Raw genomic sequence first — 57,671 nt, 5'->3', positions numbered from 1 at the left:
GCTCGCGGCGCTCTCGCCCTCGCTGATCGCGATCGCCGGCGGCACGACGGTGGTGTCCTCAGGCATCGCCCAGCACCTCGAGACGATCGCGCCGGTCACCCGCTTCGGCGGCGCGGATCGCTACGAGACCAGCCTGCTCATCAACCGCGCGGTATGGGACGCCGAACTCGGCAGCTCGTCGGTGTACGCATTCCTCACCAACGGCCGGAAGTTCCCCGACGCGCTCTCGGGCGCACCGCTGGCCGGACTGCTCGGCGCACCGATGTACGTCGTTCCGCCCGCGTGCACACCCGATGAGATGCAGCAGCACGTCGCAGACCTCGGAGTGTACGAGGCCTTCCTGCTGGGCTACTTCTCGCAGATCGAGCTCTGGGAGCCGCTCGCGCGCTGCTGAGCGCCGGCTGCCTTGCACGCAGCGCGTGACGCGCGGTCCGACGTACGGGATCGCGCGTCACGCATCGGACGCCGCCACCGCCGCCACGCGGCATCCGCTCGCTAGAACGCGAACGCGAGCCCCATGCCGATGCCGTAGGCGAGCGCCGTGAGGCTCGCGAGCTGCAGCCCGATGATGAGTTCGCGCGCAGTGCGCGCCCAGCCCACGATCACGCAGGCGGGCACGGCGGCGAGCAGCGCGAACAGCACGAGCCACGCCGGCGGGTAGAGCAGCGCCCAGAACACGGTGATCGCGAACGGCGCGAGCATGAAGACCGCGAAGAGGATGCGCCCGACGAGCGGGCCGACGAGCACCGCGAGCGTGCGCTTGCGCGCGAGGTGGTCCTGCTCGACGTCGCGGAGGTTGTTCGCCATGAGCACCGCGCAGGCGATGAGGCCGACGCCGACGCCGCCCGTCCACGACTCGAGGTTGACGTCGAGCGCCTGCACGTACGTCGAGCCCGCCGTCGCGACGAGGCCGAAGAAGACGAACACGAAGAGCTCGCCCAAGCCGGAGTAGCCGTACGGACGCTTGCCGCCCGTGTAGAACCAGGCCGCGACGATCGCGGCGGCGCCGACCGCGAGCAGCCACCACTGCTGCGTGATGATCACGAGCGCGAGGCCTGCGATCGCGGCGATGCCGAAGAACGCGAGCGCGACCCCGAGCACCTGCTTCGGCGTCGCGGCGCCCGAGCCCACGAGGCGCGCCGGGCCGACCCGGTGCTCGTCGGTGCCGCGAACGCCGTCGGAGTAGTCGTTGGCGAAGTTGACGCCGATCTGCAGCGCGAGCGCAACGACGAGCGCGAGCACTGCGCGCCACGGATGGAACGGCTCGTCGAGATAGCCCAGCAGGACGACGCCGGCGCCGGTGCCGAGCGCGACGGGCGCGATCGCGAGCGGCAGGGTGCGCAGGCGCGCGCCGACCACCCAGTCGCGGAAGGTCGCGGGGCCGCGCTTGGCGCGCGGCGCGCCGGCGGCCGCCTTGGCCGGGTTGCCGGAGCGGCCGTTCGTGCGGGACTTCGTCGTCTTCGCGGCCTGGGCCGACGGAGCGTCGGGGGCGGACTGGGTGCGCGGGGTCTTCGGGCGTGCCACCCCGACATGCTAGTGCGCATGGCTCTCGGTGGGCACCGCCGGGCGGGCGCGGGCTGCGACGGAGGCAGAGCGCATTCCGGCGCCCGCTGCGCGTGCGCGGCTCGAGTTCGCAGGACCAGACGAGTGACAGGCGCCACATGGGGCACATCGCGCGCGTCATCCTGCGAATCCGACACGGATGCCGCACCTCGTCCGCCGACGAAGATCGACCCCACCCCGCGCCCCACGAATTCGCAGGACCGGACGACTCACAGGCGCGACAGGGGCGCGCATCGCGCGCCTCATCCTGCGAACCGGGTCACGGCAGGGAGGGGTCGGCCCGCCGAGCTCGCAGAGGCGCTCGCGGCCGGCCGGCCGTCAGTCGCCGGCGCGACAGCCGCCGCCCGTCAGGCGGGCGTGGCGTCAGGCGCCCACATCGCGGGCGAGGGCGGATGACGCGACGCGGTCGGGTTTGCCCGACGCGAGCCGCGGCAGCTCGTCGACCACCACGAGGCGCACGGGCCGGCCGGCCGGTGGCAGCCCCGCGGCATCCGTCGCCGCGCGCAGCGCCTCCAGCGCGCCCGCGGCGCGGGCCGCCGCCGAGGCAGCGACCACCGCGGCGCGCTCGCCCCACTCGGCGTCGGGCACAGCGACCGCGACGGCGTCGCCGAAGCCCGCGACGCCGTGCACCGCGCGTTCGACCTCGCCGAGCACGACCTTGACCCCGCCCGAGATCATGACGTCGTCGGCGCGGCCGGTCACGCGCAGGCGCCCGTCGGAGCCGATCGAGCCGAGGTCGCCGGTGCGGTACCAGCGCGTGCCGTCGGGGTCGGCGACGAACGCGGCGGCCGTGCGCGCGGGGTCGCCGAGGTACCCGTCGGCGAGGGTGGGACCGCCGAGCTCGAGCTGCCCGTCGATCTCCCGGGCGAGCACGCCGGGGAGCGGTCGGCCGTCGTAGACGCATCCGCCTGCGGTCTCGCTCGAGCCGTACGTGCGCACGACCCGTGCGCCGAGCACGGCGGCGCGATCGGCGAGCGCGGGCGCCAGCCGCTGACCGCCGACGAGGATCGCGGCGTACGCGCGGAGGGCGCGTGCGACCTCGCCGTCGGGATCCGGCCCGGCCGCCTCGACGAGGCGCGCGAGCTGCACCGGCACGAGCGACGTGAACCGCGGCAGCGCGTCGCGCGTGCGCATCATCCCCATCGTGGCGGCCGCGAACGCGTCGGGCGTGAACGGTCCATCGGGCATCGCGACGATCGGCGTCCCCGCGACGATCGAGCGGACGAGCACCTGCACCCCCGCGATGTAGTGCCCGGGGAGGGCGAGCACCCAGCGCCCGTGTCCGCCGAGCGCCGCGGCGGTGGCCTGCGCGCTCGCGCGAAGCGCGGCGGCCGAGAGCACGACGCGCTTGGGTGCGGCGGTCGAACCGGATGTCTCCACGACGACGGCCACGTCATCGTGGACGGTCGCGGGCACGTCGCGCTCGTCGGCGCGGCCGCCCGTTCCGTCCGCCGACGGGTCCGCCTCAGCAGTCGCGTCCGCCCGCGCCGACGCGTCGGCAGCGCTGCCCGAACCCGCGATCCCGCCGCCGGCGTCCGATGCCGGCCAGACCACCGGCCAGACCGCCGGCCCGCCCGCCAGCGCGTCGGCCAGCCGTGCACGGAGCGCCGCGACATCCGTCACCGACACCCGCACGAGTGGTTTCACCGCGCGTCCCACCCGTTCAGCGGCATGCGCTCGCCCACCGGCGCACGCCCCGCCCGCGGAGCGACCGCGCGTTCCGCCCGCGTCAGTACTGCCACGGGTACGGACCCCAGTCGGGCTCGCGCTTCTCGAGGAACGAGTCGCGACCCTCGACGGCCTCGTCGGTGCCGTAGGCGAGCCGCGTCGCCTCGCCCGCGAACACCTGCTGGCCGACCAGCCCGTCGTCGACGGCATTGAACGCGAACTTCAGCATGCGGATCGCGGTGGGCGACTTCGTCAGGATCGTGCGTGCCATCGCGATCGCCTCGCGCTCGAGGTCGGCGTGCGGCACGACCCGGTTCACGGCACCGATCTCGTGGGCGCGGTCGGCGGAGTACTCCTCGGCGAGGAAGAACACCTCGCGCGCGAACTTCTGGCCGACCTGGCGGGCCATGTACGCGGAGCCGTATCCGGCGTCGAAGCTCCCGACGTCGGCATCCGTCTGCTTGAAGCGGCCGTGCTCGCGGCTCGCGATCGTGAGGTCGCAGACGACGTGCAGCGAGTGGCCGCCGCCCGCCGCCCAGCCGGGCACGACCGCGATCACGACCTTCGGCATGAAGCGGATGAGCCGCTGGACCTCGAGGATGTGCAGGCGCCCGACCGCCGCGTGCCCGCCGTGCGAGCCGGGCGCACCCTCGACGATCGCCGTCTCGGCGTCGGAGTACTTGTACCCGTCGCGCCCGCGGATGCGCTGGTCTCCGCCCGAGCAGAACGCCCAGCCGCCGTCCTTCGGGCTCGGGCCGTTGCCGGTGAGGAGCACGACGCCGATGCGCGGGTTCGTGCGCGCGTCCTCGAGCGCACGGTGGAGCTCGTCGACCGAGTGCGGACGGAACGCGTTGCGCACCTCGGGACGGTCGAACGCGATACGTGCGATGCGCCCGTCGGTCGAGTGGTGGTACGTGATATCGGTGAAACCGCCTGAACCGGTGACGGATGCCGCGACATCCGTCCACTCGCTCGGATCGAACAGCTCCGACACCTCGACTGCCATGCCGTCCAGCCTACTTCCGGCCGCACCGGCGCCGGGGTGACAGACTCGTCGCATGAGCGCCGACGCCCTGCCGCCCCTGCACGACCTGCTCGCGACCGCCCGCGTCGTCGCGCTCCCGCTCGTCACCCGGTTCCGGGGCATCGACGTTCGCGAGGCGCTGCTGTTCGAGGGGCCCGAGGGCTGGACCGAGTTCGCGCCGTTCGCCGAGTACGACGACGACGAGGCCGCCACCTGGCTCGCCGCCGCGATCGACTTCGGCTGGAACCCCGCGCCGCCGCCCCGCCGTGATCGCATCCCCGTCAACGCGACGGTGCCCGCGGTCGACGCCGACGAGGTCCCCGCGGTTCTCGAGCGGTTCCCCGGGTGCCGGACCGCGAAGGTCAAGGTCGCGGCATCCGACCAGACCCTCGACCGGGATGTCGCGCGCGTGCGCGCCGTTCGCGACGCGATGGGTCCCGAAGGCCGCATCCGCGTCGACGCGAACGGCGGCTGGAACATCGACGAGGCCGAGCATGCGATCCACGCGCTCGCGCCGTTCGACCTCGAGTACGTCGAGCAACCGTGCCCGACGATCGACGAGCTGGCCGAGATCCGCGCGCGCACGAAGTACATGGGCATCCCGATCGCCGCCGACGAGAGCGTCCGCCGCGTCGACGACCCGCTCGCGGTGGCCGCCGCACGTGCGGCCGACCTGCTGGTCGTGAAGGCGGCACCGCTCGGCGGCATCCGTCGCGCCCTCGACATCGTCGAACGCGCGGGCCTGCCGATCGTCGTCTCGAGCGCGCTCGACACGAGCGTGGGGCTCGCGATGGGCGCCCACCTGGCCGCGGCCGTCCCCACACTCGAGTACGACTGCGGGCTCGGCACGGCCTCGCTGCTGGCGGCGGATGTCACGACCTCGCCGTTGCTCCCGACGGATGGCGCGATCGACGTGCGCCGCGTCGACGCCGACCCCGCGCTGCTCGACCGAAACGGGGCCGACGGCGACCGGACGGCGTGGTGGCTTGCACGACTCGAGCGCTGCCACGCGGTCCTCTCCGACGGAACAGCCTGATCAACCGCAGTATCGAGGGCGGCGGCGAAGATCCTGAGGATTACCCCCGTTTCTGGGGGTATCCGGTGCGCGATCTCGGGGAGCACCCTGAGTCCATCAGCGTCGATCGGGTGCATCGTCGGATGCGGCGGTCGGTCGACGGCCGTTCCAACCCGAATCGAAGTGGAGCAGGGATGTTCTCGAAGACCATGACCAACATCGGCGCCGGCATCGGCCTGGCCGCCGCGATCACGCTCGGCAGCGGCGCTGCCGCCTACGCGCACGAGTGCTACAACGCCAACCGTTCCGAGAAGGGCAGCGCGGGCGCCAACAAGTCCGAAGTCTGGCTCACCGTGTACTTCGAAGAGCTGACCTTCGAGCTCGACGCGGAGGACGCGGCGTGCGTGACCGCCGCCTACGCGAGCATCGGTGCGCCGATGTCGTTCACCATCATGACGGGTGGCGCGGTCGGCCAGGGCGGCGTCATCGCCTCGAACAACCCGCACCACGAGAAGGCGGCCGACGGCAAGGGCATCGACGAGATCTTCGCCGCGCACGGCGCCGACCTCTTCTACGCCTTCGACAGCTGCGGGCTCGACCTGCCCATCTAGGTCGTGTTGATCAAGTGGCTATGCGTCGAGCGGTATGGCACGTCGAGGCTACGGCCACCTCGCGACCACTGCCATGACCGCTTGATGGGACCGTTGGGGAAGGGTCGGGCGAGGGGATAGAGCTTCAATCTGATCTGGTGACGCTCGCCACCGCGGCACGGTTGGTGTCGCATATCGTGGCGTTACCTAGTAGGTCGAATCGGTCGAGCCGGCGCCGGACGTTCGGCCGCACTCTGCTGATCGAGAAGGTGACGTCGTGTTCGCCGAGCCAGCCTTGCACTGCGCCCAGCGCTTCCGCTCCGGTGACGTCGGGGTCGGTGATCGCCTCGCATGCGAGGACGAGGTGGTGCATGGGCGTGGCGGCGTGCTCGACGGCGGTCCTCGCAGCATCCGAGAACGACGATGCGTTTGCGAAGAACAGGGGCGCGCGAGTCGTACGACGACGACATCGGGGCCGTGCATCTAAGACTGTCCGATCGCTGCACCCGGAACTCAATGGTGCCAGAACGCCTACCCCCGCGGAGTTGTCACGGGTCTGGCGGAGGTCTATGTTCAGCAGTTGATCGCCGGAGTCGATAGGCAGTCCAGCGAGTTCTACGAGTCGGGGTGCGGGGGATTGCCGTGGGGGAACATACGGGGCAGGACGTGCCAGTGGACCCAGTCCAGTCGCCTGACGCCTCTCGCCACAGGAGTCGAGCTTGGGTTGTATGGCTCATCGCTGTGGTCGCCATGGCGCTCATTGCGATTCCAACATTGGGTGTGATTGGCGGAGTACGGTTCCAGGCCAGCGAAGAGGCTGCCCTCGATGAAGTGATCGCAGATCTTCAGATCCCACCTGATTGGGACGAGATCTCGCAACGTCGGACGACCGCGTTGTTCGGTTTCTGCCTGCCGAGCCCCCAACGCTGCCCGACGGAGCAAGTGAGGTACCGTCTCCCGGACGGGCCGGTGACCGCTGAGGTGTTCGACGAAGTCCTTCCTGGCGCGAAGTGGACGATCGACGACCCGACGTGTTCGGTTCCAACGAACGTCACGGGAGGGTCGCTCTGTTATGGCATTGCGCGGATGAATGCGTTCGAGGTATACCTCAGTTTCGCCGCCGACCTTGACGCTAACCGAGATCCGGTCAACGTCACCGCGACGCTCCAGATCGAACGCGGACCCTGATCACGTCGGCGCCGGGGCGACCGCTGGCCCCCGCCTGCGGTTGGTGGGTGGTGGCGGCCGATTCCGCGTTGGGTCGTCGTATCGTGGATCCCACTGAACAAGGCTTCATACCCGAGATTGATGCGAGTATTACCCCCATCTGAGGGGTTCGGACAGGGGTTCCGAGGCGGATACTCTGCGGTCGTCGTGAATCGAATTCGAGAACCGGGGAGCATTGCATGACGGACCGAGGCAAGAACATGCGCGTGGGACTAGGGCTTGCCCTTGCCTTGGCGATTTCCGCCGGATTACTGAATATCGCGAGCGCTCCAGCTGAGGCAAATGGGCTCGGCGCGGAGTGCACGACAGTGGACGTCGTGTTTGCTCGCGGATCGGGGCAGGACGTCGGCGGTCCGGAAGCTGAACGATTTCGTACTCAGATCGAGAGTCGACTTTCGACCCCGGTGACGATGAACCCGTACGAACTCGGTAGCACCTCGATTGAGGGCCACCAGTTTCCAGCCGTGGCGGTTGCCGGAGACTGGGACGTCGTCAATGGTATCGGTGCGGGGCTCTCGGGTGGCGGCGGCTTTGCCTACGGAAGCAGCGTCGACGAAGGTGTCGACGAGCTGCACGGATACATAACCGGACGCCTCGCCGAGTGCCCGGACAGTCGATTCATTCTTGGTGGCTACTCGCAAGGGGCACAAGTCATCGGTGAAACGTACGTTGAGCGGCTGACCGATGCACAGCGAGCGCACGTTGTGTTCGCGGCTCATTTCGGAGACCCGAAGCTGTACTTGCCCGAAGGTGAGAGTGTCCTCTGGTGGGAGGCGCCGGCGTGCCGGGGAGAAGACTTCTCGGAATGGCGGCGCGTCGTGCCGAACTGCGATACCGACGATGGCTCGCTCGGCGCCAGAAATCCATACCTGCCGGCGTCGTGGACCTCGGACGTTGGGCTGTGGTGTGCCGACAAGGATTTCGTATGCGGATCCAGCAAAATGGTCGGCGAGATTTCAGGACACGAGACCTACGCATTGGAAGGTGGCGATATCGATCACGCTGCTCTGGAAGCGATCGTGCGGCTCCAGTACCTGATGCCCGAGCACGAAGGCTCACTCGACGTCACTGAATACACGCTAAGGACGGGATTGACTGGGCTCGACGTCGTGTTCTTCATTGACTCGACCGGATCGATGGGGTCCCGGATCGCTCAGGCCAAGAGCATCGCTGCCTCCATGACGGATCGAGTCGTTGCTCAGCGAGGCCGGGTCGCACTCGTCGAGTACCGGGATGCAGGCGACTCATTCACTGCTCGCGTGCTATCGGACCTCCAGGAGGACACGACAGACTTCCTGACGAAGCTGAACAGCATCTCGGTTGGCGGGGGAGGAGACGCACCCGAGGCACTGCTCCACGCGCTCAAGACCGGGATGGAAGGTGTGAACTGGCGACCCGGGGCCACGAAGGCCGCCGTGGTACTGACCGACGCGGGCTACCACGACCCTGACCTCGTGGACGGAGCGACACTAGACAGCATCGCGGAACTCAGCCTTTCAATCGATCCCGTCAACGTCTATCCCGTCGTGCCCTCCTACTTGGCGGCGGAGTACCAGCCGTTGGCGGAGGCAACGACCGGAGAGGTGGTACCCCAGACGTCCGACGCGGCAGTTGGACTGGAGGCGGCCATCACGAAGATCCAGAACCGTCCAGTCCCGCAGCTGGCCCTGAACGGCTATCACGGTCCGGTCGGCACGACGGTCACGTTCGACGGAAGCTCCTCGTACTCGGCCACGTCGACGATCGAGCGGTGGGACTGGGACTTCGATGGTGACGGCGTCTATGAGACCCTCGATGGTGGTCCGGTTGAGTCCCACTTGTATGACGGCGAGCTCGATGGATTCGTTCAGCTCCGCGTCACCGACGCCGACGGGCTCGTGGCCAACGTATCTGCTCCGGTTCAAATCGGCGCCCCACCCGCCCCTTCAACGATCCCTGCGGACTCTGCAGCAGTCTCGGTCCAAGGCACTACAGCGACCTTCACGTGGCAGGCGTCGGTCAACCCGACGAAGGCTTGGAGCATAAGTGTGGACGGCGTCCAGGTGGGCTTGATCGAGCCGGCAGCGCGTTCCGTCCAAATCACCGACGTGGTCTTGGATGAGCCGGTCGAATTCGGTGTGGCACCCCTCAGCTCGGCGAACGAACTCGGCCTGACGGTCACCGCGACAGCGGTCGCGGAAGGCGAGTCGTACAACTTGACGGTGGAGAACAGCAACGCGCACCCTGATCACGTCGGCCTCATCATGTCCGGACGAGCCGTCCCGATCGAGTTCTCACTGGGTGGAGACTATGGACTCGATGTCCTTGCGGTTGGCTCGCCAACGACTGCGACGGCGGGATGCTGGTGGCAAATCGTAGACGGGCAGATAGTCGCGCAAACGTTCTACACGGTCAAGCCTTGGACGAAGCCAGCAACGAGTCGACTGACATACGATGCGGCAACCGGAAACTATACATACGAATGGAAGACTCCTTCAACCACGGGTGAATCATGCCAACGGCTCACCCTGACATTCAAGGATGGCAGCCAGATTCAAGCCCTCTATCTCGTGCAGTAGGAGACGCCGTCTGACTTCGATCCGCTCGCCAAGAGCGCTGCGCCAGTCCCGCGCGATCACCCGTGATCCGGTCGGCCCAATAGACTGCGGCAGCGTCACGTCGAGTGACAAAGGAGTGGGCGCTCGATCTCACTCGGCCTGAGATCGAGCGCCCACTTCGGTTCCGGTGAAGCGCCCGGGGTTCGTGGAGGGCCTCATTCCCCGAGAGGATGAGGTCTGCTGGCGGTCTCCTCGTACCTCGCGCGGGAGCTCGACCCGCGACTGCCCTGGTAGTGGGCGTTCATCGACGACCACCGTGACCGGTTCGGGGGTCTCGCCGATCTGCCGTGTGCTCATCGAGGACGGCGTCCGAGTAATCGCGATGCGCTCAGACAAACTCCTCCGCAGCTACCGCCCGGCCATCGACCTCGACGCCACGCTGATCTTGATCAAATCAGACTTGATCAAGACCGTCTAGCAGCCGATCGGCTCACGGCCGACGACGATGCCCGGCGCCGGGGGCCGCCGGGATCGTGGTGCGCGCGCGTCCGCGCCTAGGACGAGCTCCTGGGCGCCGACGCGCACTGTCCGGGCGAGGCGGCGCACACCCGCCTCGCCCGGCGACCTCAGGCCCTGACCCGCGAGTGCCGCACGCCCGGCGCCACCACGATCAGGGCTGCGGCGGCCAGCGCCGCCCCGAGCAGTGCGGCGAGCACCGCCTGCGTGGTCGTGAGTCCGAGCGGACCGGCCACGGTCAGCCCGGCGACCGCCTCGGTCCCGGATGCCACGCCGATCAGCCGCACATGGTGCCCGTCGAGTTCGGTCCCCGCTGGGATCGTGACCTCGAAGGCGACCGTGCCGTCGGCGCCCGCGGACTGCGCCTCGAGGAGGCGCGGCGTCGACTCGAGCCAGACCTGCACGAGCTCACCCGCGTCGAAGCCCGAGCCCGCGACCGCGAGGGTCGAGCCGGCCTGAACGGACGCCGCGTCGAGGCGCACCAGCGGCGCCGCGCCATCCGTCGCCGTCGAGGCGCCCGGTGTCTGCGTGGCCGTGGCGGCCGCGCCCTTCGTGCCCGTGCCCGCACTCGGGCCCGTGGACTTCTGGTCGTCGACGAGGACCGCCGCGGTGCGCGCCGGGATCGTCAGCGTCCCGGTCTTCGCCTTCCACTTCGTCTCCTTGACGACCTCGTCGACACCGGTCTGCAGCGGCTTGGCGAGCTTGAACTCGCGACCCGCGAGCCCGTCGATCGCCTCGGTGACCGCCTCGCCCGACGCGTTGAACACCACGAGGGCGCCCTCGAGCTCGGGGTCGACGTCCTCACCGACGAGGTCGTCGATGAGCATCACGATGAGCCCGTCCGTGGCATCCGCCCCGCTGTTCGGGAACGACACCTTCTGCTCGATGAGCTCGGCCGAGCCCAGCGTCAGCAGGTCGACGCTCGAACGCACGCGCAGCAGGTCGAGAGCGGATGCCTCGGCCGCGGCGATGTCCTGCGCGGTCGGCTTCAGCGCCGGGTCGGCGAGCCGCTCGGCCATGACGGGCCAGTGGTCCTCGTTGTCCGACTTCATCGGCAGGCCCGACCCGAAGGTCGACTCCTGGCCGGTCCAGTCGATCCGGTTGAACCAGTCGCCCGAGTTGTAGCTGTTTCGGTCGAGCGACTTCGAGCGCAGCAGCTCGGTGCCGGCGTGCCAGAACGACGGGCTCTGCGAGAACGTCACGGTCGCGAGCGACAGCGTGTTCATGCGGACGCGGTCGGCCATCGACGTCTCGGCCGGCAGCTTCAGCACGCCCAGGTCGAAGAGCGTCTCGTTGTCGTGCGCGTCGACGTAGTTGATGACCTCCTCGGGGTGGTCGGCGTAGCCCGCCGGTGCCCCGTTGTAGTCGACCTCGGCGCCCGACTTCAGCACGCCGTCATGGCCGGTGAACTCGAAGTCGCGCAGGTTGCCCGCCAGGCCGACCTTCACGAGGTCGGTCTGCTCTCCGAGGTTCCGGATGTCGTCGCGCACGGGCAGGCCGTTCGGCTCGCCCGCGAGGCCGGTACCGAAGCCCTGCTCGTACTTCGAGTCGCCCGCGACCGGGCTGCCGCCGTGCACGCCGTCGCGGAGACGGTCGTTGAACGTGGCGATGCCGGTGCCGCCGAGCTGGCCCTGCGTGGCCTGCACGAATCGGGCGTTGTCCGCGACCTCGCCGAAGTTCCAGCCCTCGCCGTAGAGGAACACCTTCGATCCGTCGATCCCGTCCTCCTCGAGCGTGAGCTCGTCGAGCGCGGCGCGGATGGCGAGCATGTTCGCCTTCGAGTGGTGGCCCATCAGGTCGAACCGGAAGCCGTCGACCTTGTACTCCTCCGCCCAGAGCACGGTCGAGTCGACCATGAGCTTCTCGGCGACGGCGTGCTCGGTCGCGACATTCTGGCAGCACGTCGAGGTCTCGACGCCGCCGGTCGCGTTCAGGCGGTGGTAGTAGCCGGGCACGACCTTGTCGAGCACCGACTTCTCGCCCTGGCCCGACTGCGCGGTGTGGTTGTACACCTCGTCGAGCACGACCTGCAGGCCGGTGGCGTGCAGGGCGCCGACCATCTCGCGGAACTCCGCGACACGTGCGCCACCCTCCGGGTCGACCGCGTACGAGCCCTCGGGCGCCTGGAAGTGGTACGGGTCGTAGCCCCAGTTGAAGCCGTCGAGGTCGCGGATCGCCTCGATGCACGCCTGCTGCTCCTCCGACGCCGGACCGAACGACTCGAGGTCGCAGTCGGGGGTCGCCTGCTGGTCGCGGCGCTCCTCGATGGTGGCGATGTCGAACGTGGGCAGCAGATGCACCGTGTTGATGCCGGCCGCGGCGAGCTCGCGCAGCTGCTCGGTACCCGCGCTGTTGCGCGTGAACGCACGGTAGGTGCCGCGCTCGTCCTCGGGCACCGTCTCGTCGGTGATCGAGAAGTCGCGCACGTGCAGCTCGGTGATGGCCCGGTCGACCTGGCGCTCGACGACCGGCGCGGGCGTCTCCGCCCAGAGCTCCGGCTCGAGCGTCGGGTCGTCGAGGTCGACGACCACGGTGCGGGCCGAGTTCACGGTGAGCGCGGCCGAGTAGGGGTCGGTCACCGAGTTCTGCTCGACCTGCCCCGTCGAGGGCGCGAAGACCTCGACGAGCCAGCGGTACTCGTCGCCCGCTTCAACGCCGTCGGCGACCGACCAGGCACCGGATGCCGCGTCGAACGTCGCGGGCACGACCGCCGGGTCGCCGGTCGAGCCGGACGCCCAGACCTGGGCCGAGACCGACTTCGCGGTCGGCGCCCAGACCGAGAGCGTCGGCTCACCGTCGTCGAACGAGGCACCGAGCGCAGCGGATGCCACGCCCTCGGCGTACAGGTCGTCGAGCACGCCCGGCAGCTGCACGCCGGTCATCGCGGTCAGGGCGTCGCCGCCCCGCTGAGCGACCTGCAGCTCGCCGGTGACGAGCTCGGCGATCGCCGCACGCTCGAGGCCGACGGGGCGCAGCGCCACGTAGCTCGCCAGGTGCGGGAAGGCCGCGATGAGTTCCTCGCCGATGCCGGCCGGATCGAGCGCGAGCTCGACCGATTCGTCGGCACCGGTCACGGCGCCGTCGGCGTTGCCCAGGCCGCCGGCGGCGGCGACCTCGAGCGTGTACGCGAGGTCGGCAGCGTTCGCGCCGCCGAGCAGCGACGCCGGCCAGGCGAGCGTCTCGGCGTCGAGCCAGTAGGCGCGCTGCTGGCCGGTGCCGGCGAGCGGCGGGTCGGCCACGACGACCTCGAGCACGTGGGTCTCGAGGGTGTAGCGGAAGGTGACGAACTCGCCGTCCTCGGCCACGACGAACGAGATGTTCCCGCCGTTGCGGACGCCGTCGACGCCGTAGTTCTCATCCCACGACAGGCCATGGGCGACCTTCAGCTCGTACGAGCCGGCCGGAAGGCCGTCGGTCGAGAACTCGTAGACGCCGTCCGTGTCGCCGTCCTGCGCGAAGGTGACCATGCAGTCGGGCTGCCAGTCGCCGGGGCAGCCGAGCTCCGACTGCAGGCTGCCGGGCAGCGTGACGATGGGGCCCTCGGCCGTCGACGAGAACACCTTGGTGCGCGGGTCCCAGTAGAACGTCACCGGGCCGCCGGTCGTGGTGTACGCCACGTTGGCACCGCCCTCGGCACCGTTCGCGCCGTAGTTCAGCGTCCAGTTGCCGTTGAGCGCGACCTTGTACTCGTAGGTGCCGGCCGGGATCTCGAAGGTGCCGGCGTAGATGCCGTCGGCGCGCTTCGTGAGCTTCGCCGCCTCGCAGCCGGGCTGCCAGTCGCCCGGGCAGCCCATCTCGGAGTTGTGGCTGCCGGGCACGGTGACCAGCGCGATCTCCGGCTCGGGCTCCTCCTCGACGACGAGGTTCACGGCGTTGCCGACCGAGGCGTAGGTCGAGGCGGCGGCACGGTTGCCCGCGGCATCCGTCGACACGGCCCGGTACTCGATCAGCGTGCCGTTCGCCAGGCCCGCGGTGTCGTGGAAGACCCGCGGGGTGGTGTCCTCGGCGGTGCCGAGCGACGTCCACTCCCCGGAGCCGGCCACGCGCCAGGCGAAGCTCGTCTCCTGCCACGTCGAGTCGGCGACGTCGGCCGAGACCGGGGTGACGCCGGTGACGCCGGCGCCCTCGGCCGGCACGTCGACGACGATGGCGGATGCCGCCCCGGGGGCGGTCACCTGACGGTCGGCCTTGAGCACGACGGCGCCGAGCGCCGGCACGGAGACGGATGCCACGCCCTCGGCGTTCGCGGTGACGGCCTCGCCGCCGCCGTACAGCACCTCGAACGCGCCGTCCGCCGTGAGCGTCGGCACGTCGACGGTCTTCGCCTCGTTCGCGTTGTTCACGGCGACCAGGTACTCGACCTTCTCGTCGCGGTCGACGCGGCTGAACGCGTAGACGCCCGCCCCGTCGGCGACGAAGCGCTCGATCTGCGCGCCCTGCTCGAGCGCCGGGTGCGCCTCGCGGAGCTCGGCGAGCCCGGCGATGTGCGTGTAGAGCGGCGCACCGGTGTCGTAGCGGTCGACGCTGCCGGCGTTCTCGCCCGTGACGAGCGGCTGGTTGACGTACTCGTCGACCTGGCTCGCGAAGAGCGTCTGGCGGGCGTCCTTGTCGCCGCCGGTGCCCGCGAAGCCCTGCTCGTCGCCGTAGTAGACGACCGGCTGGCCGCGCGTGAGGTACATGAGCTCGTGGGCGAGCTCGTAGCGCTCCACCGCGGTGTCGCCCGCATTGGCGAGGAAGTAGCCGATGCGACCCATGTCGTGGTTGCCGAGGAAGGTCGGGAGCGCCGTCGCCGACGAGTCCGGCGTCGTGTAGTAGTCGTCGCCCGCGAACAGCGACTGGAGGTTCTTCGCGGAGTTGCCCGCGGCGAACGACACGGCCTGCGACTGGAAGGTGAAGTCGAGCACGGAGTTCATGTCGCTGTTCCGCACGTACGGCGAGAGCTTCACCGGGTCGGCGTCGTAGACCTCGCCGAACATGAAGAAGTCGGGCTTGCCGGCGGCGTGGGCGTAGTCGAGGACCTCGGTCGACCAGGTCTCCCAGAACTCGAAGTTCACGTGCTTGGCGGTGTCGATGCGGAAGCCGTCGATGCCGAGGTCGATCCAGTCCTGGTAGACCTGCACGAAACCGTTCACGACGGTCGGGTCCTCGGTCATGAGGTCGTCGAGGCCGACGAAGTCGCCGAAGGTCACCGACTCGCCCGACCAGGTCGAGTCGCCGCGGTTGTGGTAGACCGTCGGGTCGTTGAGCCAGGCCGGAACCTTGACGTCGGCCTCCTCGGCCGTGATCGTCGGCGTGTACGGGAAGCTCGTCGCCGGGTCGAGGTCGGGGAAGTCGGGGCTGCCCGCGATCGCGCTCGGGTCGAACACGCCGCCCGCGGCATCCGTGTACGGGCTCGTGGCCTTGTCGATGTACGAGTACTGGCCCTCCTCGTACGAGATCACGTCGGCCGTGTGGTTCGTGATGATGTCGAAGTAGACCTTGATGCCGCGGGCGTGGGCGTCGGCGATCAGCGCCTCGAGCTCGGCGTTCGTGCCGAGGTGCGGGTCGATCTGGGTGAAGTCGGTGATCCAGTAGCCGTGGTAGCCGGCGCTCGCGTTCGCGCCCTCGCCCTGCACGGGCTTGTTCTTGAAGCTCGGCGTGAACCAGATCGCGCTCGTGCCGAGGCCCTCGATGTAGTCGAGGTTGTCGTGGATGCCCTGGATGTCGCCGCCGTGGTAGAAGCCCTTGTCGGTCGGGTCGAAGCCGTGCGCGAGGCGGTCGCCCTCGATGCCGGCGGTGTCGTTCGTCTCGTCGCCGTTGGCGAAGCGGTCGGTCATCACGAAGTAGAAGTTCTCGGTGCTGCCCGGCTGGCGGACCGGCGGCGCCACGAGCGCGGCATCCGTCGTCTCGTCGTAGCCGCCGGCGGCGCTCAGCAGCTCGAGGCCGACGCGCTTCCGCGTGTCGTCGAAGATCACGCGGACCTGGGTGTCACCCGCGACGGTCAGCGGGATGTTGTCGCCGCCGCCGTCGAGGCCCCAGCTCGCGTCCCACGTGTCGTTCGCGGCGACCTTGTACTCGTACGAGCCCGCCGGAACCGTGAAGTCGGCAGCGTAGACGCCCGCCGTGTCCGTCGGCAGGAGGTGCGTGGCCTCGCAGCTCGGCTGCCAGTCCTCCGAACATCCCAACTCGTCCTGCAGCGAGCCGACGAGCGCGAACGTGTCGCCCTCCTCGGCCGCCGCTCCGAGGGGGACGACGGTGAGGACGGATGCCGCGACGGCGCCCGTGATCCCCAGTGTCACCCATGTCCGAGCGCGCGCCCGTTGCGTCATCCTTGACTCCCGATTCCGGCACGACGACGTGCCACTGACATTGGGAGCGAACGTAGCAGCGCGGACGACGTTAATGCAAGCGCTTGCACTCGACTGGTGGATGCGGATGGCTCATCGGCGCTCGAAGGCCGCGCCGCCGCGCCCGTGCGCCCTGATCGGGGGACGTAACCGCTTGCACTCCCGGCACGTCCTTCTGGATCGGAAGCCGGATCCTCGTGAATGAAGATCCGGTCGATGTCGGCGCGAGGGGCGGTGACACCCGGGTTCGCATGCACCGGTCTGCGCCGGGGCCGTGCGGGTGGGGTGGTTAAATGCGGAAGAGCCGCCCAACTCTGGGCGGCTCTTCCGTGAGGAATGTCCGGCGGTGTCCTACTCTCCCACAGGGTCGCCCCTGCAGTACCATCGGCGCTGCGAGTCTTAGCTTCCGGGTTCGGAATGTGTCCGGGCGTTTCCCTCGCGCTATGGCCGCCGAAACTCTGGAACCAACTGGTCCCGCCCCGGGATGCGGGGTGGGTGTTGGTGGTCTCGGTGTCCCCCACCGTGGTGTCGGCCGGGGCCGGGGTGGTGGGGGTGTGCTGTGTTGTGTTGTGGTGTGTTCTCCGTCTGTTGGGAACCACAGAGTGGACGCGAGTCATCAGGCCACGTACACCCGCCTTGAAACGGTGTACGTGTGGTGATTGTCAAGTTGTCGGCGTATTAGTACCAGTCAGCTGCACACCTTGCGGTGCTTCCACATCTGGCCTATCAACCCAGTCGTCTGGCTGGGAGCCTCTCCCCCCGAAGGGGATGGAAATCTCATCTTGAGGCCGGCTTCCCGCTTAGATGCTTTCAGCGGTTATCCATCCCGAACGTAGCTAACCAGCGGTGCTCCTGGCGGAACAACTGGCACACCAGAGGTTCGTCCAACCCGGTCCTCTCGTACTAGGGTCAGATCCTCTCAAATTTCCTGCGCGCGCAGAGGATAGGGACCGAACTGTCTCACGACGTTCTAAACCCAGCTCGCGTACCGCTTTAATGGGCGAACAGCCCAACCCTTGGGACCTACTCCAGCCCCAGGATGCGACGAGCCGACATCGAGGTGCCAAACCATGCCGTCGATATGGACTCTTGGGCAAGATCAGCCTGTTATCCCCGAGGTACCTTTTATCCGTTGAGCGACAGCGCTTCCACAAGCCACTGCCGGATCACTAGTCCCGACTTTCGTCCCTGCTCGACCTGTCAGTCTCGCAGTCAAGCTCCCTTGTGCACTTACACTCGCCACCTGATTGCCAACCAGGTTGAGGGAACCTTTGGGCGCCTCCGTTACTCTTTGGGAGGCAACCGCCCCAGTTAAACTACCCACCAGGCACTGTCCCTGAACCGGATCACGGTTCGAAGTTAGATATCCAGAGTGACCAGAGTGGTATTTCAACAATGACTCCACGAACACTGGCGTGCCCGCTTCACCGTCTCCCACCTATCCTACACAAGCCACACCGAACACCAATACCAAGCTGTAGTAAAGGTCACGGGGTCTTTCCGTCCTTCTGCGCGTAACGAGCATCTTTACTCGTACTGCAATTTCGCCGAGTTCGCGGTTGAGACAGCTGGGAAGTCGTTACGCCATTCGTGCAGGTCGGAACTTACCCGACAAGGAATTTCGCTACCTTAGGATGGTTATAGTTACCACCGCCGTTTACTGGGGCTTAAATTCTCAGCTTCGCTCCGAAGAGCTGACCGGTCCTCTTAACCTTCCAGCACCGGGCAGGCGTCAGTCCGTATACATCGTCTTGCGACTTGGCACGGACCTGTGTTTTTAGTAAACAGTCGCTTCCCACTGGTCTCTGCGGCCGTCAACGCTCCAGGAGCAAGTCCCTTCACGAATCGGGCCCCCCTTCTCCCGAAGTTACGGGGGCATTTTGCCGAGTTCCTTAACCACGATTCTCTCGATCTCCTCGGTATTCTCTACCTGACCACCTGAGTCGGTTTGGGGTACGGGCGGCTGGAACCTCGCGTCGATGCTTTTCTCGGCAGCATAGGATCACCCACTTTTCATCCGCATCACGTCTCAGCCTGTACGAGTCGCGGATTTGCCTACGACTCGGCCTACACGCTTGCCCCGGGACAACCATCGCCCGGGCTGGGCTACCTTCCTGCGTCACACCTGTTATCACGCTCACTCCACCAGATGGGGTCGCACGCCGCCACCAGGATCCGTCCCGAAGGACATCACCAGGTCTTGGGATGCTTAGCACTCCTGATCTCGTGTGGGCGGTTCTTCGCCGGTACGGGAATATCAACCCGTTGTCCATCGACTACGCCTGTCGGCCTCGCCTTAGGTCCCGACTTACCCAGGGCAGATTAGCTTGACCCTGGAACCCTTGGTCTTCCGGAGGACGGGTTTCTCACCCGTCTTTCGCTACTCATGCCTGCATTCTCACTCGTGTGCCGTCCACGGCTGGTTTCCACCGCCGCTTCACCCGGCACACGACGCTCTCCTACCCATCACCACGACTGGACCACGAAGGCCTATCGATATGCGGCAATGCCACGACTTCGGTGGCGTGCTTGAGCCCCGTTACATTGTCGGCGCGGAATCACTTGACCAGTGAGCTATTACGCACTCTTTCAAGGGTGGCTGCTTCTAAGCCAACCTCCTGGTTGTCTGTGCAACTCCACATCCTTTCCCACTTAGCACGCGCTTAGGGACCTTAGTCGGTGGTCTGGGTTGTTTCCCTCTCGACGATGAAGCTTATCCCCCACCGTCTCACTGCTGCGCTCTCACTTACCGGCATTCGGAGTTTGGCTGACGTCAGTAACCTGTTGAGGCCCATCGGCCATCCAGTAGCTCTACCTCCGGCAAGAAACACGCAACGCTGCACCTAAATGCATTTCGGAGAGAACCAGCTATCACGAAGTTTGATTGGCCTTTCACCCCTATCCACAGCTCATCCCCTCAGTTTTCAACCTAAGTGGGTTCGGTCCTCCACGACGTCTTACCGTCGCTTCAACCTGGCCATGGATAGATCACTTCGCTTCGGGTCTAGAACCTGCGACTAAAACGCCCTATTCAGACTCGCTTTCGCTACGGCTACCCCACACGGGTTAACCTCGCCACAGATCACTAACTCGCAGGCTCATTCTTCAAAAGGCACGCCGTCACCCCAACAAGGAGGCTCCGACGGTTTGTAAGCAAACGGTTTCAGGTACTATTTCACTCCCCTCCCGGGGTACTTTTCACCTTTCCCTCACGGTACTTGTCCGCTATCGGTCATCTGGGAGTATTTAGGCTTATCAGGTGGTCCTGACAGATTCACACGGGATTTCTCGGGCCCCGTGCTACTTGGGATCCCCCTCCGGGCCGCCAGACATTTCGACTACGGGACTCACACCCACTCCGGTCCGGCATTCAAACCGATTCGTCTATACCTGACGCGTCACCGCGGCCGACCGGCAGATCGACCAGAGAGGTCCCACAACCCCGACCATGCAACCCCTGCCGGGTATCACACATGACCGGTTTAGCCTCATCCGCTTTCGCTCGCCACTACTCACGGAATCACGGTTGTTTTCTCTTCCTGTGGGTACTGAGATGTTTCACTTCCCCACGTTCCCTCTACCCGCCCTATACATTCAGGCGGGAGTCACCAGGTCACCCGAAGGGCCTGGCGGGGTTTCCCCATTCGGAAATCCTCGGCTCACAGCTCGTTTATCAGCTCCCCGAGGCTTATCGCAGATTACGACGTCCTTCTTCGGCTCCAGATGCCAAGGCATCCACCGTTTGCTCTTAGAAACTTGAAATCACATGAGTTCGATCGAATTCGTGCACCCGAACCCGAAGGCCCGGATGCGAAATTGACCAGTGAATACGCCAACCGGGCACCCCGAAAGGCACCCAACCGGCGACTCACCTTGTGACCCAACGTCCGAAGACATTGAATCTAAGATGCTCGCGTCCACTATGTAGTTCTCAACAGACGGCCAGAACCCCCACCCCCACCAGCAACCGCCGGCTTCGATGAAGGCCTGAAGGGAAACCATCCCCACCCCGCACCCCGAAGGGCACCAGGCCGTGTCCGGTCCCTCAGGACCCAACAGCGTGCACGCACCAACCCCGCCGACCCCCACCGTTCCAACCACCCCGAAGGACGGCGTACTAGGTCAAGACCCTTGCAGCTGATGCCTATGTCAATGTTCCACCCATGAGCTACCGGCGAGCACGAACGGCTCGATCCGGCGCCTGGAAGGCCCGAAAGCCTCCAGATGCTCCTTAGAAAGGAGGTGATCCAGCCGCACCTTCCGGTACGGCTACCTTGTTACGACTTAGTCCTAATCACCGATCCCACCTTCGACGGCTCCCTCCACAAGGGTTAGGCCACCGGCTTCGGGTGTTACCGACTTTCATGACTTGACGGGCGGTGTGTACAAGGCCCGGGAACGTATTCACCGCAGCGTTGCTGATCTGCGATTACTAGCGACTCCGACTTCATGAGGTCGAGTTGCAGACCTCAATCCGAACTGAGACCGGCTTTTTGGGATTCGCTCCGCCTTACGACATCGCAGCCCTTTGTACCGGCCATTGTAGCATGCGTGAAGCCCAAGACATAAGGGGCATGATGATTTGACGTCATCCCCACCTTCCTCCGAGTTGACCCCGGCAGTCTCACATGAGTCCCCACCATAACGTGCTGGCAACATGCGACGAGGGTTGCGCTCGTTGCGGGACTTAACCCAACATCTCACGACACGAGCTGACGACAACCATGCACCACCTGTAACCGAGTGTCCAAAGAGTTCCACATTTCTGCGGCGTTCTCGGTCATGTCAAGCCTTGGTAAGGTTCTTCGCGTTGCATCGAATTAATCCGCATGCTCCGCCGCTTGTGCGGGCCCCCGTCAATTCCTTTGAGTTTTAGCCTTGCGGCCGTACTCCCCAGGCGGGGCGCTTAATGCGTTAGCTACGACACGGAAACCGTGGAAAGGTCCCCACATCTAGCGCCCAACGTTTACGGCGTGGACTACCAGGGTATCTAATCCTGTTCGCTCCCCACGCTTTCGCTCCTCAGCGTCAGTAAGTGCCCAGAGACCTGCCTTCGCCATCGGTGTTCCTCCTGATATCTGCGCATTCCACCGCTACACCAGGAATTCCAGTCTCCCCTACACCACTCAAGTCTGCCCGTACCCACTGCAGGCCCGAGGTTGAGCCTCGGGATTTCACAGCAGACGCGACAAACCGCCTACGAGCTCTTTACGCCCAATAATTCCGGACAACGCTCGGACCCTACGTATTACCGCGGCTGCTGGCACGTAGTTAGCCGGTCCTTTTTCTGCAAGTACCGTCAAGAAACCCGAAGGCCCCCCTTCTTCCTTACTAAAAGCGGTTTACAACCCGAAGGCCGTCATCCCGCACGCGGCGTTGCTGCATCAGGCTTGCGCCCATTGTGCAATATTCCCCACTGCTGCCTCCCGTAGGAGTCTGGGCCGTGTCTCAGTCCCAGTGTGGCCGGTCACCCTCTCAGGCCGGCTACCCGTCGACGCCTTGGTGAGCCATTACCTCACCAACAAGCTGATAGGCCGCGAGTCCATCCCAAACCGAAAAAACTTTCCACCCCAAGCGATGCCGCTCAAGGTCCTATCCGGTATTAGCTCCGATTTCTCGGGGTTATCCCAGAGTCCAGGGCAGGTTACTCACGTGTTACTCACCCGTTCGCCACTAATCCACCCAGCAAGCTGGGCTTCATCGTTCGACTTGCATGTGTTAAGCACGCCGCCAGCGTTCGTCCTGAGCCAGGATCAAACTCTCCAAAAAAAATGGTTCAACCAACCCCGAAAGGCCAGTCAAGTTCAATCACTGACAGAGAAACAACTGACTACAAAAAATCAAATTGTCCATCAATCAAAGGAAACCCGTCCCCCACCAAAAGGCAGAAAACACGGGGTTCAAAAAATTGGCATTGAACATAGTGCACGCTGTTGAGTTCTCAAGGAACGGACGCACCCGGGCTCCGGCCTCACGACCAGCCCCCAGGGCAACTTCCCAAGTCTACCACCGCCGGATCCGAGAACGCTGGGCGTTCGAGGACCGCTCGAACTCGAGCGGAGGGAGGTGGTGAGACGTTCTCCCAGGCTTGAAGCAACCGAGTCGCACGAGGCGCCTACGAGGCTGTTTGGCTGGGATTCGCTGCCTGCCCCGTGAGCTTCTCGCTCCCGGCTGCCGTGGCAACGAAGAAGAATCTACGGGCCGCCGAACGGCCGGGCAAATCGAGCGTGCATCCCGGGCGTGTCGCGCACCGCGCCCGCTCGCCGAAGACGACGAGGGCCCCCGCGGCCGAAGCCGGCGGGAGCCCTCGAAGCGGTCGCGGGGTGCGAGGCGATCACAGTCCCGAGTACGCGTGCAGCCCCTTGAAGAACAGGTTGACGACCGTGAAGTTGAAGAGCACGGCCGAGAAGCCGATGATCGCGAGCCAGGCCGAACGCGAGCCGCGCCATCCGCGGGTCGCCCGGGCGTGGATGTAGCCGGCGTAGACCACCCAGATGATGAAGGTCCACACCTCCTTGGTGTCCCAGCCCCAGTAGCGGCCCCAGGCCTTCTCCGCCCAGATCGCTCCCGCCATGAGGGTGAACGTCCAGAGGATGAACCCGATGATGTTGACGCGGTAGGCGAGGTTCTCGAGCGCGGTCGAGTCGGGCAGCGTCGCGAGGAACGACTTCTTCACCGAGTCGGCGGTCGCGGCGATCGCCTCGCGGCGCGACTGCATGAGCTGCACGACCGACAGCGCGAATCCGAGCGCGAAGAACCCGACGGCCGAGGTCGCGACGAACACGTGGATCACGAGCCAGACCGACTGCAGAGCCGGCGGCAGGGGAACGACGCTGACGTAGAAGTTCACGGTCGCCACACCGAGCAGCACGAGCACGAGCCCGGTCACGAACGTGCCGAGGAATCGCAGGTCGGTCTTCGCGATGAGCAGCACCAGCAGGAAGACCGTCGTGATGACGAGCGTGCCGGTGAGCGCGAACTCGTACATGTTCGCCCACGGCACGCGCCCGGCGGCGATGCCGCGCAGCACGGTCGCGGCGAGGTGCAGCGCCCAGGCGATCACCGTCATCGCGACGGCGACACGCAGCGAGGGCGAGCGGCCGTAGTCGACGGATGGCGCGGCGCCTGCGCCGTTCCGACCGGCGCGCCCCACCGCTCCCTTGCCCGCGCGGGGCGGGGCCGCGGTCGCGCCGGCGGCATCGGCGGAGGCGGTCGCCCCGGCACCCTGCAGCACGGGCTCCCGCACGCTCGTCGCGCTCGCGTCAGCGGGGCCATCCGTGACGCCCGCGGTCGCGGCATCCGTCGCCTGCGCCGACGCGGCCGAGCGACGGGCCAGGTCGATCGCGTACGCGATGAACGCGATCGCGTACACGGCCATCGCCGAGTACACGGCGATGATGGAGATCTCGTCGAGCGTCACTGTTCCACCTTACGTCTGGTCCCGATCGGCGAGCTTCGCTCGCTCCTCGACCACCGGTCCCGTTCCGGCGTGCCGGTCGGCGAACTCCTCGACCGCGCGCTCGAGCCCGGGGTCGTCGCCGCGGGCGAGGCCCGCGTACTCGAGCACGACGCGGCCGTCGGACCGGGTGACGGCCTTCACCCACATGCGACGGCGCGGCACGAAGAGCGAGAGCAGCAGCCCGCCGAGGATCAGCAGCGCGAAGACGAGCACCCAGACCTGCGACGGATCGTGGTGCACGTCGAACGAGGCGAAGCGCGGCACGCTCTCGGAGTAGTCGTCGCCGGCGGCATCGGGCGACGCGGTCGCGAACTCGACGGTGCCGAGCCCGTCGGGCAGCTCGGCCGAGTCGCCGGGCATGAGCTCGACCGAGTCCACGCCGGTCTGCCCGCCCGTGAGCTGTTCCATCCCGCTCGTGTCGAGCTGGTACACCGAGCGGGGCGTGCCGTCGTCGATGCCGAGGTCGCCGGAGTACACGTTCAGCGTGAGCACCGGGTACACGAGGTCGGGGAAGGTCGACGTGTACGCGCCCGAGGAGAGCGTCGTCTGCGTCGGGTAGAAGAAGCCGACGAGGCCGATCTGCTCGGCGAGTCCGTCCGGCACCTTCACGACGCCGATCGAGGTGAGGTTGTCGTCCTGCGGGAGGAAGGGCACCGAGTCGGTGAACACGACGTTCCCGTCGGGATCGCGCACCGTGATGGTCGGCGCGTAGCCGTTGCCGAGCAGGTACACGTCGGTGCCGTACTCGTAGAGGGGCTCGTTCACCTTGACGTCGCGCTCGGTCGCGCCGTCCGGTCCGTCGATCGTCACGTGCGCCGTGAAGTCGATCGCCTGGCCGAGCGCGTCGGTGTTCTCGGTCTCGTAGACCGCGTCGAGCTCGTCGAGCGTCAGGCGGTAGGGCGTGAGGCGGCCGTCGTCGAAGAATCGACCGGGGTTGAACGAGTCGTAGGCCGCGAGCGTGTTCACGAACGACTGGCCCTCGACGATCACCCGCTGGCCGGAGAAGCCGAACCCTCCGCCGATCGCCACGGCGACGAGCACGCCGACGAGTGCGGTGTGGAACACGAGGTTGCCGGTCTCGCGGAGGTAGCCGCGCTCGGCCGACACCGACGGGGCGCCGCGCTGGTCGTAGCGGTCGACGCGGTAGCCGGACTTCCTCAGCTCGGCGGCGGCCGAGGCGATCGCAGTCTCCGCGGACGCCAAGTCGCCGGACCTCGCGTCGCCGACGTCGAGCTCCCGCTCCGTGTACGCCGAGAGTCGCGACAGCCGCGCGGGGGTCTTCGGCGGGCGGGCGCGCAGCGCCTCGAGGTGGTGCTTCGTCCGCGGGATGATGCAGCCGATGAGCGACACGAAGAGCAGCAGGTAGATCGCCGAGAACCAGACCGACGTGTAGACGTCGAACATCTGGAACGAGTCGAGCACCGGCGCGAGGTCGGGGTTGTCGGCGAAGTACTGAACGACGCCGTTCGGGTCGCTCGAGCGCTGCGGCACGAGCGAGCCGGGCACCGCGGCGATCGCCAGCAGCAGGAGGAGGAGCAGTGCGGTGCGCATGCTCGTGAGCTGGCGCCATGCGAACCGCATCCACTCGGCGGGGCCGAGCTTCGGTGCGGTGACGGATGCCGCGGTGCCGCCCGATCCCTCGGGACCCCCGGCGTCGTCCGCGCGCGGCGCGGTCGCGCCGTCGTCGTAGTCGTCCGGCCGGAGCGGGTCGACGCCCGTGCCGCGCGCTGGCGCGGCATCCGCTCGCTCAGCCTCAGATCGCCGGGACGAAACCACTGATCACCGCCTGCAACTCGTACATCCAGATGGTCCAGAGGCCCGACACCATGAGCAGGCCGATGAGGATGAGCAGCCCGCCGCCGACGAGGTTCACGGCGCGGATGTGCCTCCGCACGAACGCGAGCGCGTTGGCCGCCCAGGCGAAGCCGAGCGCGACGAGCACGAACGGGATGCCGAGGCCGATGCAATAGGCGAGACCGAGCAGCGCGCCGCGGCCGGCCGACGCGGAGTCGGCGCTCAGTGCGAGCACGACCGCGAGCGTCGGGCCGATGCACGGCGTCCAGCCGAGGCCGAACACGATGCCGAGCAGCGGCGCGCCCGCGAGGCCGGTCGCCGGTCGCCACGACGGCCTGAAGGTGCGCTGCAGGAACGTGAACTGCCCGATGAAGACGAGGCCCATCACGATGAGGACGACGCCGAGCACGCGGATGATGAGGTCGGACCAGCGGGCGAGCCACGCGCCCAGCACCCCGAACGTCGTCGTGAAGATCAGGAAGACGAGCGTGAAGCCCGCGATGAAGAGGAGCACGCCGAGGAGCAGCCGCCGACGCGCACGGCGCGCCTCGTCGGCCTCGGCGCTCGCATCGGCGAACCCGCCGAGGTAGCCGAGGTAGCCCGGCACGAGCGGCAGCACGCACGGCGACACGAACGAGACGAGCCCCGCCGCGAGCGCGATCGGCAACGCGGCGAGCAGTTGCCCGTTGAAGACGATCTCCCCGAGGTCCATGTCGTGCCCGCGCCGCCGCTACGCCGTCGCGGCTTCGTCGACGAGGTCGCCGACGATGGTCTCGAGGATCGACGCATCCTTCAACTGGCCGAGGATGCGCGCGGCGACCCGGCCCTCGGCGTCGAGCACGAGCGTCGTCGGCACGGCGGCCGGGGGCACGTCGCCCGCGAACGCGTACTGCACGGCGCCGTCGTTCGCGTCGACGATCGACGGGTAGGTGATGCCGAACGTCTCCTCGAAGGACGCCGCGGTCGCCGCCTGGTCGCGGACGTTGACGCCCACGAACGCCGCGCCGTTCCCGTCGAACTGCTCGAACACCTCCTGCAGCATGGGCGCCTCGGCACGGCACGGCGCGCAGCCCGCGTACCAGAAGTTCACGACGGCGACCTCGCCGAGGAGTTCGGCCGAGTCGATCTCGTCGCCCTCGATGCTCGTGCCCGCGAAGGCGACCGGCTCGCCGCGCTCGTCGGCCGGGTACTCCGAGATCGTGCCGTCGCCGGCGATGTAGCCCTTGCCGCTGCCCTCGCGGTACTGCTCGGCGAGCGGGTCGCTCGAGCATCCGGCCAGGGCGACGACGGATGCCACGGCGAGCGCCGCGACGGCGAGCCTGCGTGCGCCCATCACACCGCACCCACGTCCGTTGCCTGCGACTGCAACCCGGCGGCGGGGTCGCGGTAGCCGACCTCCACGAACCGGCGGCCGCGACGCTCGAACGTCGTGATGCTCGAGAGCGCGCAGCGGCGGCGGCGGGGGTCGTGCGCGAGCGACCTGCCGGCGACGCGACGGTGCACCATCCAGATCGGCAACTGGTGGCTGACCATCACCACATCGCCGTCGTCGATGGAATCGGCGGCCTGCGTCATCGCCTCGAGCATGCGGTCGGCGATCGAGCGGAACGGCTCGCCCCAGCTGGGCTCCCACGGGTTGACCAGGAAGGCCCAGTTGCGCACGTCGCGCAGCGCGGAGTCGCGCCCCGACATCCGCTTGCCCTCGAAGCGGTTCGTCGGCTCGATGATGCGATCGTCGATCGTCGGCTCGAGGTCGAAGGCCTTGGCGATCGGCTCAGCCGACTGCCGCGTGCGCTGGAGGGGCGACGAGACGAGGGATGCCACGTGGCGCTTGCGTGCGACGAGGTCGAGCGCGGCGGCCTCGGCCATCGCGCGGCCGAGGTCGCTCAACCCGAATCCGGGGAGACGACCGTAGAGCACGCCCTGCGGGTTGAAGACCTCGCCGTGGCGCACGAGATGGATCTGCTCGGCCGGCACGCCCTCCAGTCTACGAACCGGTTCCCTTCGAAATCGCCGAGCGCCCGATGCGGCCGGCGACCGGCCCCGGTCCGGCGGGGAAAGCGCGGCCGGTAGGATGGCCTGTCGTGAACACGCGCACCCTGGTCAAGCAGCTCGCCGCCCTTCCCGACGGGCCGGTCACCGTCGCCGGCTGGGTGGAGACGGTCCGCGATCAGAAGAAGGTGCAGTTCATCATCCTGCGCGACGAGTCGGGTGCAGTGCAGCTCGTGAACCCGGCGGTGCGCGAGCTCGACCCGGAGGGCGTGAGCGTCGGCGCGGCCGAGGCGTTCGCGCTCACGGAGCAGATCTCGTCGCTCGGCCACGGCACGTTCGTCACCGTCACCGGTCAGCTGAAGCACGACGAGCGGGTGAAGCTCGGCGGCCTCGAGGTGAGGATCGAGTCGCTCGACGTCGTGACCGAGGCGCTCGAGACGCCGATCGCGGCCGACTCGAGCCTCGACAAGCGCCAGGACTGGCGCTTCCTCGACCTGCGCCACCCGAAGCAGAACCTCATCTTCCGCATCCAGACGACCTTCCTTCACGCGCTCCGCACCTACTGGGTCGAGCGCGACTGGGTCGAGATCCAGACGCCGAAGCTCATGGCCTCGGCCTCCGAGTCGCGCGCCGAGCTGTTCGAGCTCGGCTACTTCGACGGCACGGCGTACCTCTCGCAGAGCCCGCAGTTCTTCAAGCAGATGGCGCAGCCGGCTGGTTTCGGCCGCGTCTTCGAGGTCGGCCCGGCATTCCGCGCCGACCCGTCGTTCACGTCGCGCCACGCGACCGAGTTCACCTCGATCGACGCCGAGATGAGCTGGGTCGACTCGCACGAGGACGTCATGGCGATGCACGAGGAGCTCCTCGTCGCGGGCTTCACGGCCGTCGTCGCCAAGCACGGCGACGAGATCCGCGAGCTCTTCGGCGTCGAGGTCGCCGTGCCGACGACGCCGTTCCCGCGCATCCCGCTCGCGGAGGCCAAGGAGATCGTCGCGTCGCGCGGATACGTCGTGCCGCGCGCCGACGCCGACATGGACCCCGAGGGCGAGCGCCAGATCTCGAAGTACGTCAAGGAGACCTACGGCCACGACTTCGTGTTCCTCACGGACTACGCCTCGAGCATCCGGCCGTTCTACCACATGCGCCGCGAGGGCGACCCGTCGATCACGAACTCGTACGACCTCATCTACAACGGCGTCGAGATCTCGACGGGCGCGCAGCGCGAGCACCGCATCGACGTCCTCGTCGAGCAGGCGAAGGAGAAGGGCCTCGACCCCGAGGAGCTCGGCTTCTACCTCGACTTCTTCCGCTACGGCGTGCCGCCGCACGGCGGCTTCGGCATGGGGCTCGCGCGCCTGCTGATGCTCATGCTCGACGAGCACTCGATCCGCGAGACGACCTACCTGTTCCGCGGCCCGACGCGCCTGCTGCCGTAGTCGCGGCCCCGTCGCCTGCCCACCGCCCGTCTCGGTGAGATGACGCGAACCGCTCTGCGGGATGGCCGATCGGTCGATTCGCGTCATTCGAGCGCGCCGGACGGATGCGGCGCGGCGGCGCGGCGCCCGGGCGGCGCGGGGCCGTTCAGGCCGGTGGAGCCCAGTCGGCGGCGATGAGGGCGGCGCGAACGCGCTCGATCCGGTCTGCTCGGCGTCGGCCGACATGAGTCGCGTTGAACCGGATGACCCGCCACCCGGCGTGCGCGAGATCGTCGAGCCGATCAACATCCCGTGCGTACTGCGCTCGGTCCGTCCGATGGTGGTCGCCGTCGTATTCGACCAGGACCCGCCAACGCGAGTAGACGAGGTCGCCGATGGCGATCGGCCGCCCCGAGGCATCCCTGATCGGCATGTTGACATCGGGTTCGGGCAACCCGGCGTCGACGAGGTCGAGGCGGAGCTCCGTCTCCGCCGGCGAGTCCGTGCGTGCGCGCACGCGAGCGAGCGCCCGCACGAGCCGACGGTGACCGCGTCGGCCGGCCGTGCGCGCCACGGCGCGGTGCAACTCGTCGAGCGGGGCGATCGGGCGCTGCCGGCGCACGAGGGCGTCGCCGATCACGACGAGTTCGCGCTCCGTCAGGTCGGCGGCGAGCTGGCACCAGGCATCGACGGCCGAGACGACGCGAAGTCCCATGATCGAGCCGACCCGCACGAGGTCCCGGCGGACACGATGCCCGCGCACGCCGCGGGCACGCGGGATTCCGTGCGGCTCGGCGGCCGCGACGTCGATCGCGCCGTCCGGCCTGCGCCCTGCGACGGGCAGTCCGTGGAGCGCCGCGGCCGTTCGATGGGTGAACACCTCGCACGGTCGCATGCGCTCCCGGTACGCCCGGCAGACGGCGAGCAGGTCGAGGTCGTCCGACGAGGGGACGCGGACGCCGTGGAACGGGCGAGCGAGGTCCGCACCGCGGAGCCGCCCTTCGCCGATCCCCGCCCGCCTGGCTCGGGCAACGGCGAACGGCGAACCCGCCAGCTCCGCCGGAAGACCGATCCGTGCTCCCACGACGCCAGCCTCGCCGCCAGAGGTGCCCGCGCCACTCGCAGCCGTCCCACCAGGGGAGGTCGCCGCCCCACGCCGTCTGTCGAGGACGAGTCCCGGCCGATCCATCCACCGATCTTTCGACCGTCGAGCTGACGCGATCTGCTCGACGGGCACGAGGAAGCAGCGTTTCGCGTCATGTCACGACGACATCGCCCGCGGACCCGGTGGTCGGGCGCCGGCAACCGGCAGACTGTCCGTGTGGATGCCCTGCTGCTGTCGTTCGCACTGGTACTGCTCGCCGCCATCCTGATCTCGGGGCTGGCGCACCGCACGGTGCTGTCGACGACGGTGCTCTTCCTGGTCGCCGGCTTCTTCCTCGGCAGCGGCATGCTCGACGTCATCGTGCTCGAGCCGACCGATCCCACGGTCACGACCGTGTCGTCGCTCGCGTTGTTCGTGGTGCTCTTCACCGACGGGCAGGAGGTCGCGCTGCAGCAGCTGCGCGCCGCGTGGCGGCTCCCGGGCCGCGCGCTGCTGCTCGGCATGCCGATCACGTTCGCCATCACGACCGTGCTCGGCGTGTGGCTGCTGGGGTTCACCTGGCTCGAAGCGGCGCTCGTCGCGGCGGTGCTCGCGCCGACCGACCCGGTGTTCGCGAGCGCGATCGTCGGCCGCGGCGAGATCCCGCACCGCGTCCGACACCTGCTCGGCGTCGAGTCGGGCCTGAACGACGGACTGGCCCTGCCCGTCGTGCTCATCCTCATCGCGACGGTCGGCGGGCCCGAGGTCGAGCCGCTCGTCCTCGCCGAGGAGCTCGCGCTCGGCATCGCGGTCGGGATCGCGGTGCCGCTCGCGGTCGCGTGGCTCGTGCGCCGGAAGGTGTTCTCGCGCACGCCGCTCTACGCGTCGCTCACTCCGGTCGCGGTCGCGCTGATCGTGCTCGGCATCTGCACCGTGACGCACGCGAACCTCTACCTCGCCGCCTACGCGGCCGGCATCACGATCGCGACGGCCGCGCCGGAGATGCGCGACGCCTTCGCCGAGTTCGGCGGGCAGTTCTCCGAGCTCCTGAAGCTCCTCGCCATCCTGATGTTCGGCGCCCTCATCTCGCCCGAACTGCTCGCCTCGGTGCCGTGGACGGCGTACCTGTTCGGCGTGCTGCTCATGGTCTTCGCCCGGCCGGCCGCGGTCGAGCTGTCGCTCATCGGCAGCGGCCTGCCCTGGGAGGAACGCGCGACCGCGGCCTGGTTCGGTCCGAAGGGGTTCGCCTCGGTGCTGTACGGCCTGCTCGTGCTGCAGAGCGGGGCGCCCGAGGCCGACCTCATGTTCCACGTCGTCGTCGTCGCGATCGTGCTCTCGATCGTGGCGCACTCCTCGACGGACGTGCCGATCGCCGGATGGTTCGCGCGGCGCGAGGCCGCGGAGCGGGAGTCGCGCGCCACCTGGCTCGACACGCCAGAGGTCGGGCGACGCGGCGGCATGCGGCATCCCGAGCGTGACGGCGCCGGATCGGACGACTGATTCAGTCCCGGCGCGCGAGGTCCGAGACCGCCGGGCCCTCGATGCGTCGCCCGCGGTGGTCGAAGCGCGAGGCGTGAAGGGGGCAGTCCCACGTCGCCTCGGCGTCGTTCCAGTTCAGGATGCCGCCGAGGTGCGGGCACACGGCGGACACGGCGCAGGTCTCGCCGCCGACGGTCGAGACGCCCGTCGGGCGGATGCCGCGGCGGAGGACGACGCCGACGCCCTCGGGCGGTGCGGCCGCGTCGGGCACCGCGGCACCCGGCACCGCCGCCTCCCGCTCCGCCGCATCCGCGCCCGCCGCGCCGAGTTCGGGTGCGCGCAGCGCCCCCACCCAGCCCTGCACGGCGACCACGCCGACCCGCGCCCCTTCCACCGCACCGCGGACGAGGTCGGCGGGCACGGTCGCCCGGGTACCGATCGTGCGCGCCCAGTCCGGCCGGCGCGCACCGAGCATCTCGTGCGCGATGCGGATTCCCGCGGCGACGCCGTTCGTGAGGCCCCACTTCGCGTACCCGGTGGCGAACCAGACGCGACCCCGGCCGCGCGGCATCCGCCCCGCGAACGGGACGGTGTTGTGCGATTCGTAGTCCTGCGCGGCCCACACCTCCGGCTCGCCGGCCTCGGGCCACCAGGCGCGGGCCCAGCCGAGGAGCTCGGCGCGGAGCAGGTCGGTCGCGTCCTCGCGGCCCGTGCGATGGTCGCCGCCGCCCACGATGAGATGCCGCCCGTCGGCGTGCTCGTGCGTGCGGATGCTGCGGGACGGGTCGTCCACGGACAGGTACAGCCCGTCGGGCCCCGCGCCCGGCAGGTCGAACGCGGCGAGCATCGATCGGAAGCCGCTCGTCTTCGCCCAGTAGAGCCCGCGGTCGAGCATCGGCGCACCCGTCGCGATCACGACCTGGTTCGCGGTGAACTCGCCCGCCGTCGTGCGCACGACGACCGGGTCGGAGGCGCGCACGCCGAGCGCGCGCACGCCCGACACGAGCCGCCCGCCTGCGGCCTCGACGAGCGCGGCGAGGCCGTGCATCAGCTCCGGCGGGTGCAGCGCGAGCTGCCCGTCGAGCGCCACGGCTCCGGCGAACGGGAACCGGACGTCGTCGTCGACCTCGACCACGCGCCGCACGGGCAGCCCCGCTTCGCGCGCGGCGTCCGCCTCGTCCTGGACGGCGGGGAGACCGCCGGCCGTCTGGGCGTAGCTGTACGCCGTCGCGGTCCGGAACGCGACGTCGGCCCGTTCGCACGCGCGCCGCAGCCACTGCTGCCCCGCGCGGTTCGCGTCGACGTAGGCGCGCACGAGGCGCGCCGGGTGGTTCCGCCGGATCGTCGACAGCCGAGTGCCCTGCAACAGGCTCGCCTTGCCCGTGTTGCGGCCGCTCGCGAGGGCGCCGGGCACGTCCTGTTCGAGCACCGTCACCGAACGACCGGCGTCGAGCAGCATGACCGCGGTCGACAGGCCGGTGATGCCGGCGCCGACCACGATCACGTCGGCGTGGGTGTCGAGGTCGCTCGGGAGGGCGGCGTGGCGCGCGTGCGAGTCCGTCGTCATCCGGCCAGTCAACGCGGGACGCGGGCGGTCGGCACCCCCTTGAACGAACGGGTGCCTCAGGCTAGGCGGGTGCGCGTCGGCTCAGCCGCGCGCGAGCAGCGCCGTCTTGAGGCGCACCGGGTCGAGCCGCCAGTAGCCGTGCACCTCGTCGTCGATGAGCAGAACGGGGATCTCCTCGGCGTAGCGGGCGCGCAGCGCCTCGTCGTCGAGGATCGAGCGCTCCTCGAGCGTCGTCCGCGGCGACCCCGGCGTCGCGGCGAGTTCCTCGCGCACGCACGTCACGACCTCGCGTGCGGCGTCGCAGAGGTGGCATCCGGGCTTGCCGATGAGGGTGAGGCGGATGTCGCGGAGCGTCGGGTTCACCCCGTCAGGATACGTCGGCGGGAGACAGCGAAAAGCGCCAGGCCGTGAGGCCTGACGCTCATGCCGTGGTCGCTGAGCGACTACTTCTTGTTGCGACGCTGGTGGCGAGTCTTGCGAAGCAGCTTGCGGTGCTTCTTCTTCGCCATGCGCTTGCGACGCTTCTTGATGACGGAACCCACGAATACCTCACAAAGATCCGGGTCGGCCGCGCGTGCCGCAGCCGTGGGCGCGAACGCCCCGCGGTAGTCTAGCCCATCCACGCGCGCGGCGCCGTCGGCCCGGATCGGCCACCCCGCGGCATCCGTTAGTTTCGGGGGATGACCCGACCCGAACTCGTCATCCGGACCACCAGCGAGGACGACTGGCGCGAGGTCCGCGACCTCCGGCTCGAGATGCTCGGCGACACCCCGATCGCGTTCGGCGACACGCTCGAGCGCGCCCTCGGGTACGACGAGGCCGAGTGGCGCACACGCGCCAGGCGCGGCGAGTCGGCGGTGCAGACCGTGATCGTCGCGATCGAGGGCGGGCGCTGGGTCGGCACGATGGGCTGCTACGTGCCGGATGCCGCGACCGGCCCGCTGCTCGTCGGCGTCTACGTCACGCCCGACCGTCGCGGCGGCGCGAACGCCGTGGCGGACGCGCTGCTCGCCGAGATCGAGCGGTGGGCGAGCGCCCGGGCCGACACGCTGCGGCTCGAGGTGCACGAGGACAACCCCCGGGCACGCCGGTACTACGAGCGCCGCGGCTTCGACTACACCGGGCACAGCCGGGAGTACGAGCTCGAACCCGGCGGGCTCGAACTCGAGATGGTCAAGCGCCTGCGCTGAGGCCGGGACCGCCGCCCGCCGCGCCTACCGGCGGCGCTTCGCGCCGACCACCGCGGTGACCTGGCGCGCGGTGTCGGCGAAGGCCTTGCCGAGCGCCGAGGCGAACGCGCGCTGGTCGTCGTTCAGTTCCTCGCCGACGGCGTCGGCGCCGGCCAGCGTCGCGGCGTCGGCCGCGGCATCCGTCGTCACGAAGGGGATGAGCCAGTCCTCGAGGCGCTCCAGCGGCGCGCGGTCGAGGTGGTAATAGCGGTGCTGGCCCTCCTCGCGGACGCCGACCAGGCCGGACTCGCGGAGCACCTTGAGGTGCTTCGACACCGTCGGCTGGCTGACGCCGAGCGCCGTGACGATCTCGCCGACGCTGATCTCGCCGCCGGAGTCGGGCTGCGAGGTCTCGCGGTCGAGGAGCACGCCGAGGATGTCGCGCCGGGTCGGATCCGCCACCACGTCGAAGATGTCCGCCATGGTGCAAGGGTAGCCAGTCGCGCCCGAGCCGGGGAGTACCATGACTCTCGCGTCGAGCGGAGGAGGGCGGATGGCCTCGCACACCGTGGGTCGTCGGGCCTTCTCCCCGCGCTCATGGCTCGGTCGCGTGCGCGACGCGTTCGACACGCTCGTGAAGAGCTCGCCGTCGCGCTTCGCGATCCTCGTGTTCGCGACCCTCATCCTCATCACGACGGCCCTGCTCTCGCTGCCCGTCGCACGCGCGGGCGCCGGAACCGGCGGGACGCCGCTCTACGACGCGTTCTTCACGGCGGTCTCCACGATCTGCGTGACCGGCCTCACGACCGTCGACATGGCGACGCACTGGTCGCCGTTCGGCAACACCATCATCTTCATCGGCATGAACATCGGCGGCATGGGCGTGCTGACGCTCGCGTCGATCCTCGGCCTCGTCGTCTCTCGGCGACTGGGGCTGCGCGCCAAGCTCATCGCCGCGAGCGACACGAATCCGTCCCGCGTGCACGCGGGACCGGTCTCCGAGCGACAGGCGGTGCGGCTCGGCGAGGTCGGCGGGCTGCTCGCGACCGTCGCGGTCAGCACGCTCTCCATCGAGGCCGTGATCATGCTCGGCATGATCCCGAGCGTGCTCGCCAAGGGCTACGACTTCGGGCTGAGCGTCTGGTACTCGGCCTACTACGCGGTCAGCGCGTTCACGAACACGGGCTTCAACCCCAACCCGCTCGGCCCCGTCGAGTTCTTCGACGACTACTGGTTCCAGTCGCTCATGATGCTCGCCGTGTTCCTCGGCAGCCTCGGCTTCCCGGTGATCTTCGCGCTGCTGCGGACGTGGAGGAGCCCGCGCCGATGGAGCGTGCACGTGAAGCTCACGCTCACGACGACCATCGTGCTCTGGATCGCCGGCGCGGTGACCTTCCTCGTGCTCGAGTACAACAACCCGAAGACGTACGGCGGCCTCAGCTTCCTGAAGACGTTCTACGAGGCGTTCTTCATGTCGACGATGACCCGCTCGGGCGGCTTCGCGACGATCGACATGGCCGACCTGTACGGATCGAGCCTGCTCGTGACCGACATGCTGATGTTCGTCGGCGGCGGTTCCGCGTCCACGGCGGGCGGCATCAAGGTGACCACGCTCGCCGTCCTGTTCCTCGCGGCCTACGCGGAGGCGCGCGGTGCACCCGCGATGGAGGCGTTCGGGCGGCGCATCCCCCGCGACATCCTGCGCCTGGCCGTCAGCGTCGTGCTGTGGGGCGCGACCATCGTCGCCGTCTCGACCGTCATCATCACCCAGATCACGAAGTCGGCGCTCGACTTCGTGCTGTTCGACGTGATCTCGGCGTTCGCCACCTGCGGGCTGTCGACGGGGCTCACCGAATCGCTGCCCCCGGAGGGCAAGTACGTCATGGCCCTCACCATGTTCATGGGACGCGTGGGCACGGTCACCCTTGCGGCCGCCCTCGCGGCATCGCAGAAGCGCCAGCTGTTCAGACGACCGGAAGAGAGGCCCATCGTTGGTTGATCGCATCAAGCACGACGCTCCAGTGCTCGTCATCGGACTCGGGCGGTTCGGGGCGGCCACCGCCGGCCAGCTCGACCGCCTCGGCCGCGAAGTGCTCGCCGTCGACGCGGACGAGGGCCTCGTCCAGAAGTGGGCCGAGCGCGTCACGCACGCCGTCGTCGCGGACGCCAAGTCGCTCGACGCGCTGAAGCAGATCGGCGCGCAGGAGTTCTCGATCGCCGTCTGCGCGGTCGGATCGTCGGTCGAGGCGTCGGTGCTGATCACCGCGAACCTCGTCGACCTCAAGATCCCGCAGATCTGGGCGAAGGCCATCTCGACCTCGCACGGCAAGATCCTCGAGCGGATCGGCGCGAACCACGTCATCTACCCCGAGCGCGAGGCGGGCGAGCGGACCGCGCACCTGGTGTCGGGCCGCATGCTCGACTTCATCGAGTTCGACGACGACTTCGCGCTCGTGAAGATGTACCCGCCGAAGCCGATCCGCGGCAAGAACCTCACCGAGTCGGGCGTCCGATCGCGGCACAACGTGACCGTGGTCGGCGTGAAGAGCCCCGGCAAGCCGTTCACGTACGCGACGCAGGAGACCGTGGTCTCCAACCACGACCTCATCATCGTCTCGGGCACCGAGGGCGACATCGAGAAGTTCGCCGCGCTCGAATAGCGGATGGCGCGGGGCCCGCCGTTCGCGCAGCGTGCGGCGCAGTCGTCCGCGGGCCCCGCGGCATGCGTCGGCCTGCTCGCGGGGCGGCCGCGGCATCCGTTCTCAGGCGGTGACGCCCGCGACCGTCGACACGACGGTCGCCACGACGCCGAGCCCCACGAGGATCACCGCGATGGTGCCGAGCACGCGCGGCACGTGCGAGGTCGCCTCGAACCGCAGCCGGTCGGGACTGCGGCGGCGCACCCACGCCAGCGGCTCGCCGTCCTCCGAGTCCGGTTTCGGCTCCTCCCCCGGCTCGAGCCGCCGCTCGTGGAACTCGCCGTCCGCGAACCAGCGCACCACGGTCGCGTCGTCGCGCTCGACGATCGCGACCTCCGTCGCATCCCATGCGCCGTCGGCCATTCGCGCGAAGGCGAAGGCGAGCAGCAGCACGCCGCCCGTCGAGAGGGCGACCCACGCGATCACCTCGCCGGCGAGGGCGATGATGTCGAGCGGCTCCATGGCGCTGAGCGTACCCGCGATCCGGGCCGCCGGATGACACCGCCGCGAGCCGCCCCGACCATGCGGTCGTCGCGGGTCGCGCGCCGCTGGTGGCCGCGGCCCGTGCGCGCGTAGCATCGCGCCCATGACCACTGTCATCGACGTCCGGGGCCTCGAGAAGCGCTTCGGACGAACCACGGCGCTGGACGGGCTCGACCTCGAGGTCGCGGCGGGCGAGATCCACGGGTTCCTCGGCCCGAACGGGGCGGGCAAGTCCACCACGATCCGGATCCTGCTGGGCCTTGCGCGGGCGAGCGGCGGCGAGGCGCGCCTCTTCGGCCACGATCCCTGGCGGGATGCCGCTGCTCTGCATCGTCGTGTCGCGTACGTGCCGGGCGACGTGAGCCTCTGGCCGAACCTCTCGGGCGGCGAGGCGATCGACCTGCTCTCCCGGTTGCGCGGCGGGACCGCTGATCGCGCCGCCTACGCCGAGCGCAAGGCCCGGCTCGTCGAGGCGTTCCAGCTCGACCCGCGCAAGAAGGGCCGCGCCTACTCCAAGGGCAACCGGCAGAAGGTCGCGCTGGTCGCGGCGTTCGCCACGCCGGCCGAGCTGTACATCATGGACGAGCCGACGAGCGGCCTCGATCCGCTCATGGAGCAGGTCTTCAACCGCGAGATCGCGCGCGTCGCCGCGGAGGGCTCGACGGTGCTGCTCTCGAGCCACATCCTCTCGGAGGTCGAGGCGCTCTGCGATCGGGTCAGCATCATCCGCGCCGGCCGGCGCGTCGAGGCCGGCACGCTCACGGAACTCCGTCACCTGACCCGGTCGTCCGTCGCGTTCGTGCACGTGCCCGGCCAGGAGGCGGCCGTCGCAGCGCTCGACGGCGCCCACGACGTCGTCGTGAGCGCGGGCCGCGTGCAGTTCACCGCCGACAGCGACCGCATCGCAGTGCTGCTGCCCGAGCTCGGCCGCCTCGGCGTGCAGGGCCTCACGGTCGCGCCGCCGTCGCTCGAGGAGCTCTTCCTGCGCCACTACGGCGACGATCCCGCGCTCGTCGGCGCGGCGGCATCCGCATGAGCCCGACGAGCCTGCTGGTCCCGCTCGTCGCGCAGCGCGCACGGCGCGATCGGTTCCAGCTCGTGCTCTGGATCGTCGGGACGGCGGGCCTCGCGCTCATGGCGACCACCGCGGTCGGCACCACGTTCGGCGACGTCGCGGAACGCGAGTCGATCCTGCGCCTGACGATCCTCGCGCCGGCGATCCTCATCTTCCGCGGCACGCCCGACGGCGCGGGCGAAGGCGAGTTCGCGGCGTTCCTGATCCTCGCCTTCCTCGCGCTGATGGCCGGGCTCATGAGCACCTTCCTCGCCGTGCGGCACACGCGCGCCGACGAGGAGCAGAGCCGTGCGGAGCTCGTGGCCGCGACCCCGGCCGCGCGCACGCTGCCGACCGTCGCGACGGTCGTGCACGGCGTGCTCGCCAACCTGGTCCTGGCGCTCGCGATCGCCGCCGCCTTCGTGGCGAGCGGGCTGGACGCCGCGGGCTCGGCGGTCACGGGGCTCGCCGTCGGCGCGACCGGCGTCGCCTTCCTCGCGGTCGGGCTCGTCGCGGCGCAGTTGTTCCGCACGTCGCGCAGCGCGAACGCGCTGTCGGTCGCGCTCGTGCTCGGCGCGTACGTCGTCCGCGGCCTGGGCGACGCGCTCGGCGAGGCATCCGACGACGGACTGACCCGGACCGCCGCCTGGCCCAGCTGGCTCTCGCCGATCGGGTGGGCCCAGCGGACCGAGCCGTTCGACGGGAACGACCTGACGCCGCTGCTGCTCCCCCTCGGACTCGCCGTCGTGCTCATCGGGCTGGTGTTCGTCTTCCAGTCGGCCCGCGACAGCGGGGCCAGCCTGCTGCCCGGCCGCTCCGGGCGCGCGGGGGCCGGACCGCTCCTCGGCGGAAGCGTGGGCCTCGCTTGGCGGCTGAACGCGGGCGCGGTCCTCTCCTGGGCGGTCGGCGCGGTCGTCGCCGGCGCGCTCGCCACGACCCTCACGCCGCTGATCGGCGAGATCGGCTCCGACGCGCCCGCGATCGCCGACACGCTGCGGCAGGTCGCCGGCGCCGACGCGTCCCTCGAGGAGGCGTTCACGGTCACGTTCTTCTCGATGATCGGGATCCTGGCCGCCGCCGCGGCCCTGCAGGCCGTCATGCGCGCGCGGCTCGAGGAGGCGCACGGCACCGCCGAGCCGGTGCTCGCGACGCCCGTGCCCCGGCGCTCGTGGCTCGGCGGATACGCCCTCGTCGGTGCACTCGCCATCATGGTGGTCCTCGTGCTGGCCGCGGGCGGCGCCCTGCTCGGCTCGCTGGCCTCCGACGACCCGGCCTCCTCCGCCGAGAACGCCCTCGAGTCGGCGCTCGCGCAGGCGCCCGCGGCGCTCGTGTTCCTCGGCCTCGGGCTGCTCGTGTTCGTCCTCGCGCCGCGCCTCACGATCCCGGTCGCGTGGGCGCTGCTCGCGGCCGGCGCGTTCTTCGGCATCTTCGGCGAGCTGCTCGGCCTGCCCGACTGGCTGCACGACCTCTCGCCGTTCTCGCACTCCCCGCTCCCCGTGGGCGGCGAGGTCGACTGGACCGGCGGGTTCTGGATGCTCGGCATCGCCGCCGCGGCGATCGGCCTCGCGGTCGTCGCGATGGGCCGGCGCGAGCTCACGACCGACGGCTGACCCGGCGCGCGGGTCCGGGGGCTGCGGCGACCGGCCCGCGGCATCCGGCCCGCGGCATCCGTCCCGCGGCATCCGTCCCGCGGCATCCGCGTAGCCTTGACGGGTGGACTGCGCGTACTTCGACGCGGGGCGCTGCCGGTCGTGCGCGCTCATGGGGCGGCCGTACCCGGTGCAGCTCGCCGACAAGCAACGGCACGCCGAGGAACTGCTCGCCCCGTTCGACGTGCCCTCGTGGCTTCCGCCCGTCGCGTCCGGCGAGCGCGACTACCGCAACAAGGCGAAGATGGTCGTCGGCGGAACGGTCGAGTCGCCCACGATCGGCATCCTCGACGCCGACGGGCACGGCGTCGACCTGCAGGCGTGCGGCATCTGCTCGCCGGGCCATCGGGCGGCGTTCCCCGTGCTCGCCCGGTTCATCACGCTCGCCCGCATCACCCCCTACGACCTCGCCGCGCGGCGCGGCGAGCTGAAGCACCTCATCGTGACCGAGTCGCCCGACGGCGAGCTCATGGTGCGGTTCGTGCTGCGCTCGACCGAGCCGCTCGGGCGCATGCGCAAGCACCTGCCGACGCTGCTCGCCGAGCTGCCGAACGCGCGCGTCGTGACGGCGAACCTGCTTCCCGAGCACAGGGCCGTGCTCGAGGGCTCCGACGAGGTCGTGCTCACCGACGCCGACACGCTGCCGATGCGGCTCAACGACGTGACGATGCACCTGCGCCCGCAGAGCTTCTTCCAGACCAACACCGCCATCGCCGAGGCGCTGTACGCGGAGGCGCGCGCGTGGATCCGCGACCTCGCGCCCGAGCACGCGTGGGACCTCTACTCGGGCGTCGGCGGGTTCGCGCTCCACCTCGCGGGCGCCGGCGCCACCGAGGTGACGGGCATCGAGACGAGCGTCGAGGCGGTCGCGAGCGCCGAGCTGAGCCGAACGGATGCCGCGCTCTCGCGCGTGCGCTTCGCCGCGGGCGACGCCACCGCGTACGCCCTGGCCGCGGCATCCGCCCCCGACCTCGTCGTGGTGAACCCGCCCCGACGCGGCATCGGCGACGAGCTCGCGGGCTGGCTCGAGCGGTCGGATGCCGCGCACGTGCTCTACTCGTCGTGCAACGCGGCCTCGCTCGCGAAGGACCTCGCGGCGATGCCCTCGCTGCGACCCGTCAAGGCGCGCGTGTTCGACATGTTCCCGCAGACGACGCACTTCGAGGTGATGGTGCTCCTCGCCCGCCGCTGAGCACTGTTCTCGGGAGCCGCGCACCGTTCTCAGGACCTTCGGCGCGATCTGCGCGCTTCTCAGGAAGCAGCGCCGCGCAGAACGGCGACACGCCGACCGATTCCTGAGAGCGGTGCTCAGCCTGCGGCGAGCTCGCGGGCGCGGGCCAGGGCGGCGTCGGTGGCCCGGGCGAAGAGGTCGGGGAGGTCGGCATCCTGGAGGACCGCGACCGCGCGCTCGGTGGTGCCCCTGGGGCTCGTGACCCGGCGGCGCAGCTCGGCCGGGTCGTCGTCGGAAGCCGCGAGCAGTTCGCTCGCGCCGCGGAACGTGCCGCGCACCATCACGGCGGCCTGCTCGGGCGTGAAGCCCTTCGCGACCGCCGCCTGCTCGAGGGCCTCGATGAGGAGGAACACGTAGGCGGGGCCGGAGCCGGAGACCGTCGACAGCGCGTCGAGCTGCGACTCGGGCACGACGAGCACGTCGCCGACGGTCTCGAAGAGCGAGACGACGAGCGCGAGGTCGGCCTCGGTCGAGCGCGTGCCCGCCGAGACGCCGGTCACCGCCCGGCCGACGACGGCCGGCGTGTTCGGCATGGTGCGCACGACCGGCACGTGCGACGGCAGGTGCGCCTCGAACGTCGCGACCGTGACCCCCGCCGCCACGCTCACCACGACGGTGCCGGGCGCGAGGGCGTCGGCGATCTCGTCGAGCAGGTCCGGCACCATGGCCGGCTTCACGGCGACCACCACGAGCTTCGCGCCGGCGACCGCACGGCGGTTCGCCGCGGCATCCGTCTCGGTCGCGTACGCCGTCACGCGGGGCTCGTCGTCGAACTCCGCCGCGCGTGCCGCAGTGCGGTTGGTGGCGCGGATGCCGTCCACCGAGACATCCGGATGCAGCAGGCCGGAGAGGACCGCACGGGCCATCGATCCGGCGCCGAGGAAGGCGATCGCGGGCAGGTCAACCGGCTGGCGGGAGGTCATGGGTGCCATCCTAGGATTGGCGCATGAGCGCATCCGGCGGCACGAAGGCGATCCTGGCGGCATTCCTCGCGAACACGGGCATCGCCGTGACGAAGTTCATCGCGTGGTTCTTCTCGGGGTCGGCATCGATGCTCGCGGAGGCGGTCCACTCGGTCGCCGACGCCGGCAACCAGCTGCTGCTGTTCTTCGGCGGGCGGCAGGCCAAGCGCGAGGCCGACCGCGAGCATCCGTTCGGGTACGGGCGGGAACGCTACGTGTACGCCTTCGTCGTGTCGATCATCCTGTTCTCGGTGGGCGGCGTCTTCTCGATCTACGAGGGCGTCGAGAAGATCCAGCATCCGCACGAGCTCGAGGTGCCGTGGCTGCCGATCCTGGTGCTCGTCATCGCGATCGTCCTCGAGTCGTTCTCGCTCCGCACCGCGGTGAAGGAGTCGAACCTGGTGCGCGGCAAGCAGACATGGGTGCAGTTCGTGCGCCGGGCGAAGGCCCCCGAGCTGCCGGTCGTCCTGCTCGAGGATGTCGCGGCCCTCCTCGGCCTCGTGTTCGCGCTCTTCGGGGTCGGCCTCACGATCATCACGGGCGACACGATCTTCGATGCGATCGGGACGCTCATGATCGGCACGCTGCTCATCGTCGTGGCGATCATCCTCGGCATCGAGACCAAGAGCCTCCTCGTCGGCGAGGGCGCCAACGAGGCCGACGTGAAGCGGATCGAGCAGGCGATCATGGCCGGCCCGGAGGCCGAGCGCATCATCCACATGAAGACCCTCTACCTCGGGCCCGACGAGCTCCTCGTCGCCGCCAAGCTCGGGTTCCACGGCGGCGAGAGCCTCGCCGAGGTCTCGACCGCGATCAACGTCATCGAGCAGCGCGTGCGGCACGCGGTCCCCGCAGCACGCGTCATCTACATCGAGCCCGACATCTACGTCGACCCCAACCTCACCGCCCCGCCGACCGACGCGATCGTCATCAAGGGCCTCGAATGACGGATGCCGCCGGCGCCGCCGGCCGACCCGTCGCACTGGTCCTCCGGCACGACTCCACGATCGGGCTCGGCAACCTCGGTCCGACCCTCGAGCGCCACGGCTACGAGGTGCGGTTCCTCGACGCGCCGGCCGAGGACGTCACCGGCATCGACCCCCTGGCGCCCGACCTCGTCGTGGTGCTCGGCGGCGAGGAGGGCGCGTACGAGACCGACCGGTACCCGTACCTCGCCGACGAGCTCGACCTGCTGCGGGCCCGCATCGCGGCGGAGGCGCCGATCTTCGGCGTGTGCCTCGGCGCGCAGCTGCTGGCCGCGGCGCTCGGCGCGCGCGTCCACCCCGGGCCGCGCAAGGAGGTCGGCTGGCTCGGCGTCGAGCTCGAGGAAGCGGGCGCCGGTTCGCCCCTGCGGCATGCCGAAGGCGTGCGGTTCGTGCAGTGGCACGGGGACACGTTCGACCTCCCCGAGGGCGTCGAGCGCCTCGCCGGCTCGGCGCAGTACGCGAACCAGGCGTTCCGGCGCGGCGACTGGCTGCTGGCGGTGCAGTTCCACCCCGAGGTCACGCCCGAGATCCACGAGGACTGGCTCGCCGCGTGGGGCGACGAGCTGCCGGAGTACGGGCTCACCGTCGAGGGCATGCGCGAGCTGCAGGCCTCCTGCGGACCGGCCGCCGAGACCGCGTCGGCCGCGATCCTCGGCGACTTCGTCGAGGGACTCGCACGCCGGGGCGAACTGCCCCGGGCGAGCTGAGCTCACTCCGCCGAGGCGGGGCGGCGCAGCGGGTCCTCGAAGAAGTCCCGCAGCAGGCGCGACGCGGCATCCGCCTCGACTCCCGCGTAGACCTCGACGCGGTGATTCAGTCGCCGGTCGCGGAGGACGTCGTAGACCGAGCCCGCGGCGCCGGCCTTCTCGTCCCAGGCGCCGAACACGACGGTCGGGATGCGCGCGGCCAGGATCGCGCCGGCGCACATCACGCAGGGCTCGAGCGTCACGACGAGCGTGCACCCCGTGAGGTGACGGTCGCCGGTCGCGCGCGCCGCCTCGCGGATCGCGATGAGCTCGGCGTGCGCCGTCGGGTCCTCGTGCAGCTCGCGCTCGTTGCGCCCGGTCGCGACGACCTCGCCGTCGCGGACCACGACCGCGCCGACGGGCACGTCGCCGGTGGCGAGGGCGGCGGACGCCTCGGCGAGGGCGAACCGCATCCACTCGACGTGCTCAGGGCGGTGCACCGGCATCCGATCGCCCCTTCTCATCGGCGGAACCCCCGCAACTAGACTCGAGCCTATGCGAGTCCACGTTGCCGACCACCCGCTCGTCACCCACAAGCTCACGGTGCTCCGCGACGAGAACACGTCGTCCCCGGTCTTCCGCTCGCTCGTCGAGGAGCTCATGACACTCCTCGCGTACGAGGGCACGCGCGACGTGCGGGTCGAGCCGGTCGACATCGTCACGCCCGTCTCGCCGACGACGGGCGTGCGCATCGCCGACCCCAAGCCGCTGATCGTCCCGATCCTCCGCGCGGGCCTCGGGATGCTCGAGGGAATGGTGAAGCTCCTGCCCTCGGCCGAGGTCGGCTTCCTGGGCATGGCTCGCAACGAGGAGACGCTCGAGCCGACGACGTACGCCGAGCGACTGCCCGACGACCTGTCGGGCCGGCAGTGCTTCGTGCTCGACCCGATGCTCGCCACCGGCGGCTCGCTGATCGCCGCGATCGACTTCCTCCTGAAGCGCGGGGCGACGGATGTCACGGCGATCTGCATCCTCGCCGCGCCCGAGGGGCTGCAGGCCGTCGAGCAGGCGATGGCCGGCCGCGACGTCACGATCGTGCTCGGCGCGGTCGACGAGCGGCTCAACGAGCACGGGTACATCGTGCCCGGCCTCGGCGACGCCGGCGACCGCCTGTACGGCACGGTCTGATCCGTCGCCTCGGTCTCGGCGTCATGGCGTGGCGCCAGCGGTCGAATGCGTGCTACGACCCCCTCACCTCGCAGGATCTTCGCTGTGAGACACGCCGAAGCGAGAAGCATCCGGCAAGATTCGAAGAATAGGATCCTGCTCGAAGGATCTTGCACGATGGCGCGCGCCTCCTTCGGACCTCCCCCATCTCGGTCGGCCCTCGCGCACCGCGTGCGACGTCATGCACGGTCATCGCATGGTCACGGTTTGACACATCAGGGCACCTGGGTTTGACTTTCGCCCATGACTGACACCGCACGCTCCCTGACCGCCCTCGAGGCTCAGCGGACTGCCGGCACGATGATGCCGGCGCGTGCGTCCATGTGTTGTCGAATGTGCCGCTGACCAGCGAACCCCCGCCGAGCACGCGACCGATCCCACCCGGATCGGAACGGCTCCGTCGAACCCGCACCTCTGATCGGGTTCCCCCCGGCCCACTCGGGCCATTCGCTCCGACCCCGCGATGACGGGGCCGTCGACGCATCTTCAGCACAAGGATCCGCCATGTCTCTCGCTCTCGCACCGTCCGTCCGCACCGCCCACCCCACTGCACGCCCGACGCACCCCGCGGCATACCGCCCGCAGCCTGCCGCCGCGCGGCCGGCGCCGGTCGTCGCACCCCCCGCCCCGGTTCCGACGGCGGCCCCGGCCGCCGCCGCTCCGTCGTCCCCCGCCGCGCCCCGTGTCCGAGCCGTGCCCGAGGGGACCGAGGCCCGCGGCTTCGTCCTCTACGTCGGCATCGACGAACTCAAGGCCGCGGCCGACGGCACGAGCCTGCACCGGATCGTCGAGGCGCTCCGCACGCTCACCGCAGAGCTCGCGCCGTCCGCCGAGACATACGCGGCCGTCGCCCTCGCGCCCGAGGGCGCCGGCGGTCGCGACGTCGACGTCGTGCGCCTCGCGCTGCAGGATCCGTCCGCCCTCGCCCGCCAGCGCGAGTCGCAGGGCCTCAGCGATGACGCCGACCGACACCCGGACGGCGTCATCATCGACATCTCGCGCAAGCGCGTGCTGCTCGACGGCGAGCCCGCGGGCCTGACCTACAAGGAGTTCGAACTCCTGCAGTACCTCGTGCTGCGCGAGGGACGCACGATCGACCGGCACGAGCTCATCGACGGCCTCTGGGCCGGCGACGACGAGATCCCGAACGAGCGTACGATCGACGTGCACATCCGCCGCCTCCGGTCGAAGCTCGCGCACTACCAGGACATCGTCCGCACCGTCCGCGGCGTCGGCTACCGGTTCGACCGGCACGCCGATGTCTCGATCCGCCAGGCGTCGACGCCGAGCCCCGACGTGTTCTGATCCGACCGAGGATCTCTCAGGAAACTCCCCCACATTCGGGGCACATCCCACTAGCGCCCGTTACCGATCCGTTATATATTCGAAGCGCACCGGTTGTTTGCTGTGGCGGCCGGTGCGGAATGTGATTGCAGGACACTCTTGGTGCAAGGGAGAGGGCCGGTCGTCAGCCTCTACGACCGGCCCTCAACCGTGTCCGGCCACCCATGATCGGCGGCGCAGCGCCACCCCGTGAACGGGGTCTGCGCGGAACGGCGAGCATCCCTATCCTTGGTCTCATCGGCGTCGATGTTCGCTGCCGAACGGAGGAGGGGGCGGGCTTGACTGATCGCGCGATGGCGGTGGCGGCATGGGAGGCGCTCTTCCGCGCCCAGGTCTCGATCATGCGCCGGCTCTCGGCGGAGTTCCCGACCGAGGTCATGTCGCTCAACGAGTACGACGTGCTCTTCAACATCTCGCGGGCTCCGGGCCGCCGTCTGCGCCTCAAGGAGCTCAACCGGCACCTGCTCATCTCGCAGCCCAGCGTGAGCCGCCTCGTCGACCGCCTCGCGGCCCGTGGCTGGGTCGAGAAGACCGACGACCCGCTCGACGGGCGCGGCACCATCGTGCAGCTCACCGCGAAGGGGTTCGAGGAGTTCCGCCGCGCCGCGATCCACCACATGGAGGCGATCACCGACCGCGTCGGGGGCACACTCGACGACGCCGAGCTCCGGCAGCTGATCAGCCTGTGCGACCGGCTGCGCGATGCGCAGGGGCCGACCGCCCCGGGTCCGCCCGTCGAGCACTGACCGCGCCGGGAGAAGACGGTGGGACGGGAACCCTACCTCCCGCCCCACCGCGGCCTCACAGGAGGCCCTCCCCGCCGAGCGACCCGAACTGAGCTCGGCGAGCCACCTCCCGAGCGACCGTGCTGGGACATTCGGTCGCATTCGCCGCGGTGCAGCGATCTGTCGGGTCGGGCCCCGACTCGGGTTTTGAGGAATCGTATCGTTTTGCGGTCGTCGCGGCAGTGCCCCAGAGCGGGGGGCACGGCACCGATGCCGGACCCGCTCCGGTCGGGGCTCAGGCGGAGACGGGCCGCCCCTCGGGCCAGTCGATCGAGTCCTCGTAGCCCGGATGCTTCCGCAGCCACGCGGCGATGAACGGGCACCGCGGCACGATCCGCTCGCCGCGGCGGACGGCGTCCTCCACGACGAACCGCGCGAGCATCGACCCGAGCCCGCGGCCCTCGAAGGCCGGGTCGATCACGGTGTGCGTGAAGATGATCCGCCCGGGGCTCGCGCGGAACTTCGCGAAGCCGGCCTGGCCGCCGCCGAGCAACAGGCGGTAGCGCGTCGCCTCGTCGTCGCGGACGATCTCGACATCGTCGTCGGTCACGGGATCTCCTCTCCGCGCGGGCCGGTCGGCCCGCAGGTTCATCAGGTGGAACGTGCGAGGCCGGGCAGCATTCCCGACGGCGGCGCAGCGCTGAACGCGAACGCCGGGACGGTCGGCGCGCGGACGCGCCGGCCGCCGAGCGCGACGTGTCGGCGCGCGGGCGCCTCGGGCACCCCGATCGGCTCGTCGGAAGCGGCGACGACGTGGACGCTCTCGCCGGCCGCGTCGAGGCGCTCCGGGTGCGTCGTGACGACGAGCGCGATCAGCCAGACGAACACGAGCGCGAACGCGACGACCTCGAACACGGTGAGCGACGCCCAGCCGACCACGTCGTACACCGCCCACGCCGTCACCTCGATGAGGATCGCGGCCGCCGACGTCGCGACGAGCCGCCGCGGCATCCGTCGCACGAGCCACGGCGTGCCGGCGGCGAGGCCGAAGAAGGCGAGGCCCGCGGCGCTCGCGAAGACGTTGTGCAGGGTCTCATCGGCGTCGATCGGCACGAGCCCGACCCCGGCGAGCGCGAACCCGATGATGCCGACGAGGCCGCGGGAGACGGCGACCGCCCCGCGCCGCGCTCGGTACTCGGCCCGGGCCAGCCCCCGCGCGAGGCGCCCGGCCATGGCGGCCATCGCGCCGCCCGAGAGGATCAGCCCGGCGTTGAACCACACGGCCGCCACGTCGTCCGACGTGCCGAGGGTGCTGAAGTTCCGCGCCCACCACTCGCCCGTGTCGGTGAGGCTCATGCTGGCGAGGCATCCGGCGGCGAGCAGCATGGCCACCACGTTGAAGGACCGGTAGACGCCCTGGTGCTGTGCGCGGTGATGGACCACGCCGGTGACGCCGCCGAGCACGCCCGCGAGCCCGACGCATGCCGCGAGATGCCCGCCGGGGAACGCGTCGAACGCGTCGGCCGCGCTGCCCACGGCGAGCGCGGCGATGGTCGCCCACACCGAGGCGTTGGCGAACGCCCCGACGTGCGGGCTCGCCCAGGGCACGGCGCAGCGCGCACGCCCGGCGCGTCGGCGGGCCGGGACGGAGGCCACGGTGAGCGCGGTGAGCAGCAGGACGGCGACCAGCACGGCGACGACGAGGGAGAGGACGTCGACGGCGACCTGGTCCGGCCCGTGGCCCGGGCCGGAGTGCGTGTGCGGTACGAGGTGGATCAGTCGACTGCCGGCGGCGACGGCCACGGCTGCGGCGATGGCGACCATCGCGGAGATCAGGGCAGCGTGACGGGCGACCGGCGCCTGGCCGGTCGCAACGGCTCGCGCACCCCTCATAGCCGAACTCTCGATCGCGGGAATTGACTGGTCCGAGCCTAACCGGCGGATTCCCTCCGATCGAGGGGCGGGTCGATCGGAAGCCGCGGATGCATGGCGGATTCACAGGCGCGGGCGCCGCGCGCGCGGCATCCGCTCATCGGCGCGCCCGCTCAGTCGATCCGGCGCCCGCGCCGGAGCACGGGTTCGACGTCACCCGATCCGTGGTCGAGCTGGTAGTCGAGGTTCACCGCCGCGTCGATGAGGGCGAGGTGGCTGAACGCCTGGGGGAAGTTGCCGAGCTGCTCCCCGGTGAGGCCGATCTCCTCGGCGTAGAGCCCGAGGTGGTTGGCGTAGGTGAGCATCTTCTCGAACACCAGGCGCGCCTCATCCAGCCGACCCGAGCGCGCGAGCGCATCGACGTACCAGAACGAGCACAGCGTGAACGTCCCCTCGCCGCCCGTCAGCCCGTCCGGGCTCGCCGCGGGGTCGTACCGGTACACCAGGCTGTCGGAGACGAGTTCGTCGTCGATCGCGTCGAGCGTCGACATCCAGAGCGGATCCTGCGGAGTGACGAACCCCATGAGCGGCATCCGCAGCAGTGACGCGTCGAGGACGTCGCTGCCCTCGTGCTGGACGAACGCCTGCAGTTCGGGGTCGAACCCGGCCTCCATGATGCGCTCGTAGATGCGGTCCCGTTCGTGCGTCCAGCGCGTGAGCGACGCGGGGCGTCCGTGGGCCTGCGCGAGCCGGATGCCTCGGTCGAGCGCGACCCACGACATGAAGCGGCCGTACGTGAACCGCTGCGGACCGCCACGGGTCTCCCAGATGCCCTCCTCGGGGGTGTCCCAGTGGTCGCAGAGCCAGTCGAGCATCTCGCGGACCTTCATCCAGCCGGCGTGCGGCAGCTCGACGCCGTGCGTGTCGGCGAGGTGGATCGAGTCCATGGCCTCGCCGTAGATGTCGAGCTGCAGCTGGTCGGCGGCGCCGTTGCCGACGCGCACCGGCGTCGATCTCCGGTAGCCGGAGAGGTGGTCGAGGACGGTCTCGCCGAGGTCGGACGAACCGTCGACCCGGTACATGATCTTCAGCGGCCCGGACTCCGTTCCGACGCTCTCGTGGATGCGGTCGAGCAGCCACCCGACGAACGCCTCGGCCTCCCGTCGGTATCCGAGGCTCACCAGGGCGTAGACCGAGAACGACGCGTCGCGGATCCAGGTGTAGCGGTAGTCCCAGTTGCGCTCGCCGCCGACCTCCTCGGGCAGCCCCGTCGTCGGGGCCGCGACCAGCGCGCCCGTCGGCGCATAGGTCATGAGCTTCAGCGTGATGGCCGAACGCGCGACGATCTCCCGCCAGCGACCGGTGTAGGTCGAGCGGTCGTTCCATTCGCGCCAGAAGCGACGCGTCGCGAGGAAGGTCTCGACGAGCTCGTCCTCGGAGACCTGACGGGGATCGACGTCGCCGGACTCGAGCATCACGCCCGTGAGCTCGCCGGCCCGCAGCGTGATGGTCACCTTGACGCCGTCGCCGACGACCTCGACCCGACCAGCACGCACGTCGCCGTGGAGGATCGGGTCGCCGACCCGGTGCAGGGTGAGGGTCAGGTCGTCGGAGACGAACTTCGCACCGACGCCGGCCGGGACGAGCCGGTGCGGCGCCCGACCGTAGTCGAATCGCGGCTGGATCTCGCCCTCGAAGGTCATCTCGCCGCGGACCACCCGGACCATGCGCACGATGACGTGCCGATCCGTCGCCGGTCCCTCCGCGACGGGCATGAAGTCGATCACCTCGCCGACGCCGCCGTCGGTGAGGAACCGGGTGATGAGGATGGCGGTATCGGGCAGGTAGAGCTGCCGGGTGACGTACTCCGTGCCGACGGGGCGCACCCGGAAGAATCCGCCGCGCTCGGCGTCGATGAGCGAGCCGAACACGCTCGGCGCGTCGAACCGCGGGCAGCAGAACCAGTCGATCGTGCCGTCGGTGGAGACGAGCGCCGCCGTCTGCAGGTCGCCGATCAGGCCGTGGTCGCTGATGTCCGGGTACCGCTTCGCCATGCGTCGCCCCTTCCCCCATGTGGATGCTGGCATGCGTGTCGGTGATGGGCAAGGGCGACCGGATGGCGCGGCCGGGTGGATGCCACGGCGCGGATGGGGGAGGCTGGGCGCATGGCACGAATGGGAACCGACGCCGCCGTCGACCTCGCCCGGATCCGCCCTGCCGGGCCACCCGATCACCGCGATGCCGAGTTCGAGCGACGCCTCGCGTCCGCCTTCCCGGTCCTGCATGGGCTGTTCCACCGGCTCTACGGCGAGCGCGACGACGCCCTCGACGCGCTCGCCGGGGTGGTCGGCGATGCGGCGGAGTCCTGGGCGGAACGGCCCGCCGATCTCCGGGCGGCCGACGCGCGCCGCGAGGAGGATTCCGCCTGGTACCTGTCGAACCGCATGCTGGGCGGCGTCTGCTACGTCGACCGCTACGCGGGCGACCTCGCGGGCGTCCGGGCGCGCATCCCCGAGTTCGTCGAGCTCGGCCTCACCTACCTGCACCTCATGCCGCTGTTCGCGGTGCCCGAGGGCAACTCCGACGGCGGGTACGCGGTCTCGAGCTACCGCGCGGTCGCACCGCACCTCGGCACGATCGACGACCTGCGGGCACTGGCCGCCGAGCTGCGTGCGAACGGCATCTCGCTCGTGCTCGACTTCATCTTCAACCACACCGCGTCGAACCACGAGTGGGCGCGGAAGGCCGTCGCGGGCGAACCGGGCCACGAGGACTTCTACCTGATCTTCCCCGACCGCACGATGCCCGACGCGTACGAGAAGACCGTGCGGGAGATCTTCCCCGACGACCATCCGGGCTCGTTCGTGCAACTGCCCGACGGGCGGTGGATCTGGGCGACGTTCCACTCGTTCCAGTGGGACCTGAACTACGCGAACCCGGCGGTGTTCCGGGCGATGGCGGGCGAGATGCTGTTCCTCGCGAACCTCGGCGTCGACGTGCTCCGCATGGACGCGGTCGCCTTCATCTGGAAGCGCCTCGGCACCCCGTGCGAATCGCTGCCCGAGGCCCACCTGCTGCTGCAGGCCTTCAACGCCGTGCTCCGCATCGCCGCGCCGAGCCTGCTCTTCAAGTCCGAGGCGATCGTGCACCCCGACGAGGTCGTCGAGTACCTCTCGCTCGGCGAGTGCCAGCTGTCGTACAACCCGCTGCAGATGGCGCTCACCTGGGAGGCGCTCGCGACCCGCGACCCGCGGATGCTGCAGCAGGCGCTCGAGCGCCGGCACGCCATCCCGGACGGCTGCGCGTGGGTGAACTACGTGCGCGGCCACGACGACATCGGCTGGACCTTCGCCGACGAGGACGCCGCGGAGTTCGGCATCGACGGCTTCGACCACCGCCGGTTCCTCAACGCGTTCTACGTGAACCGGTTCCCCGGCAGCTTCGCGCGCGGGGTGCCGTTCCAGGAGAACCCCCGCACGGGCGACGCCCGCGTGGCAGGCACGACGGCGTCGCTCGCGGGCATCGAGGCGGGCGACCCGCACGGCGTCGACCGGGTCCTGCTCGCGCACGCGATCGCGCTGTCGACGGGCGGCATCCCGCTGATCTACCTCGGCGACGAGGTCGCACAGCTCAACGACTACACGTACGTCGACGACCCCGCGACGGCCGACGACAGCCGCTGGGTGAACCGGCCGCGCTACCCCGCCGAGGCGCACGCGCGGCGCCACGACGCATCCACGCCCGCCGGCGCGGTGTACTCGGGCCTCACTCGCCTGATCCGCGTGCGGCGCGAGGCGCCCGAGCTCGCGGGCGGGCGCCTCGTTCCGTTCGACGCGCGGCACCCCACCGTGCTCGGCTACCAGCGGCCGGGAGCGACGGACGCCGCCGCATCCGTCGACACCACCGTGCTCTGCGTGGCCAACGTGGGCGACGCGCCCGCGACGATCGACGCACTCACCCTCTCGGGCTTCGCGCCGGACGCGCACGAGCTCATCACCGACCGGCGCGTCACGCTCGACCGCGGCATCGTGCTCGAACCGTGCCACGTCGCCTGGCTTCGCGTGCGGCCCGCGGAGGCGCCACCGCGGTTCTGACCATGCGATGGTCCAGCCGGCGGCATCCGGCTCGGAAACGACGAACGGCCCGCCGAAGCGAGCCGTTCATCTTCTGTCTCAACACAGTGCGCGCCCGGAGGGACTCGAACCCCCAACCTTCTGATCCGTAGTCAGATGCTCTATCCATTGAGCTACGGGCGCATTGCGGTGTCGCCCGGAACCTCTCGGCTCGTCAGGCAACCCCGTTACTTTATCCCACGTCGCGCCCGGGCGCCAATCGAGGGCATCGGCCCGGGCGCGTCGCGCGCCGCGGGCGCGTCCTCCTCGGTCTCCTCGGTCTCCTCGTGCTTCGACTCGGCGCTCCCGACCTCCTCGAGGCGCTTCGAGAGCAGGACGATGAGGATGACGCCGAACGTGTCCGCAACCAGGGAGATGTTGTACTCCCAGAACCACCAGATCCAGAACTCGCCCGCCTCGAGCGGCGCTCCGTGCGCCTCCTGCTCGCCCACCCACACGTGGTGCCCGGCGAAGATCGCCGCGACCGTCTGTGCGCTGAGGATCAGCAGCAGCACGATCGAGAGCGCATGACGCTGCCAGAAGGTCCCCTCGCGCGCAGCGCCGTGCAGGCGATACCTGGTCATCCCTTCAGCCCCGTCGAGGCGACCCCCTCGATGATCCGCCGTTGGGCGAGGAAGAACACGATGATGAGCGGGATCGTCGTGATCACGCTCGCGGTGACGATGATCTCCCAGTGCCACTCGCCGCCGAACCCGTAGGCGTCGACGAGCGACTTGAGCCCGCGCGGGATGGTGAACGTGTCGGAGTCGCGCAGGTAGATGAGCGCCTTCATCAGGTCGGTCCAGACCGCCTGCACCTCGAACACGAGCACGACCGCGAGCGCGGGGCCGGTGAGCGGCAGCGCGATGCGCCAGAACACGCCCCACTGGCTCGCGCCGTCGACGCGGGCGGCATCGAACAGGTCGCGAGGGAGCCCGAGGAAGAACTGGCGCAGCAGGAAGATGTAGAAGGCGCTGCCGAAGAGGTTGCCCGCCCAGAGCGGGGTGAGCGTGCCGACCTGCCCGAGCGAGTTCCAGATGAGGAACACGGGGATCATGGTGACCGCACCGGGCAGCATCATCGTCGCGAGCACCAGGCCGAACAGCACGCCGCGGCCGCGGAACCGGAAGTACGCGAATCCCCACGCGACCATCGCGCTCGAGAGCGTCACCGTCACGGCGGCGAGCACCGTGACGATGGCCGTGTTGAGCAGCCACAGGGCGAGGGGCGCCTCCTGCCAGACCTGGACGTAGTTGTCCAGCGTGAAGGTCTGCGGGATCAGGCGGTTGTCGAAGACCTCGCCGCGCGGCTTGAAGGACGCGCTCACGAGCCAGACGAACGGGTAGACGAAGACGATGCCGATGAGGCTCAGCGCGACCCAGGCGAGGACGGTGCCGGCCCGCCGCCGGCGTCGGCCGCCGGCCCGGCCGCGATCGAGGCCCCGACGGTCGGCCTCCTCCCCGACGGGAGCGGCTTCGGCCGCTGCGACGCGGATGTCGGTGGTCATCGGTCCCCCTCGTAGTAGACGAGTCGGCGCGAGACGATGAGCTGCACCGCCGTGACGGCCATGATGATGACGAACAGCAGCCAGGCCATCGCCGAGGCGTAGCCCATGTTCAGGAACTGGAACGCCTGCTGGAACAGGTAGATCACGTAGAACAGCGCCGCGTCGTTGCTGTAGGTCGTGTTCCCCGCACCGAAGAACGCGGTGTACGCCTCGTCGAACGTCTGCAGCGCCGCGATGGTGTTCACCACGATGATGAAGAACAGCGCCGGGCTGATCATCGGGATCGTCACGCTCCTCGCCTGGCGCCAGAACCCCGCGCCATCGAGCTGCGCGGACTCGTAGAGCTCGCGCGGCACGTTCCGCAGCGCGGCGAGGAGGATGAGCACCGAGGCGCCGACCGTCCAGAGCGACATGAACACAAGGCCCGGCTTGACCCACGCCGGATCGGTGGTCCAGCTCGGCCCGTCGATGCCGAACCAGCCGAGCACGGTGTTCACGAGGCCGTTCTGCCCGTTGAAGAGCAGCAGGAAGAGGACGCCCACCGCGACCGGCGGCGTCATCTTGGGCAGGAAGAACACCGTTCGGAAGAAGCCCGACGCCCGGCCCGCGCGGTCGAGCAGCAGGGCGAGCACCAACGAGACGAGCACGTAGAGGGGTACCTGCAGCAGGGTGAAGAACGCGGTGTTGCCGAGCGCGAGCAGCAGGTCCTCGTCCTGCGCGAGTCGGGCGTAGTTCTCAAAACCGATGAATTCGGCATCGTTGATCACGTCGTAGTCCGTGAGCGACAGGTAGGCGCTGTAGATCATGGGCCACGCCGTGAACACGACGAATCCCACGATCCACGGGCTGAGGAACAGCAGCGCGGAGCGCACGTTCCGTCGCGAGGCCCGGCGCCGGGAACGGCGACGCTGCTCCGGCGTCGGCTCCGCGCGCTGCGCCGGAGCAGCCTCGGTCGGCGCCGGGCCGCCCACCGGCCGACCCTCGGGGCCGGCGTCCGCCGGGCGTGTCGCGGTGGACATCAGTCGGAGCCCTCGAGCTCCGCCCACGCCTCGTCGAGCGCGGCCTGCGCGGTCTGCTGCGCCTCGGCGAGCGCGTCGGCCGGCTCGGCGCTGCCGTCGAGCACCGCGTTCACGGCCTCCTGCATCGCGTCGTCGAACTCGGCGTCGGCCGGGTTCGCCGGGAGCGAGACGGTGTTCTCGTTCGCCTCGTACATCGCCGCGACGCCGGAGTCCCACGGCTCGCCGCCGTCGGTGGTCATGCCCTGGATCTCCTCGTCGGCGACCGCGTTGCCGGTGAGGATGCCCGTGAACGGCGCTCCCTCCTCGTTGCGGAGGTCGAGCCGGGCCTCGGCGGCCGCACGCCACGCGTCGACCGAGGTCATCGCCCGCGCCCAGCGGCACGCGGCCTCGGGATGGTCGCTGCCGGCAGGGATCGCCCACGCCGATCCGCTCGCGAACGCGATGGGCTCGCCCTCCGTGGTCCGGACCGTGTCGAACGCCATCGGCGCGTCCGGGGAGACGTCGCTCAGCACGTTGAGGTACCACTGCTCCATCGGCATGGCGCCGAGCGTGCCGGTGGCGAACTGGTTGCCCGCGCCGAAGAAGTCGGCGGAGTCGCGCGCCGCCTTGATGGCGGGGAAGCCGCCCTGCTCCTCGTAGATCCCGGCCGCCCACTCGAGCGCGGCGACGCTCTCCTCGGAGTCGAGCTGCGCGGTCCTCGCGTCCTCGCTGAGGACCGAGCCGCCCGCGGCGGCCACCCACAGCGGCAGGAACTCCGGCAGCTTGGAGTCGACGCCGATCACGCTGACGTTCCCCCCGTCCTGCTGCACCATGGCCGTGGCGGCCTCGGTCATCGCGTCGCGATCGGAGCCGTTCACGTCGTCGATGGTCACGCCCGCGGCATCCATCAGCTCCTGGTTCGCCATGGTGAGCTGCACGGTGTTGAACTCCGGGATGCCGTAGACCGAGCCGTCGAGGGTGACCTGGTCGATCGCGGACTCGACGAAGTCGCCGGTCGCGATGCCCTCGCCGTCGATGCAGTCCTCCAACGGGACCAGCGCACCCCGCGCGGCGAGCGAGCCGATCTGATCGCGATCGATGTACAGGATCGACGGAGGCTCGCCGGTCGCGACCGAGGAGAGGAACTGCTGGATGTCGAGATCGCCCTCGATGAGGTCGATCTCCACTGCGCCGAGTTCGGCCTCGGCGAACTCCATGCGCGACGTCGCGACCTCGTCGACGCCGGAGAAGCCCATGACCGTGAGCGTGCCGTCGAGCTCGGCTCCCGAGTCGAACTCGGCGTCGGTGTCGGCGGCGTCGCCGCCCGTCCCGACCGCGCATCCGCCCAGCGCGAGCGCCAGCAGCGCCGCGCCCGCGACGGCCCCCGTCATCCTGCCGTGACCCATGGAACGCCTCCTCTGGCAATCGAGCCGTGCGGGGTCCGGCACTGCGGTCGTCGGGATCTCCCGAGCCGCAGTACGCACGCTAGGCCGCGCCCGCGACGACCAGGAGGGGCTTGACAAGACGACGGATCGCCGTCCCCCGGGCGGGGGGCAAGCGACTCGACGCTCGACGCTCGCGACGCCGCGCGCGAGACGACTAGAGTTCGGGCATGGGCAAGCTGGTCTACAACTCGTCGAACCGCGAGATCGAGATCGAGGACCGTACGCTCGCGCACCTCAGGGTGGCGATCATCAACAAGCTCCGACGG

45 protein-coding genes, 1 tRNA gene and 3 rRNA genes (2 of these 49 running past the window's edge) are annotated in these 57,671 nt (G+C 69.6%); 20 read left to right on the top strand and 29 right to left on the bottom strand.

Annotation, left to right across the window (positions count from 1 at the left end):
* Positions 1–394 carry the final stretch of a cell wall-binding repeat-containing protein gene (locus tag ACULK2_RS01835; RefSeq protein ID WP_445970092.1) on the top strand. Its footprint begins 1,088 nt before the window's first position, so the window shows 394 of its 1,482 coding nt (coding positions 1,089–1,482); its start codon lies off the left edge, out of view; its stop codon occupies positions 392–394.
* A 101-nt stretch (positions 395–495) separates the two neighbouring features.
* On the opposite strand, the gene ACULK2_RS01830 is transcribed toward ACULK2_RS01835, so the two are convergent.
* The 3 genes from ACULK2_RS01830 to ACULK2_RS01820 form a co-directional block, all read right to left on the bottom strand.
* On the bottom strand, positions 496–1,524 hold the full coding sequence (locus ACULK2_RS01830) for a 1,4-dihydroxy-2-naphthoate polyprenyltransferase (protein ID WP_445970093.1): 1,029 nt from the start codon (positions 1,522–1,524) through the stop codon (positions 496–498).
* Between the two features lie 402 nt (positions 1,525–1,926).
* Positions 1,927–3,210 carry an AMP-binding protein gene (locus ACULK2_RS01825; RefSeq protein ID WP_445970094.1) on the bottom strand — a complete coding sequence of 428 codons (1,284 nt, stop codon included), beginning with the start codon at positions 3,208–3,210 and terminating at the stop codon, positions 1,927–1,929.
* Positions 3,211–3,292: 82 nt separating this feature from the next.
* Positions 3,293–4,237, bottom strand: coding sequence for a 1,4-dihydroxy-2-naphthoyl-CoA synthase (locus tag ACULK2_RS01820; RefSeq protein WP_445970095.1), 945 nt, complete (start codon positions 4,235–4,237; stop codon positions 3,293–3,295).
* Positions 4,238–4,289: 52 nt separating this feature from the next.
* On the opposite strand from ACULK2_RS01820, the gene ACULK2_RS01815 reads away from it, so the two are divergent.
* Complete coding sequence (locus tag ACULK2_RS01815) at positions 4,290–5,291, top strand: o-succinylbenzoate synthase (RefSeq protein ID WP_445970096.1); 1,002 nt, start codon at positions 4,290–4,292, stop codon at positions 5,289–5,291.
* A 173-nt stretch (positions 5,292–5,464) separates the two neighbouring features.
* Positions 5,465–5,881, top strand: coding sequence for a hypothetical protein (locus ACULK2_RS01810; RefSeq protein WP_445970097.1), 417 nt, complete (start codon positions 5,465–5,467; stop codon positions 5,879–5,881).
* Positions 5,882–6,005: 124 nt separating this feature from the next.
* On the opposite strand, the gene ACULK2_RS01805 is transcribed toward ACULK2_RS01810, so the two are convergent.
* The gene (locus ACULK2_RS01805; RefSeq protein WP_445970098.1) at positions 6,006–6,377 is read right to left on the bottom strand and encodes a sodium-independent anion transporter; all 372 of its coding nucleotides are present in this window, start codon (positions 6,375–6,377) and stop codon (positions 6,006–6,008) included.
* Between the two features lie 224 nt (positions 6,378–6,601).
* Between ACULK2_RS01805 and ACULK2_RS01800 the strand changes: the two genes are divergently transcribed.
* Both ACULK2_RS01800 and ACULK2_RS01795 read left to right on the top strand, forming a co-directional pair.
* A complete protein-coding gene (locus ACULK2_RS01800; protein WP_445970099.1) occupies positions 6,602–7,048 on the top strand; it encodes a hypothetical protein in 447 nt (148 codons plus the stop codon).
* A gap of 218 nt (positions 7,049–7,266) precedes the next feature.
* On the top strand, positions 7,267–9,645 hold the full coding sequence (locus tag ACULK2_RS01795; protein ID WP_445970100.1) for a PxKF domain-containing protein: 2,379 nt from the start codon (positions 7,267–7,269) through the stop codon (positions 9,643–9,645).
* A gap of 605 nt (positions 9,646–10,250) precedes the next feature.
* On the opposite strand, the gene pulA is transcribed toward ACULK2_RS01795, so the two are convergent.
* From pulA to ACULK2_RS01750, 9 genes are all read right to left on the bottom strand, one after another.
* Positions 10,251–16,448 carry a pullulanase-type alpha-1,6-glucosidase gene (gene pulA, locus ACULK2_RS01790; RefSeq protein ID WP_445970101.1) on the bottom strand — a complete coding sequence of 2,066 codons (6,198 nt, stop codon included), beginning with the start codon at positions 16,446–16,448 and terminating at the stop codon, positions 10,251–10,253.
* 356 nt (positions 16,449–16,804) lie between these two features.
* Positions 16,805–16,921, bottom strand: a 5S ribosomal RNA gene (rrf, locus tag ACULK2_RS01785).
* 203 nt (positions 16,922–17,124) lie between these two features.
* Positions 17,125–20,228 (bottom strand): 23S ribosomal RNA (locus ACULK2_RS01780).
* 473 nt (positions 20,229–20,701) lie between these two features.
* A 16S ribosomal RNA gene (locus tag ACULK2_RS01775) occupies positions 20,702–22,235 on the bottom strand.
* Together the 16S, 23S and 5S rRNA genes form the textbook arrangement of a ribosomal RNA operon.
* A 565-nt stretch (positions 22,236–22,800) precedes the next feature.
* A complete protein-coding gene (ccsB, locus tag ACULK2_RS01770) occupies positions 22,801–23,844 on the bottom strand; it encodes a c-type cytochrome biogenesis protein CcsB (protein ID WP_445969857.1) in 1,044 nt (347 codons plus the stop codon).
* Positions 23,845–23,895: 51 nt separating this feature from the next.
* Positions 23,896–25,701, bottom strand: coding sequence for a cytochrome c biogenesis protein ResB (gene resB, locus ACULK2_RS01765; RefSeq protein WP_445969854.1), 1,806 nt, complete (start codon positions 25,699–25,701; stop codon positions 23,896–23,898).
* Positions 25,679–26,431, bottom strand: a complete 753-nt coding sequence (locus ACULK2_RS01760) for a cytochrome c biogenesis CcdA family protein (RefSeq protein WP_445969853.1) — start codon at positions 26,429–26,431, stop codon at positions 25,679–25,681. Before ACULK2_RS01760 ends, resB begins: the two co-directional genes overlap by 23 nt.
* An 18-nt stretch (positions 26,432–26,449) precedes the next feature.
* Positions 26,450–27,052 carry a TlpA family protein disulfide reductase gene (locus tag ACULK2_RS01755; protein ID WP_445969852.1) on the bottom strand — a complete coding sequence of 201 codons (603 nt, stop codon included), beginning with the start codon at positions 27,050–27,052 and terminating at the stop codon, positions 26,450–26,452.
* The gene (locus ACULK2_RS01750; protein WP_445969851.1) at positions 27,052–27,696 is read right to left on the bottom strand and encodes a histidine phosphatase family protein; all 645 of its coding nucleotides are present in this window, start codon (positions 27,694–27,696) and stop codon (positions 27,052–27,054) included. The genes ACULK2_RS01755 and ACULK2_RS01750 overlap by 1 nt, the downstream gene beginning before the upstream one ends.
* 107 nt (positions 27,697–27,803) lie before the next feature.
* Between ACULK2_RS01750 and aspS the strand changes: the two genes are divergently transcribed.
* Positions 27,804–29,147: an aspartate--tRNA(Asn) ligase gene (gene aspS / locus ACULK2_RS01745; RefSeq protein WP_445969850.1), complete on the top strand. Its 1,344-nt coding sequence runs from the start codon at positions 27,804–27,806 to the stop codon at positions 29,145–29,147.
* Positions 29,148–29,292: 145 nt separating this feature from the next.
* Here the strand turns inward: aspS and ACULK2_RS01740 are convergent, their stop codons facing one another.
* Positions 29,293–30,210, bottom strand: a complete 918-nt coding sequence (locus tag ACULK2_RS01740; RefSeq protein WP_445969849.1) for an endonuclease domain-containing protein — start codon at positions 30,208–30,210, stop codon at positions 29,293–29,295.
* 237 nt (positions 30,211–30,447) lie between these two features.
* Between ACULK2_RS01740 and ACULK2_RS01735 the strand changes: the two genes are divergently transcribed.
* Positions 30,448–31,710 (top strand): cation:proton antiporter, encoded by a 1,263-nt coding sequence (locus ACULK2_RS01735; RefSeq protein WP_445969848.1) that lies wholly within the window; start codon positions 30,448–30,450, stop codon positions 31,708–31,710.
* 1 nt (position 31,711) lies between these two features.
* Here ACULK2_RS01735 and ACULK2_RS01730 read toward each other — a convergent pair whose 3' ends face one another.
* The 3 genes from ACULK2_RS01730 to ACULK2_RS01720 all read right to left on the bottom strand — a co-directional run bounded on the left by ACULK2_RS01730 (position 31,712) and on the right by ACULK2_RS01720 (position 33,798).
* Positions 31,712–33,256 carry an FAD-dependent oxidoreductase gene (locus tag ACULK2_RS01730; protein ID WP_445969847.1) on the bottom strand — a complete coding sequence of 515 codons (1,545 nt, stop codon included), beginning with the start codon at positions 33,254–33,256 and terminating at the stop codon, positions 31,712–31,714.
* An 81-nt stretch (positions 33,257–33,337) separates the two neighbouring features.
* The gene (locus tag ACULK2_RS01725) at positions 33,338–33,619 is read right to left on the bottom strand and encodes a glutaredoxin family protein (protein ID WP_445969846.1); all 282 of its coding nucleotides are present in this window, start codon (positions 33,617–33,619) and stop codon (positions 33,338–33,340) included.
* Positions 33,620–33,699: 80 nt separating this feature from the next.
* Positions 33,700–33,798: a 30S ribosomal protein bS22 gene (locus ACULK2_RS01720; protein ID WP_003792170.1), complete on the bottom strand. Its 99-nt coding sequence runs from the start codon at positions 33,796–33,798 to the stop codon at positions 33,700–33,702.
* Between the two features lie 138 nt (positions 33,799–33,936).
* Between ACULK2_RS01720 and ACULK2_RS01715 the strand changes: the two genes are divergently transcribed.
* Positions 33,937–34,446, top strand: a complete 510-nt coding sequence (locus ACULK2_RS01715; RefSeq protein WP_445969845.1) for a GNAT family N-acetyltransferase — start codon at positions 33,937–33,939, stop codon at positions 34,444–34,446.
* A gap of 24 nt (positions 34,447–34,470) precedes the next feature.
* On the opposite strand, the gene ACULK2_RS01710 is transcribed toward ACULK2_RS01715, so the two are convergent.
* Positions 34,471–34,908, bottom strand: coding sequence for an ArsR/SmtB family transcription factor (locus ACULK2_RS01710; protein ID WP_445969844.1), 438 nt, complete (start codon positions 34,906–34,908; stop codon positions 34,471–34,473).
* A 70-nt stretch (positions 34,909–34,978) separates the two neighbouring features.
* On the opposite strand from ACULK2_RS01710, the gene ACULK2_RS01705 reads away from it, so the two are divergent.
* The gene (locus ACULK2_RS01705) at positions 34,979–36,424 is read left to right on the top strand and encodes a TrkH family potassium uptake protein (RefSeq protein ID WP_445969843.1); all 1,446 of its coding nucleotides are present in this window, start codon (positions 34,979–34,981) and stop codon (positions 36,422–36,424) included.
* Positions 36,417–37,085 (top strand): potassium channel family protein, encoded by a 669-nt coding sequence (locus tag ACULK2_RS01700; protein WP_445969842.1) that lies wholly within the window; start codon positions 36,417–36,419, stop codon positions 37,083–37,085. The genes ACULK2_RS01705 and ACULK2_RS01700 overlap by 8 nt, the downstream gene beginning before the upstream one ends.
* 102 nt (positions 37,086–37,187) lie before the next feature.
* Here the strand turns inward: ACULK2_RS01700 and ACULK2_RS01695 are convergent, their stop codons facing one another.
* A complete protein-coding gene (locus tag ACULK2_RS01695; RefSeq protein WP_445969841.1) occupies positions 37,188–37,586 on the bottom strand; it encodes a hypothetical protein in 399 nt (132 codons plus the stop codon).
* Between the two features lie 124 nt (positions 37,587–37,710).
* On the opposite strand from ACULK2_RS01695, the gene ACULK2_RS01690 reads away from it, so the two are divergent.
* From ACULK2_RS01690 to rlmC, 3 genes are all read left to right on the top strand, one after another.
* Positions 37,711–38,643, top strand: coding sequence for an ABC transporter ATP-binding protein (locus ACULK2_RS01690; protein ID WP_445969840.1), 933 nt, complete (start codon positions 37,711–37,713; stop codon positions 38,641–38,643).
* Positions 38,640–40,271 carry an ABC transporter permease gene (locus ACULK2_RS01685; RefSeq protein ID WP_445969839.1) on the top strand — a complete coding sequence of 544 codons (1,632 nt, stop codon included), beginning with the start codon at positions 38,640–38,642 and terminating at the stop codon, positions 40,269–40,271. The genes ACULK2_RS01690 and ACULK2_RS01685 overlap by 4 nt, the downstream gene beginning before the upstream one ends.
* A gap of 103 nt (positions 40,272–40,374) precedes the next feature.
* On the top strand, positions 40,375–41,502 hold the full coding sequence (gene rlmC, locus ACULK2_RS01680; protein WP_445969838.1) for a 23S rRNA (uracil(747)-C(5))-methyltransferase RlmC: 1,128 nt from the start codon (positions 40,375–40,377) through the stop codon (positions 41,500–41,502).
* Between the two features lie 116 nt (positions 41,503–41,618).
* Here the strand turns inward: rlmC and proC are convergent, their stop codons facing one another.
* Positions 41,619–42,464 (bottom strand): pyrroline-5-carboxylate reductase, encoded by an 846-nt coding sequence (gene proC / locus ACULK2_RS01675; protein WP_445969837.1) that lies wholly within the window; start codon positions 42,462–42,464, stop codon positions 41,619–41,621.
* Positions 42,465–42,487: 23 nt separating this feature from the next.
* Between proC and ACULK2_RS01670 the strand changes: the two genes are divergently transcribed.
* Positions 42,488–43,450, top strand: coding sequence for a cation diffusion facilitator family transporter (locus ACULK2_RS01670; protein ID WP_445969836.1), 963 nt, complete (start codon positions 42,488–42,490; stop codon positions 43,448–43,450).
* Entirely contained in the window at positions 43,447–44,196 is a 750-nt protein-coding gene (locus ACULK2_RS01665) for a glutamine amidotransferase-related protein (protein WP_445969835.1), read from the top strand. The genes ACULK2_RS01670 and ACULK2_RS01665 overlap by 4 nt, the downstream gene beginning before the upstream one ends.
* 2 nt (positions 44,197–44,198) lie before the next feature.
* On the opposite strand, the gene tadA is transcribed toward ACULK2_RS01665, so the two are convergent.
* A complete protein-coding gene (tadA, locus tag ACULK2_RS01660) occupies positions 44,199–44,681 on the bottom strand; it encodes a tRNA adenosine(34) deaminase TadA (RefSeq protein WP_445969834.1) in 483 nt (160 codons plus the stop codon).
* A 49-nt stretch (positions 44,682–44,730) separates the two neighbouring features.
* On the opposite strand from tadA, the gene upp reads away from it, so the two are divergent.
* The 3 genes from upp (at position 44,731) to ACULK2_RS01645 (ending at position 47,492) form a co-directional block, all read left to right on the top strand.
* Positions 44,731–45,363: a uracil phosphoribosyltransferase gene (gene upp / locus ACULK2_RS01655; protein WP_445969833.1), complete on the top strand. Its 633-nt coding sequence runs from the start codon at positions 44,731–44,733 to the stop codon at positions 45,361–45,363.
* Between the two features lie 543 nt (positions 45,364–45,906).
* Positions 45,907–46,707, top strand: coding sequence for a winged helix-turn-helix domain-containing protein (locus ACULK2_RS01650; RefSeq protein WP_445969832.1), 801 nt, complete (start codon positions 45,907–45,909; stop codon positions 46,705–46,707).
* Positions 46,708–47,024: 317 nt separating this feature from the next.
* Positions 47,025–47,492 (top strand): MarR family winged helix-turn-helix transcriptional regulator, encoded by a 468-nt coding sequence (locus ACULK2_RS01645; RefSeq protein WP_445969831.1) that lies wholly within the window; start codon positions 47,025–47,027, stop codon positions 47,490–47,492.
* Positions 47,493–47,766: 274 nt separating this feature from the next.
* Here the strand turns inward: ACULK2_RS01645 and ACULK2_RS01640 are convergent, their stop codons facing one another.
* From ACULK2_RS01640 to ACULK2_RS01630, 3 genes are all read right to left on the bottom strand, one after another.
* Positions 47,767–48,081: a GNAT family N-acetyltransferase gene (locus tag ACULK2_RS01640; protein WP_445969830.1), complete on the bottom strand. Its 315-nt coding sequence runs from the start codon at positions 48,079–48,081 to the stop codon at positions 47,767–47,769.
* Positions 48,082–48,122: 41 nt separating this feature from the next.
* Entirely contained in the window at positions 48,123–49,364 is a 1,242-nt protein-coding gene (locus ACULK2_RS01635; protein WP_445969829.1) for a DUF998 domain-containing protein, read from the bottom strand.
* A gap of 152 nt (positions 49,365–49,516) precedes the next feature.
* A complete protein-coding gene (locus tag ACULK2_RS01630) occupies positions 49,517–51,397 on the bottom strand; it encodes a glycoside hydrolase family 15 protein (RefSeq protein ID WP_445969828.1) in 1,881 nt (626 codons plus the stop codon).
* A gap of 111 nt (positions 51,398–51,508) precedes the next feature.
* Between ACULK2_RS01630 and ACULK2_RS01625 the strand changes: the two genes are divergently transcribed.
* Positions 51,509–53,437, top strand: coding sequence for an alpha-amylase family protein (locus tag ACULK2_RS01625; protein WP_445969827.1), 1,929 nt, complete (start codon positions 51,509–51,511; stop codon positions 53,435–53,437).
* An 89-nt stretch (positions 53,438–53,526) separates the two neighbouring features.
* On the opposite strand, the gene ACULK2_RS01620 is transcribed toward ACULK2_RS01625, so the two are convergent.
* The 5 genes from ACULK2_RS01620 to ACULK2_RS01600 all read right to left on the bottom strand — a co-directional run bounded on the left by ACULK2_RS01620 (position 53,527) and on the right by ACULK2_RS01600 (position 57,366).
* Positions 53,527–53,599, bottom strand: a tRNA-Arg gene (locus ACULK2_RS01620).
* Positions 53,600–53,643: 44 nt separating this feature from the next.
* The gene (locus ACULK2_RS01615) at positions 53,644–54,039 is read right to left on the bottom strand and encodes a DUF6766 family protein (protein WP_445969826.1); all 396 of its coding nucleotides are present in this window, start codon (positions 54,037–54,039) and stop codon (positions 53,644–53,646) included.
* The gene (locus ACULK2_RS01610; protein ID WP_445969825.1) at positions 54,036–54,962 is read right to left on the bottom strand and encodes a carbohydrate ABC transporter permease; all 927 of its coding nucleotides are present in this window, start codon (positions 54,960–54,962) and stop codon (positions 54,036–54,038) included. The genes ACULK2_RS01615 and ACULK2_RS01610 overlap by 4 nt, the downstream gene beginning before the upstream one ends.
* On the bottom strand, positions 54,959–55,981 hold the full coding sequence (locus tag ACULK2_RS01605) for a carbohydrate ABC transporter permease (protein ID WP_445969824.1): 1,023 nt from the start codon (positions 55,979–55,981) through the stop codon (positions 54,959–54,961). Before ACULK2_RS01605 ends, ACULK2_RS01610 begins: the two co-directional genes overlap by 4 nt.
* Complete coding sequence (locus ACULK2_RS01600) at positions 55,981–57,366, bottom strand: ABC transporter substrate-binding protein (protein WP_445969823.1); 1,386 nt, start codon at positions 57,364–57,366, stop codon at positions 55,981–55,983. Before ACULK2_RS01600 ends, ACULK2_RS01605 begins: the two co-directional genes overlap by 1 nt.
* A gap of 206 nt (positions 57,367–57,572) precedes the next feature.
* On the opposite strand from ACULK2_RS01600, the gene ACULK2_RS01595 reads away from it, so the two are divergent.
* On the top strand, positions 57,573–57,671 hold the beginning of the coding sequence (locus ACULK2_RS01595) for a DUF7882 family protein (protein WP_445969822.1). It continues 225 nt past the right edge of the window; 99 of the gene's 324 nt are visible here — the first part of the coding sequence; the start codon lies at positions 57,573–57,575; its stop codon lies beyond the right edge, outside the window.

This window comes from Agromyces molybdatiresistens, assembly GCF_052748445.2.
This window is presented reverse-complemented; position numbering and strand designations above follow the sequence as displayed.

Bases quoted from the DNA above. Each gene is read 5' to 3' on its own strand.
- ACULK2_RS01820 (WP_445970095.1), bottom strand. From the start codon at position 4,237: ATGGCAGTCGAGGTGTCGGAGCTGTTCGATCCGAGCGAGTGGACGGAT.
- ACULK2_RS01815 (WP_445970096.1), top strand. From the start codon at position 4,290: ATGAGCGCCGACGCCCTGCCGCCCCTGCACGACCTGCTCGCGACCGCC.
- ACULK2_RS01810 (WP_445970097.1), top strand. From the start codon at position 5,465: ATGTTCTCGAAGACCATGACCAACATCGGCGCCGGCATCGGCCTGGCC.
- ACULK2_RS01795 (WP_445970100.1), top strand. From the start codon at position 7,267: ATGACGGACCGAGGCAAGAACATGCGCGTGGGACTAGGGCTTGCCCTT.
- pulA (WP_445970101.1), bottom strand. From the start codon at position 16,448: ATGACGCAACGGGCGCGCGCTCGGACATGGGTGACACTGGGGATCACG.
- ccsB (WP_445969857.1), bottom strand. From the start codon at position 23,844: ATGGCCGTGTACGCGATCGCGTTCATCGCGTACGCGATCGACCTGGCC.
- ACULK2_RS01760 (WP_445969853.1), bottom strand. From the start codon at position 26,431: ATGGACCTCGGGGAGATCGTCTTCAACGGGCAACTGCTCGCCGCGTTG.
- ACULK2_RS01755 (WP_445969852.1), bottom strand. From the start codon at position 27,052: ATGGGCGCACGCAGGCTCGCCGTCGCGGCGCTCGCCGTGGCATCCGTC.
- ACULK2_RS01730 (WP_445969847.1), bottom strand. From the start codon at position 33,256: ATGACGACGGACTCGCACGCGCGCCACGCCGCCCTCCCGAGCGACCTC.
- ACULK2_RS01715 (WP_445969845.1), top strand. From the start codon at position 33,937: ATGACCCGACCCGAACTCGTCATCCGGACCACCAGCGAGGACGACTGG.
- ACULK2_RS01710 (WP_445969844.1), bottom strand. From the start codon at position 34,908: ATGGCGGACATCTTCGACGTGGTGGCGGATCCGACCCGGCGCGACATC.
- ACULK2_RS01705 (WP_445969843.1), top strand. From the start codon at position 34,979: ATGGCCTCGCACACCGTGGGTCGTCGGGCCTTCTCCCCGCGCTCATGG.
- ACULK2_RS01695 (WP_445969841.1), bottom strand. From the start codon at position 37,586: ATGGAGCCGCTCGACATCATCGCCCTCGCCGGCGAGGTGATCGCGTGG.
- ACULK2_RS01690 (WP_445969840.1), top strand. From the start codon at position 37,711: ATGACCACTGTCATCGACGTCCGGGGCCTCGAGAAGCGCTTCGGACGA.
- ACULK2_RS01685 (WP_445969839.1), top strand. From the start codon at position 38,640: ATGAGCCCGACGAGCCTGCTGGTCCCGCTCGTCGCGCAGCGCGCACGG.
- proC (WP_445969837.1), bottom strand. From the start codon at position 42,464: ATGACCTCCCGCCAGCCGGTTGACCTGCCCGCGATCGCCTTCCTCGGC.
- ACULK2_RS01670 (WP_445969836.1), top strand. From the start codon at position 42,488: ATGAGCGCATCCGGCGGCACGAAGGCGATCCTGGCGGCATTCCTCGCG.
- ACULK2_RS01665 (WP_445969835.1), top strand. From the start codon at position 43,447: ATGACGGATGCCGCCGGCGCCGCCGGCCGACCCGTCGCACTGGTCCTC.
- tadA (WP_445969834.1), bottom strand. From the start codon at position 44,681: ATGCCGGTGCACCGCCCTGAGCACGTCGAGTGGATGCGGTTCGCCCTC.
- upp (WP_445969833.1), top strand. From the start codon at position 44,731: ATGCGAGTCCACGTTGCCGACCACCCGCTCGTCACCCACAAGCTCACG.
- ACULK2_RS01650 (WP_445969832.1), top strand. From the start codon at position 45,907: ATGTCTCTCGCTCTCGCACCGTCCGTCCGCACCGCCCACCCCACTGCA.
- ACULK2_RS01635 (WP_445969829.1), bottom strand. From the start codon at position 49,364: ATGAGGGGTGCGCGAGCCGTTGCGACCGGCCAGGCGCCGGTCGCCCGT.
- ACULK2_RS01630 (WP_445969828.1), bottom strand. From the start codon at position 51,397: ATGGCGAAGCGGTACCCGGACATCAGCGACCACGGCCTGATCGGCGAC.
- ACULK2_RS01625 (WP_445969827.1), top strand. From the start codon at position 51,509: ATGGCACGAATGGGAACCGACGCCGCCGTCGACCTCGCCCGGATCCGC.
- ACULK2_RS01615 (WP_445969826.1), bottom strand. From the start codon at position 54,039: ATGACCAGGTATCGCCTGCACGGCGCTGCGCGCGAGGGGACCTTCTGG.
- ACULK2_RS01610 (WP_445969825.1), bottom strand. From the start codon at position 54,962: ATGACCACCGACATCCGCGTCGCAGCGGCCGAAGCCGCTCCCGTCGGG.
- ACULK2_RS01605 (WP_445969824.1), bottom strand. From the start codon at position 55,981: ATGTCCACCGCGACACGCCCGGCGGACGCCGGCCCCGAGGGTCGGCCG.
- ACULK2_RS01600 (WP_445969823.1), bottom strand. From the start codon at position 57,366: ATGGGTCACGGCAGGATGACGGGGGCCGTCGCGGGCGCGGCGCTGCTG.